Source organism: Indolivaga alginatilytica (assembly GCF_003201355.1).
Classification (GTDB): domain Bacteria; phylum Bacteroidota; class Bacteroidia; order Bacteroidales; family Dysgonomonadaceae; genus Dysgonomonas_A; species Dysgonomonas_A alginatilytica.
Genome location: NZ_QICL01000034.1, coordinates 1 through 45593, shown reverse-complemented (window position 1 = coordinate 45593; position 45593 = coordinate 1). Strand labels below are relative to the sequence as shown.

Below are 45593 nucleotides of genomic sequence, written 5' to 3'. Positions count from 1 at the left end.
TGCCGTTTTCTATAGCTGTAAATACGGATTCTATCCCTTCCGACTCCAGTATGTGATGAAAAACACCACCAAGTGAAGAAGCACCGAAACTCAGATTCGATATCTTCATTCCCGTTTTTCCAAGTTCTCTGTATTCCATAGTATTCAATATTTTCATCAAAAATAGAGATAAGCTGAAATTATAATGCTAAACCTGTAAGGAAAAGATATGCAAACCTTTGCATATCTTTTCTTATATACTACTTCGAATATTTAAGCTAAACATCTATATTTGTATCAACCTCATTAATAACCTGATGAAAGAAGGAAAACACATATCATTAAAAGACTTGGCATGTGAGCTTGGTATTTCTATTTCTACTGTTTCAAGGGCATTGAAAGATAGTCCTGAGATTAGTGGAGAGGTAAGGCTGCGTGTTAAAGCTTTGGCCAAAGAATGGAACTACCGCCCCAATCCTTTTGCTATGAGTTTACTTAAAAATACTCCCCGTATCATTGGTATTCTTATACCTGATATTGTCACTCATTTTTACTCATCGATTATTACCGGAATAGATAATATAGCCCGGCAAAACGGATATTCTGTAATTATAACTTCTTCCTACGATTCGTATAAAGCGGAGATTCAGTGTATAGAAGATTTAGTAAATGTTAGAGTTGAAGGTATTATTGCCTGCTTATCTCAAGAGACTACCGATTATTTGCATTTTACATCTCTTGAAGATTTGAACATCCCATTGGTCTTTTTCGATAGGATATGCCTCCCTGATGTATTTTCATCAGTAATAGCCGACAATATCGAATCTGCAAGACTAGCAACATTGCATTTGTTAAATACAGGGTCTAAACGTGTTGCGTTTATTGGAGGAGCCAATCACATAGAAATAGTACGTCAAAGAAAGCACGGTTATCTTCAAGCTCTCAGGGAATACCGAATTCCAATTGATAAGGATTTGGTTTTTTGTAAATATATGGGCTATAGTGAAGGATATGAAGGAGCATGTAAACTTCTGTCCTTATCTAATCCTCCCGATGCTATTCTGGCTATGACCGATAGTATTGCCTTTGGAGCAATGAAAGCAATCAAAGAGCATAGATTACGTATTCCTGACGATATATCTCTAATAGGTTATACAGATGAAATGCATTCCAATTATGTAGACCCTCCACTGACTGCAATTACACATCAAACCCATAAAATGGGTCAAACAGTGTGTCATTTGCTGCTTAAACAAATAAAAAAAAGAGAAAAGCCGCAGCAAATAATTATACCAACATATCTGGCAGTAAGGGAATCATCTGTAAAAAACAATCAGAGAGTACCCCCTACTAAAAACACAATTTGATTTTCAGGTATAAGCTTCTGATAATATAGCAGATTTACTCTTATTGGTAAAGTCTTGGAGATTATATGAATAACTATAAACATATTTATCTCCAAGACTCAGCAAGTAAAAAGGAAGTAATAAATAGGGTAATTATCGATTATCAAATATTTAAAGTACCATTGTAGCGAATTATTGTTTAAATGGACACTTGATAAGGTATTTACCTGATTTTACAGATAATACAGTACGATTATTTTTAGTTCCAACAAAAGAAACACTTTCCTCTTTTTTTCCAATATGTTTCCCGTTAACACTAATCTTTTCATTATTAAGTGTCGGAATATGAATCTCGGCTGATGTATTAGCCGGTACAATCACATCGTATTCGAACATATTGCCGATTATTCTCCATTTACTGCCTATAAGTCCGTAAGGAGACTCGAAAGTACAATTCACTTCCGTTATATCGCCTACTATTTCGGGACGTAAGGTAAAATGTTTAAAGGCAGTTGCTTCGCCGGATGGCTTTATACCTCCCAAACCACTATAGAACCATTCCATCAGGTGTCCCAACATACAATGGTTGTGCGAAGCTGTTTGGATGGCCTCCCACGATTCGGTCAGCGAAGTCGCTCCTTTTCTCAATTGATAGCCATAACCCGGTTTGTCAGTCTGGTTGTTCATATCGAAAATAACATTAGAAGCATTTTCTTTTTCCAACACCCGCAACAAATAACTAAAGCCGATATCTCCCGAAGTAATACTGTTACCATGAGACCTGATATCTTCTACAATTCTTTTAGATACAGTTTCTTCATTTTCAGGATCGCAAAGCCCCATATAAATTGGCATTGCGTTTGCCGTTTGACTTCCTGTATCGTAATAGCCTTTTTCCTTGTCAAAGAACTTAGCATTGAAAGCCTCTTTTACTTTTGCGGCAAGCTCTTTGTACTCTCGTGCATCATCATTTTTACCTAATAGGGCCGAAACCTGAGCCATAACCTGAATGTCGTAATAATACACCGCAGTAGGAGTCAGACCGCGACTGGTAAGCTGGCTCCATCCGGGGTGATTGGGACCCAGATCATACCAATCGCCCAATCCATGAGAAAGGATGTGATTTTCGGCACGACCCGTTAGGTAATCGGTATAATTGGACATTAGCTGATAACTGTCGTTTAATACACTAATATCGCCATACCATTTATAAATAAACCAGGGAAGTATCACTCCTGCACTTCCCCATTCGGGTGAGTCGGAGAAATCTCCACCGAAAACGGCGTATTCGGGCGAAGTGCTTGGTATTAGTCCGTTATCACGCTGCGAATCCTTCATGTCCTCTATTATTTTAAGATACATCTGCTTTATATCATAGCAGTATGCAATGGAACTGCTCATAAGATGTGCAACTTCGAGCCATCCCAGTTTTTCCCTGTGTGGGCAATCGGTCAAGACACTCGCCATATTACTGCGGATCGACCAGTCGATGAGCGAATAAATGTTGTTAAATAATGTATTCGAACAATTAAAAGTACCTGCTACAGATGATGAGTTACTTGTATGCAGAGATTGCAACGACTCGATAACCGGAAGGTTTTTAGGGTTTGGATAACCTGACGGAACTGCACCTTCGACCTGTAAATACCTGAATCCGTAATAAGTGAAAGACGGGCTCCATATCTGAATGCTATCTCCGGATAAAATATAAGAAAACCAAAATGGCTTACCGCTATTGTCTTGATTAACTTCATTATTATTCGATCTCAGATATTCTCCGGGACGTAGTATAACTTTTGATCCGGCTTTGCCCGAGACTTTTAACAGGGGTATGGCGGAGGCATTTTGTCCGAAATCGTATATAAAGAAGCCCGGCGTAGATTCGGTTATACTCACAGAAGGCAATACCCGATTCACTTTGAGGGAAGGTGAGAGTTGCGGTTTCAACTTGCCTACAGCCGGTATTATCACAGGCTTTTTCCACGATGAGTCATCGAAGCCGGGGCAGTCCCATCCTAGCTGTACTAAAGTCGCATCATAATCTTCTCCACCATAAATACTGGAAAAAGTGACTGCTCCTTGTGTTACTTTCCAGTCACCATCACTTATGACGGTTTGTGATGAACCGTCTGTATACTCAATTAACGCTTTGCAAATCATCTTGGGTAATGCAAATGTTGTTAATAATTTGCGGTAGCGTGTCGAATCACGTGGAATATTCAAAAAACCATTTCCCAATCTGACAGCTAACACATTTTCGCCTTCCCTTATCTGATCGGTTACATCGAAAGTTATATAAAGAGAGCTTTTATCATAATTAGTCCAACCCGGATCGAGAAAATGATCGCCTGCTTTTTTGCCGTTTACGCTCAATTCAAAATGCCCGAGTCCACTGATAAATACAGTAGCCGAGCTTATCTTTTTTCTGATTTCAAATGTTTTGCGTAGAAATGGCATACGGCTGAAACGATCATCCAAGGGAACCAGCTTTCCTTTATGCCCTGCCAGTTGAAATCCGGGAACTATACGGTCTTTTTGAGGAAGGCTATCCATGGCTATCCATTGTGCATTGCTCCAGTCGTCTTTTGTGAATAAACCCATTCTGAATATAGCCGAGGGAGACCACACAGACGTTTTTTCATGGTTGTCCCATATCTTTACTTTCCAATAATATTTTTTGCCGGCTAACAACTTCATCTTTCCCGCATAAGGAATATTTAAAGATTGTTCGCCTGAAATTCTTTGCGAATCCCATATATTCCCTTTATTCTTTTCAATATCGACAATATTATCAGCTATTATAATCCGATAAGCAGTCTGTTTACTGTTATGTATTTTGGTAGACATATTCCACGAAAAGACAGGATCGGCAGACTCAATCCCCAAAGGGTTTGTGGTATTGTTACATTTCAAGGAAATTGCCTCCACCGCAAAACTATTGAAAGGAATTAGAAATAATAGGAAGCAATAAAATAAAGAACCTGATATTTTCATGATGATCTATTTTAGGATATTGTAAGCACAGTACAATATTAAGTAATACTAACTATATTATGCCGCATATTGTATAGGGGCGGGGGTTTACTCCACCACACTGCTAAGCTTTATTGTTTTATGGGCAGAGCAGAGCCCTGCCCATACAGTCACACCATTAATTATTTTCAATTATTTAATTTAAAGATACTAAAAATGATTTACCTACCTGTGGTACGTTTATCTTAATATTCTACTTTAAATACCATAGCTGTTTCATTACTATTACTCATTCTGGGTACTGTGACTCTTAGACCATCAGAATTTTGTTGCCATGAAATTTTCTCATTACTTCCAAAAACCGATACGTTTTTAACGCTTATATTCTTAGGCATAGACGCTTTCGCAAAACTTTTGAAAGTTATATTAGTACCATTCTGCGGTGTTCCCAACAGAGTGGCATATATAGCATTCGCTTTTTGAGTATATCTCACATCTTTCCATGAATATTTGACTTCCAGAAATTTCTTGTGATTTTCAAAATCCCCCTCCGGCTGAGTTGTAGGACCTTCACCGAAGATATACCATGGTCTCGTTCCATAAATAGCTTCTCCGTTTATATCTAACCAATCTCCGATTTTATACAATATTTCTTTCTGTTCGATAGGCAATACCCCATCCGCACGGGGTGATACATTAAGCATAAGCACACCGTTTTTACTTACGACATCAATCAAAACATTGATTATAGTGGGAGCTGTTTTCAGAACCATATCATCAGTATAACTCCAGCTATCGGTAGTAATTGTTTCATCAGTAAGCCACATATGAGGCTCAATCACTTGTTTTCTCGATTTTTCAAGGTCTTCAATACTTACATTCAATGGTAAATCTTTTTGTTTACGGCTGGTTACCACTTGTTTTCCTTTTTTCTTTCCTTCGCTTATATAATATTCTACATATTTATAAAGATATTTCTCAGGAATGTTTTCGAGCCACGAATCAAAATAAATAAGATCGGGACTGTAATTATCAATCACTTCTTTTAATTCTCCAAACCAGATGGGATCATAAAATTCTTCAGGCGTTACATTCCCATAAAGTAAGCGTAACATTGGATTGTCGGATGTGGTTGGCATACCTTCAATCCAAGGAAAATGGCTGTTGTACATATCCCAGAAACCGGGGTCTTGATTTTTATTATCCCGATAAAGTTGAAGACTCCTTTCATGATGAAATGTTGTTACCAACTTCATGTTGCGTTTTTTTATTTCAGCCGACATTTCACCAAGAATGTCCCTTTTGGGCCCCATCAACATGGCATTCCAAGGGGTTATTTTACTGTCCCACATTGCAAACCCATCATGATGGATCGCCACATGTCCTGCAAATTTGGCTCCGGCTCTTTGAAAAGTTTCTACAAGATCAACAGCATCGAATTTCTCAGCCTTAAATAGGGGGACTAATTTATCATATCCGAATTCTCTAGGGTCGCCGTATTTTTCTTTATGAAACTTATACTCTTTACGGCTTGGCATAAACATATGCCTCGGATACCATTCGTACGAAAAAGCGGGAACAGAATAAACTCCCCAATGAAAGTAGATACCAAATTTGGCATCTTTCATCCAATCGGGTTCAGCATTATAATTATATTTTTGAGACAGTTCGTCCCAATTCAACTTATAATTTTCACTTTGGGCTGAAAGTTTGGTGATACCTGCAATTAAAATAAATGCGATTGCGAGTGTTTTTTTCATGTTTAATTTCTTATAGGTAATACAAAATATTTAATGCGATATTTTAAAGTTATAACTGACTATAGTTGATTTACTTGCCAAAGCAATAAAAAGGTCTGAGACCTTAGTGGTTAAATTGTTAAAGATTTGGGTTTATCTGTGTTTCACGATAAGGAATAGGAAACGTGAGCATCTCTTGAGTAATATTATACGTTCTTGCTTGCAGATAAGGATATAACAACTTTATTTTTATTCCATAAGCACTCATTACTTCAATTGCTTTTCCTGTTCTTACCAAATCGTACCATCTCTGATTTTCAAAGGCAAATTCATGCCTACGCTCCAGAGCTATTATATCAGCATCTACTTTCGGCAAAGCTTTGAGTCCGGCTCTTGCTCTTACATCGTTAACCAAAGTCAATGCGTCGCCACCTTCTACCAGATTGCACTCAGCTAATGAAAGCAAAACATCGGAATAGCGAAATATAGGCCAGTTGTCGTTAGTATTGAATATCTTACTGTGAGCATGGCGGTATTTATTTATAAAAGGATAAGACAGTCGATAGTTTGAAATAGCAGGATTGTTTACCGGTAATACTGCATCAATGACGAAATTACCTTCTGTATTGTTATGTCCGGCCGCAACCATAATTGAAAATTGCAACCTCCGGTCTGTCGGATCATATGATTCAATTAAATCCTGAGTCGGAGTATTCCACCCTCCGGTATTTAATGTTGACGAACCACTTACTCCCGTTATCAAAGAAGCCTCTACGGTTCTGGGTATAAAAGAATATAACCAATCGCTTTGTTGCCCATGATTATCGCCCATCATAAACTGTATTTCAAATAGCGACTCTTTATTATTTTTATTTGTTGTTTCAAATACATCCGAATAATTATCTTCGAGTTTATAACCTAACTTCATAATTTCTTCGAGTTGTTTTTTAGCTTCCTTATAATCTCTGTCAGGTTTCGTCATCAGTATCTTGGCATATAGCATTTTTGCACTCCCTCTGGTTGCTCTACCACTTTGTGGAAAAGTCGGATCTTTTAACTTTACAATAGCATCCTTCACATCATCGATTATGAAACTATATATTGTATTTACCGGCGAAAGTGGGACAAAAGCATTATTCGCATCTGTAACTTCGTCCTGATAAAGAGGGATTTCACCGAATGTGCGTACCAATTGAAAATAAAATAAAGCTCTCAGGAATTTAGTCTGACCAATTGTACTGGTTGTAAATTCTTCGGAGAAATCTTTATTTTTTATTTGATTTAAGATCGTATTAGCCCTCGAAATTCCCGAATAACAGGCGTAGTACATTTCGTTGCTGAAACGATTTTGATTGTTATTAATAAAATCGGCAACGTCTTCTCTTTCTGTAAATTGATTTCCTCGATCTGTAGTATTCAATATGTAATGCGTATTGTCGGAACGCATTTCGCCTAAAACATATCCCTCGGTTCTGACCAGACCTCTTGTTTTTTCGTAAACTCCGGTCACAGCTTGGGTAAAGTCCGATTCCGTTTTATAAAATGTAGATTTACTTAGATAGTGCTCGGGAGGTATATTGAGAAATTCATCTGAACATCCGCCTAAAAAAAGAACAGTAGCCGCTACAAGTAACGTATTTATATATGTTTTCATAATAATTCGTATTAAAATTCTAGTTCATTAAAATGTAATATTACAACCCAGACTAAATGTACGAGGAATCGGATATGTCGTTTTATCTATGCCTAGTCCGTTCCAGTTCATACCGTTTTCGCTCACTTCGGGGTTCATTCCCGGATACTTAGAAAAGGTTTTAAGGTTTTGTGCTGTGAGGTATAATCTGATTTTCGATAAATATGCGTTACTTTTTAAAGGAATGTTGTATCCTAATGTGATATTTCTCACCGACAAATAAGTAGCATCGTACACCCAACTGCTATTGGTATATCTGTACAAAGCTGTTGTTCCTAATTTTGTTCTGGGTACACTTCCATTACCGGGGTTTTCAGGCGATCGCCAACGGTTCTTTACATTACGAAGTACATTAAAGCATCCGTCCAGATTCTCCGTATATTCCTGATTTCCATCCATAATATTACCTCCGACCTGACCGGTTAGGAGAATTGACAGATCGAAGTTTTTATACGAGAAATCGTTTGTTATACCAAAGATGAAATCAGGATTTGGGTCTCCAATAATAGTTCTGTCCTTTTCATCTATGATCTTATCATCATTCAGGTCTTTCATTCTTACCGTTCCGATCTCTGACGAAGCATGCTTGGGTTGAGAATCCAGCTCTTTCTGAGTCATATAAACCCCATCATAAACATACCCCATAAAAACACCGATTGGCTGACCAACCTGTAGCCTATTTACACTTCCTTGGTTATTATATCCGTTAATTGGAGTATTGTTAGTTCCCAGAGCCATTACTTCATTTTTGTTGAACGATAAGTTAAGATTTGTGCTCCACTCAAAATCACCGACCATATTGCGTGATTGTAAAGTAAACTCATGTCCCCATGATTTAAAATCGCCTACATTCGACTGAATATCCCAGAAACCTGATGCAGCCGGAATGTCTATCCGGTAAAGCATTCCATCCGTGCGTTTACTATAATAGTCATACATCATAAACAGGCGGTCGTTGAAAAAGCCTAAATCTATACCAACATTAAACTGCTTTGTCTCTTCCCATGTCAATTGGCTATTACCCAACCCACTCAATGCTTTCCCCGATGCAAGAGTTTCATTGAACACGTAATCGACAGTTTGAATACCGGCTATATAGGTGTAATTTCCTATGTTGTAATTCCCTGTAAGCCCGTAACTAGCTCTTAATTTCAATGAATTCATTGTTTTATGCAGCGGTTTCATAAAATCTTCTTCCGAAGCGATCCATCCTCCCGAAACCGAAGGAAAGTTGGCATATCTATTATCAAATCCAAAACGCGAAGAACCATCCCTGCGAAAAGTTGCCTGCATGAGATAACGATCTTTATACCGATAGTTTAAACGAGAAATAAACGAGGCTACAGCCCATGCTTCTTTATAACTGTTACCGTTCTTGGTAGATGCTCCCTGTATCCATGTAATCTTATCGTCGGGGAAATCAGTACCACTCAACCGACCAAATTCCGCTTGATATTTCTGAGCACTGTAACCCAAAAGCCCTTCTATAGAATGATCTCCAAAAGTATTATTATAAGAAAGCATATTCTCTATGTTCCAATCGTAATAATTATCGGTATTGTAATCTGCCGTAGCTTTTTGAGGCGGTGCAACAAACATACCTCCTCCCGAAGTCGAAGGGGTAAAAGTCCGGTGAGTCGCATTACCGATATCTATACCTGCCTGAAATTTATATTTAATGCCCTTCCAAATATCTATCTCTGCAAACATATTACTTAATATGGCTGTGCTTTTATGCTCATTTGTTCTCTCCTTAATCACCCTGAGCCAGTTCGGCTGATTGAACATATTGGGAGCACTCATGCCCACATTCAATTCTCCATCCTCATTGTATGGGCTAAGAATCGGAGACATCAAAATGGCTGAATTGAGAATATTCCATCCTCCGTCAGTACCATGATTTTTATTTATTTTGAATGTCGGAGCTATATTCAGTCCCAGTTTGACTTTATCGTTCACCTTGAATTCATTATTTGCCCTAAGTGTGAAACGCTCAAATTCGGTATTCAGAACAACGCCTTCTTGTTTGTGGTATCCCAAAATTACAATTGACGATATTTTATCGTTACCACCTGCAACTGAGAGGTTGTAGCTCTGTATTGCAGCCGTGCGGGTCAGGAGGTCATACCAATCGGTTCCTTTTCCATACTTCTCAGGATTTTGATAAACTTCGGGCACACCATCTTTATAAGACTCATAGATAGCTCTGTCTTCGTAGGTCTCCTTTTGATATTGTGCAAACTCTCGTGCATCCATCATGTCAAGCCTTTTTAAACCGTTAAGTGACTGAATACCATAGAATGCATTGAGATCAACTTTCAATTGCCCGGCTTTAGCTCTCTTAGTAGTGATAAGGATAACGCCATTAGCAGCTCTCGATCCGTAAAGTGAGGTTGCCGCTGCATCTTTCAAAACTGAGAAAGATTCGATATCATCGGGATTAATATTATTAAGTCCCGAATTGTAAACCATTCCATCCACAACAAAAAGAGGAGAATTACCTCCATTTACGGATGCGGCTCCCCGTATACGGAACGCAGGGCTTTCGCCCGGTTTACCCGTATATTGGTTTATTTGTACTCCTGCTACTTGTCCTTGCAGTTTTTGACCTATCTGTCCTACAGGAAGGTCTTTCAGATTAGATCCATTGACTTGAGAGATAGAACCTGTTACATCCCGCTTCTTCTGAGTACCATAGCTGACAACCACCACTTCTTCAAGTAATTTTGTGTCTTCCGACATAACTATGTTCAATTGTTGCTTTCCTGCCACGGCTACTCTTTGAGTATTATAGCCCAGATAAAAAAATTGAAGAGTCGCATTTGAAGAAACATTTATACTGAAATTACCCTGATTATCAGTCATGATCCCATTTGTTGTTCCTTCTTCCAGAACACTGACACCCGGCAAAACCTCCCCTTTCAAATCCTTAACATTTCCGCTTATAGAAATATTCTGAGACATCATCCAAATTGGTATAGCCAATAACATTAACAAAGTAGTGCTAAACCTTTTAATGAAATTCTTTTTCATAGAAATTAGTTTAAAAGTTAATAAAAAGATTAAAACAAACACGGAGGCGAATATAATTTCACCTCAAATAACGATTTATAAAAGCTTCTCAAAATACCACCTCCATTTTACTCACAACCGACCTAATTACAGAGTATTGGACTTTTATAGTATTAGATTTTAAGTAGATTACTTAGCCATGTATTTGAAACTGAATTCCGAAAAAGACCAAGTCTGCGATCCCTCAGGAAGATCTACTTTACCTGTTTTTTTCTGATCCTTGTCAATCGTGACATCAATTTTTATTCGGGTGTATTCCCCTTTTTCATAGTTATAGGTCTCACCATCGTCATCATAGAGATTATAAGTGCCATTTTTCACTCCATAATGCCTTATTTCGACAGGTAATTTCTCTCCGGTAATTTTAGTAATGGGTGGAAACATAGGCACAATACCCCCGTCTTTTACATATACAGGTATTCGCCCTATTCCGGGAGATACACTTATCACCTCACCCTGTCCGGCAAATTCTCCTGTATAAAAGTCGTACCATCGTCCCTGAGGTAATATAACCTGCCGTGTTTTTTCTCCGGCAAACAGCGGAGCCACAAGTAGGTATTCACCGAACATAAACTGGTCTTTTACTTCTTTTTTCAAAGCGGTATTGTAGGGGTTATCTGTTCCGTCAAATGCTTTTTGCGAAATGGCATCATATGCGGTATAGCCCTCTTCGAGATTCATTGCCCGTATCGGAGGCGTACCCAAAAACGTATAATCGGCAAAGGCAGTATAGAGATATGGTATTAATTGCATGCGTAGCAAAGCTATTTCGTTTACCTCTTTGGCTACATCGGGAAACGACCAAGGCTTAGTCCCATCAGCCCATGCATTTAACATTGCCAATGGCGAAAAACAAACTGTTTGCATCCTTCTGACCCATTCCTCCGATGATTTGGAGGCTCGGACTTCGGGTGTCCACAATACACCTATAAAAGAACTGTTTATGAGAGCAGTAATAAAGTCACGATGTTCGTAATAATCATTATAAAGAACGTATGGGAAAGACGATGTTCCTGCATTTGCCGAACGAACTAATCCGAACGTACGAAGATTCTCTTTCCGATACATATCGGTAGTGAATTTTTGCATTATAGAACCATATAGCTGACGCATACTTTCTGCCGGAACTCCCGAAGGAAATGTTGCAACATCGGGCCATAACCATTGATCATACCCATCGTTTTCATCCATTTTGTAGCCACTGACACCTATCGACAGTTGATGCTTAATGAAATGTTCTTTCAGAATCTGCTGAACTTCGGTCATTGTATAATCCGGTACTATTCCACACCACACGGTATGGCTTCCCGAGTAGGGTAATAATTTTTTATACAATTCTCCATCAGGCGATATGTATGGGTTAATCCATAAATTCGTTTTTATATGGTTATCTGCCAATTGCTTTACCAATTGAGCCGGATTCGGAAATCGTGTGCTATCCCATTCGTAGGTGCAAGGGTAAGAGCGGGTCATCCATCCGGGTTCCAGCCCGACAACACTGAGTGGAAATTTTTGTTTCTCAAATTCGGCAACTTCGTTCAGTATATCCCGGTCAGTATAAAGAGTTGGAACACGATGCCAGAAACCAAGCCCCCATTTAGGAGGGAGACAGCCTCCTCCGTTGTACAGATTGTAACGTCTTACAACATCAAGTGTTGATGAACCCGAAAAAAGTATCACTTCGACCCCTTCTGCCGGAATCAAAAACTCCAAATTATCGGAATACGGTTGCGAACTCCATTCTTTGTCGGTATTTCTATCCCGTGCAACAGGCGGGTTTTGACTGTCTTTACGTACACCTGTACCTACCCATACATCAATATATCGGGCACTGTTTATTAATGCTCCGTATCCTTTGCTCGAAACAAAAAATGGAACAGGGGCATGTGTCCGCCCATTATCTCTGCCACCATAATGGTCGACATGAAGTTGCATCACCCGCCCTCTCTGTTCAACAGTCTTAAAGTTAAGCCCGAGCCCCCAAATTTTCTCATTCTCATCGAGTGGAAACCTCAGATATGTTTTACCGTCTATCACCTCTATTTTTATTTCTGATCTGTCAATGGGCAGTTCGGCTTCGCCCATTGCTTTTATAGCATCGAATTTAGGATTGATGCCCAGTTCACTTAATAAATCGATTTTTTCGGGAGTACCATATTTTAGCATCCATACTCCGGGGGCTAGTTTTTCTAGCTCCTTTGGTTGATTTTCGGCTGTTTTATTGCAAGAAAAAAACAGAGCTATAGCGAATAGATAGTATATACAGATTCTATAATTTTTCATGTCTTTGTCAATTTTCAAGTAATAGAAAAGATTTAAGGACTCAATGCTTATTTATGTGCGATTATTTTATATTTCCCGTTTCTAACTAAAAAACAAATATGCTCGTTGTATACATTCTTCCATTCGCTTGCCAGATCATTAGGAATATACTTTCCATTTTTCCAAACGACTTTTTTATTGATCTCTATTTGTTTTATGCCTTTAATGGGTACACCAAGAATTGCAGCCGTTCCTTTTGGTACATTTGTTTGTAAGCTGAAAGTCTTGATTGCATCTGTAAACTCAGCCGTTATCTCACCTTTTACCGAAGGTACAACCGCCTTTGCATGGGAGAGTCCGGTAGTTCGAGGCATTACTTTAAATGTTTTATATCCGGCTTCAAGAGGTTCTATTCCCGTTATGTATTGCGATGAAATGGTTAGCCCGCCACCGCTCCATGCGTGATTTACCGAACCTCCTTTAAAACCTCCGCTTCCCATATGGAAGTGTTCGAAAAGAGTAGTTAACCCCGACCAGTATACCATCTCCGAAAATCTCGATTTATGGCGTGCTAGAGCTTCTTTGTCATATCCCATTATCATCATTGCTTCGAAAACATACTTTTCCATATACGGGCTTGCGTGTTGTTCGTTTTGAAACACTTTCAGCAGTGCAGGGTATTTTTCTTTGTCTGCCAAGCCTGCAACAACCGCTAAAGCTTGCCCACGATCATCGGTTTTCTTTTTATAAGATGGTGTGCGGTATTCACTGCCATTCCAGAAATATTCATTAAATGATTTTCTGATGTTTAGCATTTTTTCCTTGTAGTCATTTGAGTCTGATTCAAAACCAAGTTCTTCTGCCACCAGATACATTCCTTTGATAGCCAAATAATACCACGCATTTGTCAGTAAGTCCATATCGCAGTTATCGCCCCAATCGCCCCAATACCAGCCACCGAACCGAGGTTCTAAAACGTTGTCTTTTGTCATGCTGTATAAGGATAGATATTTAGCAAACACCGGATAAACATCTTTTAATGTCTGCTTATCGTTTGTATGGAGATAATAATTCCACAATCCGTAGTATCCTACCGAGGCAAGCACCTGACTAGGCAATTCTTTTCGCCAGTTTCCTGCCGGTACAGGAGCATAGAGTACACTGTCTTTTTTTTGCCATCCGGCTAATTCCAATAACCATTTCTTTGTTAAGGCATGGCTCGACGGAGAAAGAGCATAGAATGTTTCTCCCGATTCGTTCACGGCATCACCTGTCCATTGGCAACGTTCTCTTTCAGGGCAATCCATATAAGTATCACGTATAGTGACATACAATGTTCGTTGAGCTTTAATCCATAATTGGTTCAAAAAATCATCGGAGCATTCAAATTTTCCTGAAAAATTGCAATCGTATCCGGTTTCCCGATATTGTAATTGCAATACTTCCACCTCTTTGGGAATAATGTAATACATATTATGTCCGTTTATCCATCCCGGATTTTCATATTCCTGTACCCCCTCCCGGGTAATATATTTGGCTCTGATATTAGGTACATTACCATTGTAGATGTGATAATGATCGGTAAACAGATTGATTTTCACTCCCTCTTTTGCTTTGATCTTAAAGTATGGCGTAATTTGTGCATTGTAAGGTAATTTGCAAATGAGTGTATCACCTCTGCGTTCTACCGAAACATACTCTTTCAAGCCGTAATCTTTCCACAAAGGGATAGGTCGCCTCACTAGCTTTCCCCAAGGAGCAACTCCCGCTTCTCCCTGCTCGGTTGTTCCCTGCATCCCTTTTACCTGACCATCCGAAAGCTGCCATCGCCCTTTATCTTTGCGTGCATCATACAAAATATTCGACTCGGATAACCGATAATTAGGATTCGGTTCGTCACACGTCCCAAAGGCATCATCTATACACGCTTCCCAATTATCGCCACTCAAAATTTCGATACCCGGAGCCTGACAGTCGAATAACAAACCTGCTTTTCCGCTACTATTATGAGAAAATCCCTGTTTACCGAAATACCATAACCGAATTGAAATAAGGTTCTTACCGGGTTTCAGATACGAAGCTAAATCGACCTCATCGTAATAAGTATCAGTTGGCGACGGACCTCTTTTGAGGCTACCTTCAAAAACCACCTGTTCTCCATTGATCCACAACCAATATTTGCTGTCTGCTGCAATGTATGCCTTAACACTTTGCGGAACGGTCGTAAGATTCACCGTTTTGCGGAAGTTGAGCCAGGTATTAGGTTCGCTCTGACATTCGTCGATACTCATCCAACGAGCTTTCCATTGAGGCTCTTCTTCTGCAAATGCGAAGATGGATATCAACAGCAAAACAGAAAGTATTAGATTTCTTAGAATCATGGATCGATACTTTATCATGACCTTACTTTTAACATATATTGTTTACCTTTTGACGTTGGAAAAGTTGTGATGAAATATTTTTTACCGTTTACCACCTTTCCTTCAGTCGAAAATTGTGTGTTAGCAATTTCTATAGGAACGTCTGTTCGCAGGATGCAATCTTTTCCAAGTTGAGATTGTATGTATGCTTTACTGAGCATACCATTATCCCAGTCCATATCTATCTCAAATCCATTTCTAGCCTTTAAACCTTTAATATCTCCCTCCGACCAAGCCGAAGGCAAAGCAGGTAATAAATGTATTTCACCCAAATGGCTTTGAAGTAACATCTCGCACATACCGGCTAATCCTCCAAAATTACCGTCGATCTGAAAAGGTGGATGTGCACAGAAAAGATTACGGTAACTGCCTCCACCTTTATTATATTCTGTATTCCTATTGCCCGTTACACGTAACAAATTACGAAGTAATATATAGGCATGATCTCCATCCAGAAGGCGTGCCCATGTATTTATTTTCCAACCCAGTGCCCAACCCGTGCCATCGTCACCTCTTATTTCCAATGATCTGCGAGAGGCATCTGCCAGTTTAGGTGTTGTTAAAGGTGAGATTTGACGACCAGGATATAAACCTATCAAATGTGAAATATGCCGGTGGTTATATTCGGCATCCTCAAAGTCTTTGTACCATTCGAGCAGTTGCCCTTTAGATCCTATCTGTAAAGGATAGAGTTTAGCTCGCTTTTCTACAAGTGTTTGTCTGAATTCGGAATCGATTCCCAAGACTTCGGATGCTTCGATCAGATTCGTAAATAAATCCCATATAAGAACCATATCACAGGTCATAGCCACTGCTACCGAACCGCGTTTGCCTTTATTGTCGATGAAAGTGTTTTCAGGAGAGGTTGATGGTGCGGTTATAAGATAGCCATCTTTATTTTCAATCAGCCAGTCGATAGAAAATTCGGCAGCCCCTTTCATGATAGGATAAGCATAATTGCGAAGGTATTCCAAATCGCCGCTATACCTGTAATGTTCAAACAGATGTTGTGATACCCACTGACCGCCCATCATCCAATTAGCCCACACAGGAGCACCTTTTCCCAGATTTCCAACGGGATTGGTTTGTGCCCATATATCGGAGTTATGATGAAGGCACCAGCCTTTTGCATCATAAAAATTACGGGCTGTTTGACTGCCATTGACCGACATATTTTTTATTTGATTCAAAAACGGTTCGTGCATTTCTCCCAGATTGGCTACTTCGGAAGGCCAATAATTCATTTGGGCATTTATATTGGTCGTAAAATTAGAACTCCAAGGCGGTCTGAGTTCGTTGTTCCATATTCCCTGAAGGTTAGCCGCTATTCCTCCCGGACGCGAACAGGAGATAAGTAAGTAGCGGTTATACTGAAAATAAAGTTCCTCAAGGTACAAATCCTGTTCTCCGTGAAGGTATTTCTCTAAACGAGCAGTTGTTGTCATTTGCATCGCTGTTGATTTCCCTTTTTCGAGATTGAATGCTACCCGATCAAAATACGATTTGTAATCTTTTATATGATCTGATTTTATAACGTCATATTTTTTACGGAATGCTTCGTTCATAAATTTTTCGGCTATGTCTTTTTCGTTCTTTCCCTCTGCGACAGGATTCTTGTCAAAACCGTTGAAACTTGTTGCAGCAGAAAGAAAAAGAATAGCTTCGGTTGCATTCGATATATGAATCCCCTTTTCATCGACAGTTGTTTTACCATCTTTGGTCTTCACCTGACATATCAAGCGAAAACGCATTCCGTTTTTGTCATTATATATTACAGGTTCCTTATTCTCTTTAAAATAAGAAGGGTCTGCATGTGCGGGAGCACGACCATCTAAAATTAATTTATTGTTGCCATAGGTACTCAAATCCGATCTGAGCTGACTACTTAAATCAGCGTCGAAGTTTAACATACCTTTTTTATTCGAACTTAACCGTACAACAATAATCTGATCGGGAGCAGAACTAAAAACCTCACGTAAGTATTCTACGTTTCCAACAGAAAATCGGGTTGTTGCAATTGCCGTATTCAAATCCAGATCACGGTAATAGTTGGTAACTGCACCATCATAAAGTTGTTTTATATGCAGGTCTCCCAATGGAGCATATGATTGGGTATAATATCCTTGCATCTTATGAGAAAGCTTTTGTGCTGTCTCATAATCTTCTTCAAAAAGAGCATCTCTTATTGGTTGCAGGTATTTTTTTGCCTCCGGGTTAGGATTCAGATCGACAGGGCCTCCCGACCATAAACTTTCTTCATTTAACTGTATAAGTTCTTTATCGGTACCTCCAAATACCATAGCTCCTAAACGACCGTTTCCAACAGGTAAGGCTTCCACCCATTCCTGTGCAGGTTCGTCATACCACAGTTTCAAAGTCTTCTCTTGTGCTGATAATTGAGATGTGCACGAAATAGCGAGAAGACAAGAAAGGAATAAAAAACATAAATTAGATTTGGTCATTATATCATTTTTTAAGGTTGCCACTCATATTAATTTTTGATATTCGAAAAGTATATATAGAACTTACCCGTTTAACCCACCTTTACAGCAGGAATATTTAATAGATAAGCTAGTTTTTGAATTTTTGAAGCTACATGACCTACTCCAATTGCAGTGTGATGCGAAGGACCTACCTTGCTCCATGAATTTATAAACTCACGAGCACCGCAACTGAAACGATAACGACTATTTGTATTGCCAATATTTAATGTCGGACCTTCAACCGACTGCCCTTCTGCAATTAATAAAAACACTCCGTCTCTATTCTCACAGACTGATAAAAGAGTTACATCGCCATGCTTTACTGACATCTGAATAGATAAGCCCTTCCCCGGTTTTCCGTGATATACCGGAACAGGAACCAACCCGACACGTCCCTCAGCAATAGCAAAATGAGCAGGACCATCATGCCCCAGCATTACAATATCGTCATTGAAGTCCATTGCATAGAACTCCGAAAAAGAGCCACCGGCTCCAAATTCCGATAAGATTTTCATTGCCTGAACATTTTTCACCTCACACTCTCCGGCAACAGGAATATTTCTGCCCGTCAACAACGTATTTCCGGCAATGATTGATGTCACGATATTTTCATATTCACTTCCACTTTCTCCTTCATAATAATAAGCCAATGATCCCAGATCATGAGCTTTTATCAATTTATCCATAGCGACCGATGTTTGAGCCGCTCTTCTGATTTCATAAGGCTCGGAATCATCCGAAACATCAAACACATTATAAAATTCTTTTATTTTTGCATTAACTTCCGGTTCGGTTACCTTATCCCTATACTTTTTAAGTTCACACATTTCTAAAAGCTCTATGTGGGTGCCAAATACAGCAGATTGTTGAGCCAGATCGGTATATACATCAATCATTCCATTATAATAGTGCCCCAAAATTCCAAGACGGTTATTTTTCATCGCATATCTAACTTTCGCTGAAAGAACCCAATCATCAATTTCAGTCCATGCAACATCATCATCAAAATACCCTGTCACCAATTCGAAACGAATACCACTTCTGTTAAAGACATTTGCGATTTCAGGAACCGAACAAGCCTGACAATTTTGTAACCAATAACCGGTCATTTCGCCTCTGTCTTTAAGACTATTTATATATTCATAATCAATAGCTGCTTTCGGTTGAAGATTCAAAATTATCACAGGGCAGTTGATTCGCTGAGCAATAGGAAGTATAGTCGACGAAAGACAATATGTTGTAATAAAAATAAAAGCGAGTTGAATCTCTTCTTTTTGAAAAATTGATGCAGCATCAATTGCTTTCTGAGGATTATCAATCATGCCAGCATTTACAACCTCAACTCCGGATCTAGATAATATTTTATTACAGACATCGTTTTGGTATTGTATTAATGAATTAAGCAGACCATCAAATTGTAGCCAATATGCTTCCAATCCACAACCAAATACCCCTACCTTAAACGCATTTTTCATAGTTTTTAGATTTAATAAGTATTTGGTAAATATAGAACCAGATATTTCTTTACTATTATCTTTCCTGACTTTAGCATATTATTATTTGATATAAAAAATGATTGTATCGTTTTATTATTATTTGTATAATTGTATATGATTAAGGAGTGGAAACACTTCCACAAAAAATCATCTCTTTGTGTAGATTCGGACTTATAAACCTTTATATACCTACTAATATGAAAAGTGCAGAACATGTAAAATATTTATTATCGAATGAACAGGATATAGATTGGGGAGTTGTTATTAATACTGTTGGTTACCAAAGAATTGGAATCAACACTCCATATCCATCAAAAAAGCACCCGACCAGATATATATTCTCTACAGAAAAGGGGCGAATACTAAACGAATACCAACTAATATACATTGCTGATGGGAAAGGTGAATTTGTATCATCAAGCAAAAAAAAAGTTTCTATTGAAGCAGGAAGTTTTATTTTGTTATTTCCGGGAGAATGGCATAATTACAAGCCATCTAAAGCTACCGGTTGGTATGAGTTCTGGATTGGATTTGAGGGCCTTGACATAACTAACAAAGTAAATTCAGGCTTTTTCAAAAAAAGTAACCCCGTTTTAAATGTAGGTATCAATGATGACATTATTCATTTGTATCAATTGGCAGTAAAAGTAGCAAAATATCAAGGAGCTGGATTTCAGCAGATGTTATCCGGTATAGTGAATCTCTTGTTAGGTTATGTATATGCCGAAAATAAACAACTTGTTTTTAAAGACCTTAAAGTCCTGAATCAGATCAATAAGGCGAAGATATTAATGGGAGAGCAGTATAATGAAAAAATAAATATTGAAGATATAGCCATTAATGTGGGTTTAAGTTATTCTTGGTTTCGAAAGTTATTTAAACAATATACAGGTTTTTCTCCTGCAAATTATATACAAGAAATACGTATACAAAAAAGTAAAGAGCTACTGACCAATTCATCTATGACTAGTCAAGAGATTGCTTTTGAAGTCGGATTCGAAACACCTTACTATTTTTGTATAACATTCAAAAAGAAAACAGGAGTTTCACCGATTAAATACAGAGAGGTTACACAGGGGCGTTTTTTGCAAACCGAAGGGTCTGTTTCATAATATTCGCCCCCATTTCAAAGCAATAAAAGGGTCTGACATCAAGGTCTAAAACCTTTTTATTACTTTGGCAAGTATAACCATTCCAACGCAACAGGTCCAAGTAATCCGGCACGAGGCACTCCTCTATACGCAGATGGTATATCTTGGTAATGATTGGATAGTGTACTATAAATTAATACTTCTATAACGTTTTCTCCTTTTTTTACAAGGTTGGTTATATCAAGCTGATAAGGTGGACTAATCAATACTCCGGCTTCTTTTCCGTTTATTTTCACTTCGCATGTTGCATCAACTCCTCCTAAATTAAGGATTGCATTTTTTCTATACAGATCCTCTGTTATTACTATTTTTTTCTTGTATAGCATTCCTCCCGAATAGTATTTTAAAGCACCAAACTGAGACCAGTCTCCAAGAGGCATTTGTCCGTTTTCACAAGTCAACTCAACAGGTTTAGAGAATAATGCAGGTCCTATAAATCCTCTATCGGGTTTTGCCAAGAGGGTAACAGTACTTATACCCGAATTCTTTTTATTCAATTTAATCCGATAAATTCCGTCCTGCCCCATTTTTTGTATTTGATTTCTATCTGATTCTTTTTCATCAATCCACAATTGAGTGAGAGTGCCTTTTATAGTCATCACTAATTCTTTAGTTCCGGGAGCTGTCTCAAATTGGTAATACCAATTACCGTTAGTCCCTGCGTAAGGGTCGAAAGGCAAATACCCTGTATTATACCATTTTGTGGAAATTATATGATCATAAGGCGAAGTTGTTGACAAGGCAGGGTATTCTTCGGGATATAAGACCAAGGCACTTCGTTTACGATCGTCCCAACTATAGCTTTTTTTGTCTTCCAGATTATATTCTTCTTTGGGTGTGTTGGCGTAGGCAATTACCAATGGATGCCAACCCTCACTTAAGTATATTCGTTTATCATTTACAGGCTTGTTGCCAATAGATATAAAATCAGGAGCAGTACCTTCTTGTTCTATTTTATACCAACCCTTTTTATCAGCATAAGCATAAGTTCTGAACAGTTGGTGTCCTCCCTGATCGAGAATGATAAAACGATTATCTACTTTTCCTTTCAATCCGTGATAACCCTGACTGCCGGGACTGTCAAAAACACCGTATTGCCAAGAAAAACAATAGGGTTTCCAATTCCCTTTTATCAGATTATCTTCCGAAGAAAGGTATTCATTAAGATTTAACGTTGCAGGCAGCGTTTGAGTTTCCATATATGGGGCATAGCCATAAACTCCCTTCGGAGAAGTAGCATCGAAAAGAGGTGCTGACGTACCGATTGACTGAGAAGAAACCAATTTATAGGAGAAGTCACGAGCTTCTGCCCCAATATATGCATCAGATGCAGGCAAACGATAATCTCCCCATTTGTTCTGCATGGTAGGTATTATATCAATATCCCAATTCCCTTCTATGGATTGAACTGTTTTTTTCTGAATCTTATTGTTTGAAACATTCTCATAAACAGGTGATCCGGGAGAGAAGACTATTAAACGTGAATTATTTTCTTCTCCGTCGAAACGTACCCAAGTTCCGTCTTCGGTCTGACGCAAAATCGGTTGCTCTACAATTGCACCGCTTTCGCCAATCCAACGTTCAACTTTTCCCTTGGAACGGAAAAATATTTCTGAATCTTTAGCTACATCAGCCACCATATAAACATCTTTTTCGCCGATTCTGCGATGAAGCACCCGTCCTTTACCGTTTTGAGGGATAAAATCCCGAACGATCAGTTTCGGAATCATAGAAAGGAGTTTATTCATATCTGGTTCAAAAAAGCTCTGCCTCCTTTCTAAGGATGATGTGTTAAATATTTCATCAAGAATCTTTTTAATTTCGGGATCATTAGCTCCTGATTTGGAGGTTGCAACGGGTAATGCTCCTGTAGCAACTACAATTCCTCCTTTGCGATGAAAATCGAGAACTTTTAGTAATGTATTATGATGCAGGGCTTTCATATCGGCTAATATCAGAATCTTATACTTTTCGCCTGATACTGATAATTGACTGTCTTGAATATCTGCTTTTTGTAATGATTGATAATCTATAAAGTCATAATCGAGTCCTCTGATACTAAGACTATCTACTAAATCCCACATTCCTTTGGTATCTGCATTCGGATAAGCCTGTAAGGTTTCGGTCGGATACATTACGGCAATATCGCACACATGAGTTCCCTGACTTAACAGAAAGCTAAGCCGCTCGGAATATTCCAACCATTTTTTCATATGAGGCCAATAAGGCATTCTAAAATGGAAACAAGGTGGAGCCCATTCCCACCATCCTCCATGAGTAGAATAATATAGCCCGTGCATACAAACAAGGTTACCTCCGGCTAAGAGATGATGATCAAGCTGTTTGGTGAGCCATTCACCATTACTATCCCAACCCATGCTGTGAAATGCTTCGAGCCAAGTACGGGGACGCTTATATAAATGACTGATAGAGCTGGATACTTTAGTTTGCGGAAAACTAGACCCACGTGCAGGAGCGTCATTCCCCGGAGCTGTAAACCAGCTCGTCATTCTGAAATAATCAACATACTCGATGGGTTCAAGTCCTCTCCCGTTATTGTCGCATCCATAAATTAAGCCTCGCTTCTCGTGCCAATCAAATATCGGTTTAAAATATCTTTCTTCTGCCAGTTGAGTCAATACCTCAGCATAATCCAATCGTATTTTAGGGGTTATATCACCAATATCATCGACCAATGCCGGAAGATAAGGAAGTATATCGTACCCTTTTCTTTTTTGAAATTCCTGTGGCAAATCTTCAGACCATGAAAGCATTGTAAGAGGGTAATCGAGTTCGTCCTGAAAAAAATAATTCATTCCTTTTTGAGCCTTCTCATCCAAATGGCGGGTAAAGTTCTCGAAATAGGTTTCTACTACCCTTTTTCCATAATCGGGGTGCAATTCATAAGCCGAACCGGTACGAATTATATATACTTTACAATCTTTATCTGTCGGAGCTTGCCATACGAGTTCTTTGTTTCGGACATTCGACTTCAATGTTTTTGCTTCCGGAAATGCTACGATCTGTAATAGATTATCAGTTAATAGCACTCTTATTGTCTCACCTCTTTTTACACTGATGGTCTCGATTTTTAGTTTTCCCTGGTAATCTTGAAATGATTTTTCCTTTACTATTTCGTCAGTCCAATACCCGTTTCCTACCCAGCCGAGAGTATAATCATCCAATCCCAATCCTATTCCATAGCTGGCGCATTGCCCCGAAAACCAATTCCAGATATCCCACCATTTATCCGTAAAAACTTCGGGTCTTCCGGGATCTGTTCTGCCAAAACGCCCATATCCATTTTTATTTAATTCTTTATCCACTTTGGGGTTAGAGTGAATATAGCTCACTGCAAAACCGTCAATCGGAGCGTTGCGTAGAATGTCTAACTGAGCAGCTAATCTTTCCCGATTGAGAGAATCGCCATTCCACCAATAAAACGGGACATTTCCATATCCTTTAGGCGGATGAGCAAAATCAGCTTCGAGATTCATATTATTATTAAGTGAAGGATATCCTTTGAAGCGTTGTTCTTGGGCAATGATGTATACACTTAGAAAAAGGCTGATAATAAGGCAAATGTTTTTCATAGTTTTTTCGATTAATACCTAAAAATTCAAAGTTGGGTATGTAGTAATAGTAACATTAATTATCCAATAATATTTTCTATTTTTATTGGATCAGGGCTTTATTTAAGATCAAAAGTATCGATTTATCAGATACAAGAAAATTTCAATCTGTAAAAAGTAATGCAAAGCTTTGCATTACTTTTTTTATAAAAATAGCTTCTCGATATTTTCTAAGGATATAAATTTGACACTGTTCAATCAAGTTACCTATTATGGTATTTTTTTTTGATTTGATGATTTTATTTTAATTTTATTATATTTTATTTAATTTGATAATATTAGTATCAAAATATAAAATCAGTATAAAATATTGGTTTTAATTTCTATGTGAAAACAGTATTAATGTCAACTCCTCAATCTATATTCTGTTCATTCAGGAATAGGTGTTTTACATGCTTCTTATTCTATATGCTATAGATTTACACATATCTATAAGTCCAAATCTCCACAAATGGATAATTTTTAGTTCATAAGAACTTTCACTCTTTAACTATGCCAAATTATAGAAACAGTAAAACTGTATAATAATCTGCTTATATCAAATAGTAATATACTAAAGTCAGGAAAGATAATAATAAAGAAATATGCGGTTCTATATTTGTCAAAATATATTTAAAATAAAATATGAGATAAGAGCTTAAAAAACAGAACATCCTTATAAAATTGATTTTACTAGAAAAATAACATTATCAACAACTTCCAGTACTAATTATTTTATTGATTCTAACGTATAACAGTTATGGATGGTTATAGCTTTGAAATACACACAAAACCATTTGAATTACTTAAAAGACCACAGATAAGAAAGAAAAGAGTATAACCAGCTCAATTAAATCATTGTGGCATAACAAACACCGTTCGTTTTTCCTTATTTATAATATTAATCCACGTTAACCTATGTTTCATGAAAAAACAAAATTTAAGTAAAAAAAGGTTGTCCCTAAAATGGGTTTTGGGCAACGTTGTATTCATACTCTTCGCTTTTCCGTTGAGCGGAAATGCTCTTGTGTCGGAAGATCAGTATGACACATCTGCAAGGAATACTGAATCAAGTCAACAGGTACCGATGATAACAGGCGTTGTAAAAGATTCTAAAGGAGAGACCATGCCCGGTGTAAGTGTCCTTATAAAAGGAACAACCAAAGGTACACTCACTGATGCAGACGGGAAATTTTCTCTCGAAGCTTCCGATAACAGTATTCTCGTATTCCGTTTTCTAGGTTCTATTACACAAGAAATTCCTGCAGGCAATAGAAAGTCGATGGAAGTCGTTTTATTGGATGACTCGCAGAATCTGGATGAAATTGTAGTAGTAGGTTACGGGACAATGAAAAAACGCGATTTGACAGGATCAGTCAAATCAATAGACAACCAAACAATTAAGGCAACAGGAGAACCTTCTACTTTGGGGGCAATGAGAGGTCAAATGGCAGGAGTAAATGTTACGCAAGGAGATGGCAAGCTCGGTACCGATTTTAAGATAATAATAAGAGGTGTAAACTCTATCCAGAAATCTTCCAATCCCCTTGTTATTGTGGATGGTGTTATCGGAGGAGACTTAAATGCTCTTAATCCCAGTGATATCGAAAAGATTGACGTCCTGAAAGATGTTTCGGCCGCCGCTATTTATGGATCTCGTGGAGCAAACGGGGTTATTATCGTCACAACCAAATCGGGAAAGGTAGGTCGTAATATAATAACTTATGACGGAACTGTTGGTTTCACAACTCCCACTAATTTGCCGAGAATGTTTAATGGAGAAGAATTTGTTGCATATGCCAAAGAAGCAATTGCCGGAGGGTCGTGGCATAATCCTTTGGTGGGTTTTGAAAAAGACAATGCCGAAAAAGGCAATTTTACCGATTGGCGTGATTACACGTTGCAAAACGGAATGCAAACCATGCATACACTGAGTGGTACAGGAGGTACTGAAAAAGAAAACCATGTATTCTCGATCGGATATGTAAATCAGACAGGAAGTGTAGAAGGAGAACGCCTTAGACGCTACAATGCCAAAGTAGGAGTAGAAGTTAAAGAAGGTAATGTAACTGTTGGCCTATCGGCTTACGGACGCTTTGCGGATATAGACAGAGGTTCGTCGGAAGCCGTAAGATCTGCTTTCAGATTACGACCAACAGCCTCACCTTATGATGAAAACGGTAATGAACAATTCTTTGTTCAGGCATACCGTCCTGAAAGATTTACGAACCCTTTGTTTGATGCCCGAAACGAAAACACAAATTATCGCCAATTAAATTTGTTTACCAATTTCTTTCTGGACTACAAAATACTGGATGGCTTAAACGCTCGTACAGCTTTTGCCCCCAATGTATATAGCGACCGGTTTGGTTATTCTGCCGACACTTATACAAAAACCGGTGCAGGAACTAAATTACCTAAAGCTAATTTGACTAATAATAATGGCTATTCTTTTACATGGGATAATACAGTTAATTACACCAAGCTGTTTAAAAAAGTACACAACATCAATGCAATGGTAGGTACAAGTATGTACAAATCGGGGCATGAAAGTGCTTTCATTGCTGTTAAAGACCTTCCATATAATTCGAAATGGCATAATATCGGTTCAGCAGGAGCAGTGGAAAGCCGTTCATCGTCCGAAAACAAACAATCGTTATTATCATTTATGGCTCGTGTCAACTACACGTACAACGATAAATATCTATTTACATTCACAGGACGTGCCGATGGCTCTTCAAAACTTGCCGAAGGCAATAAATGGGGATTTTTTCCATCCGCAGCCGTAGCATGGCGTATCTCGGAGGAAGGATTTTTGAAAGAGTATAGAAATATTGATGACCTGAAAATTAGAATCAGTTATGGAGAATCGGGCAATAATGTTGTGGACCCATACTCTACTATCCTGGGAGTTTCGAATACTCAGTATGATTTTGGCGGCACCAACGCAAATGGACAATACTTAAATCGTATTGCGAACGACAAGCTAGGTTGGGAAAGAAGTAAAGAGATCAATTTAGGAATCGATTACAGCTTTTTCTCTTCTCGTATAAGCGGTACTATTGATTTCTATAGTAAGGACAACATAGATCTTATATTGGCACAAAAGATACCTCAAACCAATGGTTTTACGGATGTTTCGGCTGTAAATATCGGACAAACCCGTAATACGGGACTCGAAATATCTTTAAACACAGTTAATATACAAACCAAAGACTTTACGTGGAGTACGGTCTTTAATTTCGCAACAAATAAGAATCAGGTTCTAGAAATATTCGGCAACCATAAAGATTATCCCGATCAAAATTTATTTATCGGAAAACCTGTGCAGGTTCATTACGATTATGACTGGAATGGAATCTGGCAATTAGGCGAAGAAAAAGAAGCCGCTAAGTACTCTCGTTTACCGGGTGCTGTAAAGGAAGTAGACCAGAATGGAGATGGTCTGATGACTCCCGAATATGATAAAATAATACGTGGTACTCCTTTTCCCGATTGGACAGGTAGTGTGGGTAGTACATTCATTTATAAAGATTTAGATTTAGCAATTTTCGCATACACACGTCAAGGCGAAATGAAACGCAGTAGTTTTCATGCAGAACTTTCAAACGAATATCTGGGCGAAATAAATCAATTAAAAGTGAATTATTGGACTCCCGAAAATCCATCCAATGAGTTTTACCGTCCCGGAACTAATGCAGGTAACAAAGAATTGCTATTGTACAGAGACTGTTCTTTTGTCCGTATATCGAATATTACCTTAGGATATAATGTACCTCTAAAATGGATAAAAAATGTCCATATGTCGAAATTGAGAGTGTATGCCAGTGCAATCAATCCTTTCCTATTTACAAATTACACAGGACTGGATCCCGAATTTGATAATACATCCACATATAATGGTAGCGTTTCGGTATCCACATATATGTTAGGTGTCAATGTTGCATTTTAAAGATAAAATATCATGAAAAAAATATATATTAAACAATTGACTTTATGTGTTGTAAGTTTTCTCCTGATGACTTCTTGCAGTGATTTCCTGACAGAAAAACCGGGAGGAACAATGGAGGCACGCAAATTTTTTGCAACAAAAGACGGATATGAATACATGGTTAAAGGTATGTACGAACCGGTACGATACGTTACCCGCAATAAATCGCCGTTTATATTAGGTACAGATGCTTATACGTCTCCCGGACGAGGAGTGGAATATAAGGAAGATAATAAATTCCTTACAGGATTTAATGAGTATTACAAAGCTGCGTTTAATTCTGAAAATGGAGACCTGTATTCTCTCTTTGCCGACTCCTACAATCTAATACAGAGAGCTAATTCGGTTATTGCATATGGCAAAAGGGCAGCCATCACAACAGAATTGCGTGACCAACGGGCAGCAGAGGCTAAATATCTGCGTGCATTGTGCTATTATTATCTGGTTGAACAATTTAGTGATGTACCCTTACTTACCGCCGAAATTACTTCGCCTGAACTCACAGCCGAGCGTACCCCCGAAAAAGATATTTATAGTTTCATTATAAAAGACCTGGAAGATAGTTACAATTCTCTGGCACCTAAAAACTCCCAAAGTGAATTTGGGCGTGTAACACGGGGAGCTTCCAAGATGCTACTGTCGAAACTGTATTTGACCCGTGCCTATAAATCATATGCCGAAAGCGGAGATGCAAAGAAAGCCTACGATTTATCGGTAGATGTGATTGAAAATGAAGGATATCGCTTATTACCCGATTTTGCTGATATATTTAAAGAAGGCAACGAGATTAATGATGAGATAATTTTCTCCGTACAGTACAGCACTGATCTGGTTACCAATTGGGGAGGAAATACCGACTATTCGGCGTTTCAACCTCACGTATTTCCTATACCCGGAATGGGAGCAAAAGCAGAATATTCTCAACGCTTTATGGGATCTTATGCACCCACACGTGCCGTATATCGCTTATTTGACCGAACATGGGACAGTCGTTTCGACAAGTCGTTTCAGCGGGAATATTATGCGAATGAGAAAAAAGATCAAAGTGCAGGTGTATTTGGAGCTGCTAATATTGGAGACCTGTTAGTTTACGTTACCTATCCGGACGAACCAATGTCGGCTGCCGAAAAAGCAACGAAAAATTATTTTGTTGTCAACTTCGACGAATATTATGATGTATCCTTAAAAGGAGGTAAAGAAAACGGCTCTTCCATGTGGTATGCATATCCGGGAATAAAAAAATTCTTTGACAGCAAAGCACTATATAACGATGGAGGCGAACGTGGAACAAGGGATCACTTTGAATTTCGTTTAGGTGAAGTATACCTGATTGCAGCGGAAGCATCGTTGAAAGCAGGTACAGGTGATGGATCGAAATATTTACGAGACCTCAGAAACCGGTCTGCAACAGGAGGTTCGGCCCCCGCTATCACGCTCACTATCGATAATATATTAGATGAACGTGCCCGTGAATTAATTGGTGAGGAAAGACGCTTCCTCGAATTGAAACGCACAGGTAAATTAAGAGAAAGAGTAATAACAAAAAAGATGAATGAACGGGCAGTAGTAGCACTGGAGGTATTTGGAGATAATGCCTTTAAAGACGAATATATAAATCGCCCGTTACCTTATAACTGGACACGTTATCTGCAAAATATTATTAATCAGAATCCCGGTTACGATTATTGATATATAATTACTTACTCCATCTCATATATGCTCTTGTGAGATGGAGTTTTTGATGTTTTGGATATTCGAGGTTAAAGTTTATGTCTTTATATCTTTTTTAGAAGGAAACACTAGTTAAGCCTTAAAAAAAGAGCAAATTGTACTACTAAAACAATAGAACGGAAATGAATGTATATAAAATAATTCCGGCATTGGTTGCTATTTTCTTTTTTCTGGCATGTGCGAAAAAAGAAGAATATCTGTTTAGGGATACATCGTTACCCATAGAGCAGCGTGTCGAAGATTTGGTAAGCAGGTTAACACTTGAAGAAAAAGTTTTACAAATGGCAAGTACCACACCTGCCATTGAAAGACTTGGCATACCTCCCTATGACTGGCAAAATGAGTGCTTACACGGGGTTGGTAAACTGGCGGAATATAAAGTAACCGTCTATCCTCAGCCCATAGGTATGGCGGCAACATGGGATGAAAATTCGATACTAAAAATGGCTGATTATACAGCAGAAGAAGGACGGGCTGTTTACAATGATACTTCCGCCAAGAAAAAGTTTGGAAGTTATTACGGACTCACATACTGGTCGCCCAATATAAATATTTTCCGTGATCCCAGATGGGGGCGGGGACATGAAACTTTTGGAGAAGATCCTTATCTGACAGGAACATTGGGCAAAGCTTTTGTTCGGGGATTGCAAGGCGATGACCCTGACTACTTAAAAGCTTCGGCATGTGCCAAGCATTATGCCGTACACAGTGGTCCCGAATCTTTACGCCATGAGTTTAATACGGAAGTAAGCACATACGATCTGTGGGATACTTATCTTACTTCATTTAAAGATCTTGTAGTAGATGCCAAAGTGACGGGAATTATGTGTGCATATAATGCCTATGCAGGAAGACCTTGCTGCGGAAATGATTTACTGATGATAGACATCTTACGCAACAAGTGGAAATTTACGGGTTATGTAACATCAGACTGTGGAGCAATAGACGATTTTTACACCTATCATAAAACACATCCCGATACTATTTCTGCTGCTGTAGACGCAGTAATGCACGGAACCGATCTGGATTGCATTCGTGATATTGCCTTCAAAACCCTCGTTGAAGCAGTAAAACAAGGTCGTATCGAAGAACGAAAAATTGACGAAGCTGTCAAAAGGCTTTTTACAATTCGTTTCAGATTAGGTTTTTTCGACCCTCAGGATAAAGTTAAATACTCAAACATCACCATTGATGCATTAGACCGTCAGGAACACAAAGATCATGCACTGAAAATGGCTCAACAATCTATTGTACTCTTAAAAAATGAAAACCAAACTTTACCTCTTCGTAAGAACTTGAGAAAGATAGCTGTTGTAGGACCCAATGCTACGACTGAAATCGGGCTTTTGGGGAATTATCATGGATATCCGAGTAAAATAGTAAATCTGCTGGAGGGTATTCGCCGGAAAGTAAGTCCACAAACAGAAGTGTATTATCAAAAGATGGTAGACTATATAGATATAGACTCCTTTGTCAGCGAGGATAGAAGGGATGAGTTTACCTATAATGGCAATACCGGTTATTATGCCGAATACTATAATAATCTCGATTTTAGTGGTACAGCTCTCTCCGAATTACAAAAAGACATAGACCTTTCTTATATGGGTGAAACCGAAATAGCCAAGGGGATAAAATCGACCTCTTTTTCCGTTCGGTATACAACCCTATTCAGACCAAAAGAAACCAAGGTACAAACTCTGAATATCGATACCGACAAGCGTATTAAACTGATTATAAATAATGAAGTAAAGATAGATGCACTTGAGGGTAAAACTAAACCCAATGGTCTTTACACTTCGACTTTCGAAAAAGGAAAAGAGTATAAAATTGTCATAGAAGCTGTGATGAAGGGACGTCATGGAAAACTCTTTTTTAATTTAGGGAGAATAGAGAACCCTTCCCTGAATAGTCTGGCTATGGGAGTAAAAGATGCTGATGTTATAATATTTGCAGGAGGCATCTCCCCGGAACTCGAAGGAGAACAGAATGGTGTCGATTGTGAAGGCTTTCAGGATGGAGACAGGACAACAATAAAACTACCCAAGATACAGACTATGTTATTGAAAGAACTTAAAAAGACAGGGAAACCAGTTGTTTTTGTTATGATGACGGGTAGTGCAATCGCTATTGATTGGGAGGATAAAAATTTGCCTGCCATACTCAATGCTTGGTATGGAGGACAATCGGCAGGTACAGCTATAGCCGATGTTCTATTCGGAGACTACAACCCTTCAGGGCGATTACCCGTAACATTTTACAAAGATGACAAAGATTTACCCCCATTCACCGATTACTCGATGAAGGATAGAACATACCGCTATTTTAAAGGCGAATCGCTTTACTCTTTTGGGCATGGCTTGAGTTATACAACCTTTGCCTATGATAATCTGCAAGTACCTGAAAAAGTAACCACCACCGGCACTATTTCCGTAAAAGTTAATGTGACGAATACAGGTCAGAGAGACGGAGAAGAAGTTATTCAGCTTTACATAAGCCACCTTTTAGAAGACAACCATAATCTCGTCCGATCCTTAAAAGGATTCAAAAGGATAGCTCTGAAAAAAGGTGAAAGTCAATCAGTAGAGTTTGTTCTGACACCTAAAGATATCTCCAGATGGAATGATTCAGGAGAACAAACCGTGTCTCCCGGAAATATTCAACTATCTATCGGAGGCTGTCAACCGGAAAAAAAGTTTGAAGGCACGAATAAGTTTTTAATAAAAACAATCAAGATAGAGGGCAATAAAAATAAATTAGTGTCTAATTAATATGAATAGTTCTCAAAAAATTCATTCTTACTGTTTAGTCTAGAGTTTATATTTAATAAAAGCATATATAGTCATTGGATAAATGCGATCTAAACACAAAGAAAACCAAGGTATTATAGATATACTCAGTGCTGAAACTTTGTGACCTCTGTGTTTAAATTAGTATGAACCGAAAATATAACAATCTATTGAATATAAACTCTATTATTAATTGTTTGCCGAACACTTAATAAAGTGTATATTAGTCAAGTTATGTAAAACATGAAAAGCAAATTAAAGATATCCTTTATGAATTTTGAAGAAAAGCCTAATCTTCAGATCGAAATTAACAAACATATACTATGATAGATTTACAACCCAAAATGATCGGAATACTGCTTACAGCAAGCCTATGTTTCTTTACAGGCTGTAAAAACAACAGTGAAAAAGCGGACACAAAATATCTGCAATACATAGATACCCGTGTGGGAACAGCAGCATCTATAACCAAGCAAGCCGGACGATTTGGAAAGGGTTCGGAAGAATATGCTCAAACGCTGCCTGCTGTTTTAGAGCCGAACGGCATGAATTTCTGGACCCCACAAACAAGGGAAACAGAGCAAAAGTGTATTGCTCCTTATTATTACAAAGACACGCTTTTGCAAGGATTCCGCAATTCGCACTGGATCGTAGGAGGGTGTACACAAGATTACGGATCGATGACTTTGATGCCTGTATCAAGAAAGCTTATCTGCTTGCCACGGGAAAGAGCATCACAATTTAGCCACGATTCGGAAATAGCCACTCCAGCCTACTATTCGGTTGATCTCGACCGATACAATATCAAGGCTGAAATGACCGGTACATCACGGTCTGCCATATTCCGATTTACTTATGCTGACGATAACGCCTATTTAGTTGTCAATCCCAATAGTGACAGAGGCGAAGGGTATATAGAAATAGACACTGTAAAAAAAGAGATCAGAGGATATAATCCTGTTCATCGCATCTATCAGGGATGGGGAGAGAAGGCAGGCTTTAACGGCTATTTTATTGTTCGTTTCGATGGTGCCATTTCTTCTTTCGGTATTTTCGAGGATCAGAATATATCTGAGAAACAAACTCAAATTTCAGATAAAAAAAATATTGGAGCATTTGTGAAATTCCGCTTACCTGCCAATAAGCAGATTTTGGTTAAAGCAGCGTCTTCATTTACAAGTATGGAAAATGCACGCTTAAACCTCGATACGGAAATTCCCGATTGGGATTTTGCATCAATACAAAGCCAATTAGAAAAAAAATGGGAGGAAACATTATCCGCCATTCAGGTAGAAACATCAAATATCACCGACAAGCGGAAGTTTTACAGTGCACTGTACAGAGCCTCTTTTCTACCACGCACGTTTAACGATGTGGACGGCTCATACCCAATTTTTTCGAAAGGCGAGCCCATTCTGAAAATAGAGAACGGAAATTATTACGACGATTTCAGCATGTGGGATACATACCGTGCTTTGCATCCACTTCTCAATATTATAGCACCTCAAAAGTCGGGAGAAATGATGCAGTCATTGGCATTAAAATATCAGCAAGGGGGTTGGATGCCTATTTTTCCTTGCTGGAACAGCTATACTGCGGCAATGATAGGCGATCATTGCGTAGCAACCTTATCGGATGCATATATAAAAGGAATCCGCAATTTCGATGTTCAATCGGCATACGAAGGAGCTATCAAGAACGCATTTCTTACCCCTGATAATATAGACGATTACAGAAATGGAATGGGAAGAAGGGCACTGCTTTCTTATCTCAAATATGGATATATACCTTTAGAAGACAGTGTACCAGATGCATTTCACAAAAAAGAACAAGTCTCACGTACACTCGAATATGCTTTTGATGACTTTGCCCTCTCACAATGGGCTGAAGCATTAGGTAATAAAGAAGAAGCTGCCGTTTTGAAACAAAGGTCAAAAAACTATCGGAACGTAATAGACTCTTCTAGCGGATATGCAAGAGGGCGTTATATGTCGGGCGAATTTATTAAAGATTTTAATCCGTTTGAATTTGCTTCTTTTATTACCGAAGGCACTCCGGCACATTATACATGGTATGTTCCACACGATGTACAGGGGCTTATTGATAAAATGAAAGGCAAAGACAGATATCTGGCAAAACTTGATTCGATGTTTACCGAAAAGCTTTATTGGCACGGAAACGAACCTTGTCATCAGATCCCTTTCATGTTTAATTATGGCGGACAGCCGTGGCGTACTCAGGAAGAAGTAAGGCATATCATGGATACCGAATATTTAGATGATCCGGGAGGATTATCGGGTAATGATGATGCGGGTCAAATGTCGGCATGGTATGTATTTGCCTCCTTAGGCTTTTATCCCGTTTGCCCGGGAACACCGTATTATATGATAGCCAGTCCTAGTTTCGAAAAAGCAACCATCCGTCTCGAAAATAGCAAGCAATTTACGATCGTAGCACATAACGCTTCATCGGCAAACATATACATCCAATCGGCAAAACTGAATGGCAAAGAATATACAAAGAATTATTTCTCACATTCGGATATTACCAATGGAGGAATATTAGAATTTGAAATGGGATCAACCCCCAATAAAGCGTGGGGAAATCAGATTAGCGACTGCCTTCTTTAAGACTTCTAAATAAATGAAAGTATTTAATGATATCCTTTCTGATTATAACAAACTATTGCTGTTGTGTTTGCCAAAGTAATAAAAAGGTCTGTGACCTTAAATTTAAAAACGATGAAAAAAAGAATAAGTATACTATTTGCAATCCTGGTATCGATAAGCGGAGTTTCGGCGAAAATTTATAATATTAGGGATTATGGAGCGAAAAATAATAAAACGATAGTCTCAACGAGTGCCATTCAGCAAACAATTGACGCTTGCGCCAAAGACGGAGGAGGAACTGTTGTTGTTCCTGCCGGCGAATACCTTTCGGCAACCTTGTTTTTGAGAAGCAATGTAAACTTCAATCTGGAAACAGGTGCAACTATTTATGCATCACAAAACAAAGCTGACTACGAAGGTAAGAGCATGAAGCACGGAGCAGCCGATGCCCAATCGGTAAATGTACTGATTGCAGCTTTCGATTGCGAAAATATAAAAATATCGGGTAAAGGGCGGTTACACGGTCAAGGTGTCAGAGAGCAATATACGAGAGAAGCGGAATTCGATCCGACCGAGCTTATCACAGGCAGGGAAATAGCCAATGCAGCCAAATACGGAGCAGATTACAGGACAAAATACAGACGTGTAGCCCCTAGTCCGGGATTGATAAATCTGACTAATTGCCATGATGTGACTGTCGAAGATATTCAACTGATTGAATCGGGCTTCTGGACGTTTCATGTGCAATGGTGCAGCAGGGTATTTATTCGGGGAATTTATATTACATCCAGTTCCGACAATGGTGTAAATTCTGATGGCCTGGATATAGACGGAAGCAGTCAGGTATTAGTATCGGATTGCATAATAGATACAGGCGATGATGCCTTGTGTTTAAAAACAAGCAAGAATGAAGGTAAGAGTATGTCTTGTGAAGATATTGTAATCACGAATTGTATACTCCGCTCATCATCTGCCGCTCTGAAAATAGGTACTGAATCGCATTCCGATTTTAGCCGTATCACCGTATCAAACTGTGTAATCAATGGAGCTAACAGAGGTTTAAATATGATAATACGCGATGGAGGAAATGTTTCCGATGTCCATTTTTCGAACATCATCATAAAGACCGAGCGAAAAAGATGTTTCTGGTGGGGAAATGGCGATCCTATCTGGTTGATTGTAGCCAACAGGACACCCCAATCGAAAACAGGAAGTATCAAAAATGTAAGTTTCGACAATATCTCAGCACGCAGCCAAAGTGGTGTCCGGCTCGAAGGATATAACAGTGCTATGGAAGATATACGATTCAACAATGTCAACCTCTACATGGAGCCCGAAAATGCCATTGACAAGCGGTCGAAACATGCTTTTCACTTTATGAATATAAAGAATCTGACCTTAAATGAATGTTCTGTAAAATGGGACGAGCAGAAACCTGAACCTACATGGCAGAAAGCCTTTAACTTCGAGAAGATCGAAAATCTGTATTTAGATAAGATTAAAGCAAATCCGGCTCCCGATCAGACCGAAGCAATGTCATTCGATCAGATCAGCGGCGAATTCGTACACAGAGGATATATCAGCAATAAATAATAGAAATACAATGACTAAATTTATTTATACCTTATTATTTACACTATCATTTACCATGGTTACTCACGGTGCATCAAAAACTTTTAATATCAAAGATTATGGTGCAGTAGGCAATGGTACATCCGATGATGCAAAAGCTATACAAAAGGCTATTAACGCCTGTCATGCTGCAAAAGGAGGGCAAGTGATTATACCCGCAGGGCACACCTTTATGGCAGGGCCTTTTGACCTGAAATCGAATATTGAATTTCAGGTCGAAACGGGAGCTGTATTACTCGCAAACCCCGATGAGAAAGTATATAAAAAAAGTGCGTTCAGAGAGAATCCCGGTGAAGGTACAATCTGGATCGGCGGTGAACATATTGAGAATCTGACTATTTGCGGAGGCGGCATTATAGATGGTAACGGTATATCTTTTATGGGTGAAGAACTTGACGACAGTTATATACTTAAACCTTTTAATGTGATCGATCCCCGCCCTCACATGATAACTATTGTAGGGGGCAAAAACCTAAGGATAAGAGACCTTACTATTCGCAATTCTGCTTATTGGACTGTTCACCTGATCGGTTGTAATGATGTTAGTATTTCAGACATAACGTTATTAAATAGCCTGAAAGTAAGAAACAGTGACGGCATCGATCTAGATCACAGCAAAAATGTGCGAATCAGCAATTGCTATATAGAATCGGGTGATGACTGCATATGTTTAAAAAACAGACGCGAATACGAAGAATTTGGCAGTTGCGAAAACATTACGGTTACAAACTGCACCATGACATCCCGATCGTGCGCCATCAAGATAGGCTCCGAGAACATGGATACCATACGCAATGTGGTTTTCAACAACTGTATAATTAATGCAAGTAATCGTGGAATCGGGATTCAGAACAGAGACGAGGGTATAGTGTCTCATGTTATCTTTTCGAATATGATTATACAGTCCGTTTTATTTTCGGATGTATGGTGGGGAAAAGCCGAGCCCATCTATATAACAGCCTACCGCCGTGCAAAAATAAACCACAAAGATGCTAACTGGAGATTTCCTAAAGGGGCAACTGAAGGTCGTGTAGGTGAGGTGAGGGACATAACATTCAGTAACATTAAATGTTCGGGTGAAAACGGGATTTATGTGAGTGCCGAATCTGCCGACAAGATATCGGATGTTTATTTCGACCAAGTCGATCTCTTTGTCAATAAAACAACATCACATAATGGAGGTATTTACGACCGTCGCCCATCAGAAGTGGAAGGTATGGTAAAAGGAAGTACCTCAGGATTTTATTTCGACAAGGCTACAAACATCACTATTCGAAATAGCTCTGTCAGATGGGGAGACAACAAACCCGATTATTTCTCTCATGCGTTGGAAAGCTATGAAGTTACGAACCTTAAAGTTTTCAATTTTGAAGGTGAAGCGGCTTTTAGGAATAAGGAGAAACAACGAATTGTAAAATAATCAAAATCATATTATCATGAAATTATCAAACATTCTATTTACAGCCGCTCTGTGGAGCCTGTTTATGAGCAATACATCGGCTCAGGAAAATAAGATGGTTATTAATGCGGATCAGGGAACGCAGACCATCAGTAAACATATATACGGACAATTCTCCGAACATCTGGGGCACTGTATTTATGGTGGTATATGGGTTGGTGAAAATTCATCGATCCCTAATACACGAGGTATCCGCAACGATGTTGTTGAAGCATTGAAACGGATCAACATTCCCAATTTGCGCTGGCCGGGAGGCTGTTTTGCTGATGAATACCACTGGATGGATGGCATAGGCCCTCGTGAAAACCGTCCTAAAATGGTAAACACACACTGGGGGAGTGTTGTTGAAGATAACAGCTTCGGTACTCATGAGTTTCTTGATTTATGCGAGCAATTGAATTGTGAACCCTATATCTGCGGAAACGTAGGTAGTGGAACAGTCGAAGAAATGTCAAAATGGGTAGAATACATCACTTTTGACGGTGAAAGTCCTATGGCTAAATTACGTCAACAAAATGGAAGGGAAAAACCGTGGAAAGTAAAATTCTGGGGAGTAGGAAACGAAAACTGGGGTTGTGGCGGAAATATGAAGGCTGATTATTATGCTGACCTGTACCTCAGATTTTCAACCTATTGCCGTAATTATGGGGAGAATAAGTTATTCAAAATAGCAGGAGGACCCAATGTTGACGATTATAATTGGACAGAGACTCTGATGCAAAAAGCAGGCAACAGAATGAACGGAGTATCGTTGCATTACTATGTGGTTCCTAATGATTGGAAAGACAAAGGGTCGGCAACCCAATTTGATGAAAACGAATATTACAGAACTATTGGTAAAGCCTATTTTATGCAGGAATTGGTAGAGAAACATTCGGCTGTTATGGATAAATACGATCCACAGAAAAAAATAGCCCTTATGCCTGACGAATGGGGGGCATGGTATAATGTAGAACCGGGAACCAATCCGGGATTTCTCTTTCAGCAAAATACAATGCGTGATGCGATCATAGCAGGTGTTACACTGAATATATTCAACCAGCATTGCGATCGCGTGAAAATGTCTAATATAGCACAGATGGTAAACGTTTTGCAGGCAATGATACTCACCGACAACGAGAAAATGGTATTGACTCCTACTTATTGGGTTTTTGATCTTTACAAAGTGCATCAGGAAGCAACGATGTTGCCTATGATACTAAGTTCCAATAAGTGTGAGAACAATGGCAAAGTAATGGATGCGGTAAACTCTTCGGCTTCAATAGATGCAGACGGAAAAATGCATATTACACTTGTAAATATTGATTTGAGTAATGAACAGATTGTTTCATGCGATATTAAAGGTCATAGAGTTAGTAAAGTCTCGGGGCAAATATTGACTTCGCCACAGGTAAATGATCATAATACGTTTGATAAACCTAATACAGTAAAACCGTCCGATTTCAAAGGGGTTAAGATGGATAAGCAAAACTTATCTGTGAAATTGCCTCCTAAATCGGTAGTAATGCTCGAATTGGAATAAGTTATAGCCGATCTGACCTTTCCGTCGGATCGGTTATCTTGATGTTTTTTGATTAACGACTATCCCGGCACATTATTATAAGGTTAAAAAAAGGTGAGCATAACTGCAACAGAGAGCTATGATTCTGAAATAAAATACGAGAACATTTTTTTCTGCTACTTATCTAACCTATTATTAACAAAAATCTGCAAATATGAAAAGGACAGCCCTGAATATAGCATTAGCATTAATTGTAAGTAGTTGCCCTGCGGTTGAAAGTATAGCTCAGGTGGGTTCTGACTTATTCCTGAATCCGCCAAAGGAGGTACAACCGTGGGTTTACTGGATGTGGGTGAATGGAAATATCAGTAAGGAAGGGGTTCAGAAAGATCTCGAAGCCATGCATCGTGCAGGTATAAATGGAGCAATTGCTCTTGATGTAGATCAGGATAGTCCCAATGGCCCTGTAGTATATAATGATAAGAACTGGCAGGAAATTTTCCATCACTCAGCCATTACTGCACAACGATTGGGTATGGAAATTGGAGGTAATAACGGTGCGGGGTACTGGGGAACCGGTGGCCCGTGGGTGAAGCCTGAGTTGGCTATGCAATGGGTTGTAAGCAGCGAAACATATATCCATGGAGGAAAACAGTGGAACGGGAAATTAAAGAGCCCCGGACTGGGAGATGACTATCGCGATATAGCTGTCATTGCTGTGGGGGTTATAGATACAGTTGCAGAGAAACGTTATATTATCCCTGATTTTCCATTAAAAAGCAGTCAGAATCCCGGTAATGCGGGACCCGTTCGCTACTCTTGTGCCCCTTTTACGTATAAAGAGTTACAGTGGCCCGGTTTTCCTCGCTATCTGATGTATAGAGGCACTCAAAGTGCTTCTTTAAAAGAAACAGCTCCTAAAGAGGCTATTATTCAACAAAACAAGGTCATTAACCTGACAGCGAAAATGCAAAAGGATGGAACTTTGAGTTGGGATGTACCCGCAGGCGAATGGACAATTATTCGTTTCGGTCATCAGTGGACAGGAAGCAGCATAGGTCCGGTAACATATAAAGTGATTGGTCCCGAAACAGATAAGTTAAGTAAAGAAGCCACTCGTTTCCATTTCGACGAAATGGTGAAAAAATTGAAGAGCTATGCAGTTAGTGAGGCTTTTACAACCGTTCATATTGATAGCTGGGAAGGTGGTGGTCAGAACTGGACTCCGGGGTTTGATCAAATATTTAAGGAACGTCGCGGATACGATATCCTGCCTTGGTTACCTGTATTAACAGGGCGTGTAATCAATTCCCTGCAGGAAACCGAACGTTTTATGTATGACTTACGCCAAACCATCAGTGAGCTTTTTGTGGAAAACTATGTGAAAGAATTTCAGCAATTAGCCCATAAAGAAGGATTAAAGTTGTCTTATGAAAGTTATACAACTCCGGCCAATGATATGGACGTGGTGCAATACGTAGATATACCGATGGCCGAATTCTGGATACCTGTAGGCTGGCACCCAAATTTTGATCCAACCATCAAATCGATGGCCTCTGCTGCACATTTGAACGGAACTACTATTGTAGCTGCCGAGGCTTTAACTTCTTCGGGTAGCGAGCGCTGGCAATGGCATCCTGCAACAATGAAACCTTTGGTAGATGAAGCTTTCAGTGGTGGAGTAAACCGTCTGGTATTTCATCGTTTTTCTTCACAATACTTTGATGTCGAAGGCCCGGGCATCCAAATGAATAGGTGGGGTTCTAAATACGAACGTACTAATACATGGTGGGAGTTTTCGACAGCATGGCATACCTATATTTCGCGTTGCCAATATATGTTACAAAAAGGTATATTTTATGCTGATGTATTGGCTCTTCAGTCGGAAGAACCCTGGCAGCGTTTTGCCGGATTAGCATTAGATGGATACGACTATGATGTTATAGGACAGGACGCATTTAAGAAGGTAGAAATGAATGACAATGGATTATATTTTCCTAATCGTCCCGCATATAAACTTCTTCTGTTACCCGATTCGGAAACAATGACGGTGGCAATGCTTACACACATCCGTAATCTGGTTTGCAATGGAGCCGTCGTGCTGGGTAACCGCCCGAAATCTGTACCGGGGCTTCTTAATTATAGAGAGGAAGAAAAAAAACTAGGGATTTTAGTGGGTGAACTATGGGGAACAGGCGATTATATAACAAAAGAAAATCGCTTGGGAAAAGGAACTGTTTATAGTGATATGACTGTTGAGGAAGCTTTGCTTCGTATGGGAATTCCCCGTGATTTCACTGCTGATTACTGGTTAAAATATATACACAGAACAATTGATAATGAAGAGTGCTATTTTTTAGCAAATACGAGTGATAAAGAATTTACGGCAACCTGTACCTTTCGTGTAGATGGAAAAAAAGCGGAATTATGGGATGCGGAAACAGGTGAAAAATATAGAATAGATATCAGTGCTAATGTAGGTGGTACAACCACCTTACGTATTCCGTTTAATGCCGCAAAAAGTTGGTTTGTTATTTTTCGACCTTCGGCAGATGCGAGTTTGCCTCTATTTAATCCAAAACAAGAGCAGCAGAATGAGACGGCCATAAATAATAATTGGGTATTGTATTTTCCAAAAGGATCGGGAACTCCTTTAAAAGTAGAATTACCTAGACTTGTTTCGTGGAGTGAGCACACTGATCCAGAAATTAAATACTTTAGTGGTACAGCCCGATATGAAAAAATCATTACCATTGATGATAAAATGCTCAGGGATCGGCTTCCGGTAATATTGGACTTGGGCAAGGTCGAAATAATGGCCCGTGTAAAATTGAATGGAAAAGATCTGGGTATTGCTTGGCGTGCGCCCTATAGTTTTGATATTACTGAAGCTGCTAAAGCAGGTGAAAACAGACTGGAAATAGAAGTCGTGAATTTGTGGCCTAACCGTCTTATTGGTGATGAGCAGTTGGCAGATGATGTCGGGTATAATAAGGAAGGGACTATGAAAGAATGGCCTGAATGGCTGTTGAAAGGAAAAAAGCGTCCTTCGAAGCGTAAAGTTTTTTCAGCTCGTAAACAGTGGAATGCTGATGATAAGTTAATTTCTTCGGGGCTATTAGGTCCTGTGATGATATTTAATAGAAGTGAATAATATAGTATTATGTCTTGGATAGATGATTTATAATTGATTGATTCGATATTCATTATTCACAAACTTATATTCATACATACAATGATTTTAAAATAACAAACCGCAGTAAAACAATGTCTTACTGCGGTTTTCTTATGTTGATTATCGTTTGTAATCGTCCTTACTTCACTTCTTCAAAATCAACGTCAGTTACATCACCATCGTTATTTGGTTGCTGTGAACCTCCTTGATTTGGATTTGCTTGTTGATTTGGATCTGCTGCTCCACCGGTAGCATTGTACATCTCCTGGCTTAATGCTTGGAACAAAGTATTCAATTCTTCCATTGCTGCATCAAGTGCAGGAATGTCCTGAGCTTTGTGAGCGTCTTTTACTTTATTCAAAGCAGATTCGATCGGAGCTTTCTTATCAGCAGGAATCTTATCGCCCAGTTCAGATAATTGTTTTTCTGTTTGGAAGATTAAAGAATCCGCTTGATTAAGCTTATCAATTCTTTCTTTTTCCTTTTGATCCGATTCTGCATTAGCAGCAGCTTCGTCTTTCATTCTTTGGATCTCGGCATCGCTCAATCCCGAAGAAGCTTCGATACGGATAGATTGCTCTTTTCCGGTTGCTTTATCCTTTGCAGATACTTTCAAAATACCATTGGCATCAATATCAAAAGTTACTTCGATTTGAGGTACACCACGTTGTGCAGGTGGCAGACCATCCAAATTGAATACACCGATTTGTTTATTGTCTCTCGCCATTGGGCGTTCACCTTGCAATACATTGATTTGTACCGATGGTTGATTGTCGCTCGCTGTTGAGAATGTTTCACTCTTACGGGTCGGTATTGTTGTGTTAGACTCGATCAGTTTAGTCATTACACCACCCATAGTTTCGATACCTAAAGAAAGTGGAGTAACATCAAGCAACAACACATCTTTAATATCTCCGGTTAATACAGCACCTTGAATAGCTGCACCTACTGCTACCACCTCATCAGGATTTACACCCTTGGAAGGAGTCTTTCCAAAGAATTTCTCAACCTCAGCCTGAATAGCAGGAATACGAGTCGATCCACCTACAAGAATAACTTCATCAATATCTCCGGCAGTAAGACCTGCGTCTCTCAGCGAGTTACGGCAAGGCTCGATACAAGCACGTATCAATGCATCTGCCAGTTGCTCGAATTTAGCACGTGTTAATGTTTTAACCAAGTGTTTTGGCATTCCGTTAACAGGCATAATATAGGGTAAATTGATCTCTGTAGAAGTGGCACTTGAAAGCTCGATTTTAGCTTTCTCAGCAGCTTCTTTCAAACGTTGAAGAGCCATAGGGTCTTTACGTAAATCCAGACCTTCTTCTCTTAAGAATTCCTCTGCTAACCAGTCGATGATTACTTGGTCAAAGTCATCTCCACCCAGGTGAGTATCACCATTTGTAGATTTTACTTCGAAAACACCGTCACCCAATTCAAGGATTGAAATATCGAATGTACCACCACCAAGGTCGAACACTGCAATCTTCATATCCAGATGTTTTTTGTCCAAACCATAAGCAAGCGCTGCTGCTGTAGGTTCATTCACAATACGCTCTACTTTCAGACCTGCGATTTCTCCTGCTTCTTTAGTAGCTTGACGTTGTGAGTCGTTGAAATAAGCAGGCACTGTAATAACAGCTCCCGTTACTTCCTGTCCTAAATAATCTTCAGCCGTTTTCTTCATTTTTTGAAGTATCATAGCCGATATTTCTTGTGGAGTGTAAAGACGACCGTCAATATCCACACGTGGAGTATTGTTATCACCTTTTACTACTTTATAGGGTACACGTCCGATTTCGTTTGCAACCTGATCCCAGGTTTCACCCATAAATCTTTTAATTGACGAAACTGTTTTTTCAGGGTTTGTGATAGCCTGACGCTTTGCAGGATCACCCACTTTGCGTTCGCCACCTTCAATAAAAGCAACAATAGAAGGTGTAGTTCTTTTTCCTTCGTTGTTTGCAATAACGATTGGCTCGTTACCTTCTAATACGGCAACACAAGAGTTTGTGGTACCTAAGTCGATTCCTATTATTTTTCCCATTTCTTGATTATATATTTTATTTGTTATTTTTTAGTCTGATTTGTCGTTTTTGCTGCGACACTAGAGAATAAACAAATCTTGTGCCAAAAAACACAAAAAAATAAAATATGACAAAGTGACAGAATGATTTTAGATCGCCTTATATCCTTTAAGAGCATAGAAATATCTGAAAATAGAATAGGGCATACTCATGAATTCTTAATAAGGTGACATTCGTTACAAAAACTCTCAAAAGTAATCGATAAAGTGACAAAGGTGACTGCTGAATGTTACTTTTTCGTTTTTGTTAATATATTGTATATCAGTTTTTCCTGTTTAGAAAGGTAACAAAAGTAACAAAAGTGCTCAGTACATGACAAAAATTTACACGGGTCTATATTCTGCTTGTAATAAGCCTTGTAAAGGTATTCAAAAATATAATCGAGTCCATATTTGAA

At 38.9% G+C, this 45593-nt stretch carries 20 protein-coding genes and 1 pseudogene; 10 read left to right on the top strand and 11 right to left on the bottom strand.

The features are described from left to right. Window positions 1-139, bottom strand: a pseudogene (locus tag CLV62_RS18555) (aldo/keto reductase); the annotation flags it as partial. Window positions 140-296: 157 nt separating this feature from the next. Between CLV62_RS18555 and CLV62_RS18550 the strand changes: the two are divergent. Further along, window positions 297-1346 (top strand): LacI family DNA-binding transcriptional regulator, encoded by a 1050-nt coding sequence (locus tag CLV62_RS18550; protein WP_110312275.1) that lies wholly within the window; start codon window positions 297-299, stop codon window positions 1344-1346. A 171-nt stretch (window positions 1347-1517) separates the two neighbouring features. Here the strand turns inward: CLV62_RS18550 and CLV62_RS18545 are convergent, their stop codons facing one another. The 8 genes from CLV62_RS18545 to CLV62_RS18510 form a co-directional block, all read right to left on the bottom strand. Then, on the bottom strand, window positions 1518-4319 hold the full coding sequence (locus tag CLV62_RS18545) for an alpha-L-rhamnosidase (protein ID WP_110312274.1): 2802 nt from the start codon (window positions 4317-4319) through the stop codon (window positions 1518-1520). Between the two features lie 224 nt (window positions 4320-4543). Then, the gene (locus CLV62_RS18540) at window positions 4544-6058 is read right to left on the bottom strand and encodes an alpha-L-fucosidase (protein ID WP_110312273.1); all 1515 of its coding nucleotides are present in this window, start codon (window positions 6056-6058) and stop codon (window positions 4544-4546) included. Window positions 6059-6176: 118 nt separating this feature from the next. Continuing rightward, window positions 6177-7691 carry a RagB/SusD family nutrient uptake outer membrane protein gene (locus CLV62_RS18535; RefSeq protein WP_110312272.1) on the bottom strand — a complete coding sequence of 505 codons (1515 nt, stop codon included), beginning with the start codon at window positions 7689-7691 and terminating at the stop codon, window positions 6177-6179. A 27-nt stretch (window positions 7692-7718) separates the two neighbouring features. Beyond that, window positions 7719-10763: a SusC/RagA family TonB-linked outer membrane protein gene (locus CLV62_RS18530; RefSeq protein WP_110312271.1), complete on the bottom strand. Its 3045-nt coding sequence runs from the start codon at window positions 10761-10763 to the stop codon at window positions 7719-7721. A gap of 168 nt (window positions 10764-10931) precedes the next feature. Further along, entirely contained in the window at window positions 10932-13085 is a 2154-nt protein-coding gene (locus CLV62_RS18525; RefSeq protein WP_110312270.1) for a glycoside hydrolase family 31 protein, read from the bottom strand. Between the two features lie 47 nt (window positions 13086-13132). After that, complete coding sequence (locus tag CLV62_RS18520) at window positions 13133-15463, bottom strand: alpha-L-rhamnosidase-related protein (protein ID WP_245904126.1); 2331 nt, start codon at window positions 15461-15463, stop codon at window positions 13133-13135. Next, window positions 15460-17946: a glycoside hydrolase family 95 protein gene (locus CLV62_RS18515; RefSeq protein ID WP_110312268.1), complete on the bottom strand. Its 2487-nt coding sequence runs from the start codon at window positions 17944-17946 to the stop codon at window positions 15460-15462. The genes CLV62_RS18520 and CLV62_RS18515 overlap by 4 nt, the downstream gene beginning before the upstream one ends. Before the next feature lie 71 nt (window positions 17947-18017). Then, on the bottom strand, window positions 18018-19442 hold the full coding sequence (locus tag CLV62_RS18510) for an L-fucose/L-arabinose isomerase family protein (RefSeq protein ID WP_110312267.1): 1425 nt from the start codon (window positions 19440-19442) through the stop codon (window positions 18018-18020). 218 nt (window positions 19443-19660) lie between these two features. Here CLV62_RS18510 and CLV62_RS18505 point away from each other — a divergent pair, with 218 nt between their 5' ends. Next, complete coding sequence (locus CLV62_RS18505) at window positions 19661-20575, top strand: AraC family transcriptional regulator (protein ID WP_110312266.1); 915 nt, start codon at window positions 19661-19663, stop codon at window positions 20573-20575. 59 nt (window positions 20576-20634) lie between these two features. Here the strand turns inward: CLV62_RS18505 and CLV62_RS18500 are convergent, their stop codons facing one another. Continuing rightward, window positions 20635-24207 carry a glycosyl hydrolase gene (locus CLV62_RS18500; protein ID WP_110312265.1) on the bottom strand — a complete coding sequence of 1191 codons (3573 nt, stop codon included), beginning with the start codon at window positions 24205-24207 and terminating at the stop codon, window positions 20635-20637. A 943-nt stretch (window positions 24208-25150) separates the two neighbouring features. On the opposite strand from CLV62_RS18500, the gene CLV62_RS18495 reads away from it, so the two are divergent. The 8 genes from CLV62_RS18495 (at window position 25151) to CLV62_RS18460 (ending at window position 43088) form a co-directional block, all read left to right on the top strand. Further along, entirely contained in the window at window positions 25151-28177 is a 3027-nt protein-coding gene (locus CLV62_RS18495; protein ID WP_245904125.1) for a SusC/RagA family TonB-linked outer membrane protein, read from the top strand. A 12-nt stretch (window positions 28178-28189) separates the two neighbouring features. Then, window positions 28190-29905, top strand: a complete 1716-nt coding sequence (locus tag CLV62_RS18490) for a RagB/SusD family nutrient uptake outer membrane protein (protein ID WP_110312264.1) — start codon at window positions 28190-28192, stop codon at window positions 29903-29905. 164 nt (window positions 29906-30069) lie between these two features. Next, window positions 30070-32715: a glycoside hydrolase family 3 C-terminal domain-containing protein gene (locus tag CLV62_RS18485; RefSeq protein ID WP_110312263.1), complete on the top strand. Its 2646-nt coding sequence runs from the start codon at window positions 30070-30072 to the stop codon at window positions 32713-32715. A gap of 341 nt (window positions 32716-33056) precedes the next feature. Beyond that, window positions 33057-35363 carry a GH92 family glycosyl hydrolase gene (locus CLV62_RS18480; protein ID WP_245904124.1) on the top strand — a complete coding sequence of 769 codons (2307 nt, stop codon included), beginning with the start codon at window positions 33057-33059 and terminating at the stop codon, window positions 35361-35363. Between the two features lie 111 nt (window positions 35364-35474). Further along, window positions 35475-36935 carry a glycoside hydrolase family 28 protein gene (locus CLV62_RS18475; RefSeq protein WP_110312262.1) on the top strand — a complete coding sequence of 487 codons (1461 nt, stop codon included), beginning with the start codon at window positions 35475-35477 and terminating at the stop codon, window positions 36933-36935. 55 nt (window positions 36936-36990) lie between these two features. After that, window positions 36991-38394, top strand: a complete 1404-nt coding sequence (locus CLV62_RS18470) for a glycoside hydrolase family 28 protein (protein ID WP_245904128.1) — start codon at window positions 36991-36993, stop codon at window positions 38392-38394. 64 nt (window positions 38395-38458) lie between these two features. Continuing rightward, a complete protein-coding gene (locus CLV62_RS18465) occupies window positions 38459-39955 on the top strand; it encodes an alpha-N-arabinofuranosidase (RefSeq protein WP_245904127.1) in 1497 nt (498 codons plus the stop codon). A gap of 193 nt (window positions 39956-40148) precedes the next feature. Then, window positions 40149-43088 carry a glycosyl hydrolase gene (locus tag CLV62_RS18460; RefSeq protein ID WP_110312259.1) on the top strand — a complete coding sequence of 980 codons (2940 nt, stop codon included), beginning with the start codon at window positions 40149-40151 and terminating at the stop codon, window positions 43086-43088. Between the two features lie 160 nt (window positions 43089-43248). On the opposite strand, the gene dnaK is transcribed toward CLV62_RS18460, so the two are convergent. Next, a complete protein-coding gene (dnaK, locus tag CLV62_RS18455; protein ID WP_110312258.1) occupies window positions 43249-45156 on the bottom strand; it encodes a molecular chaperone DnaK in 1908 nt (635 codons plus the stop codon). Window positions 45157-45593: the final 437 nt, after the last annotated feature.

What these genes read in the sequence shown, in the direction of transcription:
- CLV62_RS18545 (WP_110312274.1), bottom strand. Translation starts at nt 4,319, where the DNA reads ATGAAAATATCAGGTTCTTTATTTTATTGCTTCCTATTATTTCTAATT.
- CLV62_RS18515 (WP_110312268.1), bottom strand. Translation starts at nt 17,946, where the DNA reads ATGACCAAATCTAATTTATGTTTTTTATTCCTTTCTTGTCTTCTCGCT.
- CLV62_RS18525 (WP_110312270.1), bottom strand. Translation starts at nt 13,085, where the DNA reads ATGAAAAATTATAGAATCTGTATATACTATCTATTCGCTATAGCTCTG.
- CLV62_RS18520 (WP_245904126.1), bottom strand. Translation starts at nt 15,463, where the DNA reads ATGATAAAGTATCGATCCATGATTCTAAGAAATCTAATACTTTCTGTT.
- CLV62_RS18540 (WP_110312273.1), bottom strand. Translation starts at nt 6,058, where the DNA reads ATGAAAAAAACACTCGCAATCGCATTTATTTTAATTGCAGGTATCACC.
- dnaK (WP_110312258.1), bottom strand. Translation starts at nt 45,156, where the DNA reads ATGGGAAAAATAATAGGAATCGACTTAGGTACCACAAACTCTTGTGTT.
- CLV62_RS18500 (WP_110312265.1), bottom strand. Translation starts at nt 24,207, where the DNA reads ATGAAAAACATTTGCCTTATTATCAGCCTTTTTCTAAGTGTATACATC.
- CLV62_RS18465 (WP_245904127.1), top strand. Translation starts at nt 38,459, where the DNA reads ATGAGCAATACATCGGCTCAGGAAAATAAGATGGTTATTAATGCGGAT.
- CLV62_RS18485 (WP_110312263.1), top strand. Translation starts at nt 30,070, where the DNA reads ATGAATGTATATAAAATAATTCCGGCATTGGTTGCTATTTTCTTTTTT.
- CLV62_RS18535 (WP_110312272.1), bottom strand. Translation starts at nt 7,691, where the DNA reads ATGAAAACATATATAAATACGTTACTTGTAGCGGCTACTGTTCTTTTT.
- CLV62_RS18470 (WP_245904128.1), top strand. Translation starts at nt 36,991, where the DNA reads ATGGTTACTCACGGTGCATCAAAAACTTTTAATATCAAAGATTATGGT.
- CLV62_RS18475 (WP_110312262.1), top strand. Translation starts at nt 35,475, where the DNA reads ATGAAAAAAAGAATAAGTATACTATTTGCAATCCTGGTATCGATAAGC.
- CLV62_RS18510 (WP_110312267.1), bottom strand. Translation starts at nt 19,442, where the DNA reads ATGAAAAATGCGTTTAAGGTAGGGGTATTTGGTTGTGGATTGGAAGCA.
- CLV62_RS18490 (WP_110312264.1), top strand. Translation starts at nt 28,190, where the DNA reads ATGAAAAAAATATATATTAAACAATTGACTTTATGTGTTGTAAGTTTT.
- CLV62_RS18530 (WP_110312271.1), bottom strand. Translation starts at nt 10,763, where the DNA reads ATGAAAAAGAATTTCATTAAAAGGTTTAGCACTACTTTGTTAATGTTA.
- CLV62_RS18550 (WP_110312275.1), top strand. Translation starts at nt 297, where the DNA reads ATGAAAGAAGGAAAACACATATCATTAAAAGACTTGGCATGTGAGCTT.
- CLV62_RS18480 (WP_245904124.1), top strand. Translation starts at nt 33,057, where the DNA reads ATGATAGATTTACAACCCAAAATGATCGGAATACTGCTTACAGCAAGC.
- CLV62_RS18495 (WP_245904125.1), top strand. Translation starts at nt 25,151, where the DNA reads ATGAAAAAACAAAATTTAAGTAAAAAAAGGTTGTCCCTAAAATGGGTT.
- CLV62_RS18505 (WP_110312266.1), top strand. Translation starts at nt 19,661, where the DNA reads ATGAAAAGTGCAGAACATGTAAAATATTTATTATCGAATGAACAGGAT.
- CLV62_RS18460 (WP_110312259.1), top strand. Translation starts at nt 40,149, where the DNA reads ATGAAAAGGACAGCCCTGAATATAGCATTAGCATTAATTGTAAGTAGT.